Genomic DNA, 57,671 nt, shown 5'->3' on the forward strand with positions numbered 1-57,671 from the left:
ACGGATGCGGGAATACGAGGGCTGATCGCTGCGTTTGGGCATGATGAGCCGCTTCCCTTGCGAGCAGGGGAGCCCCGGAGGGCTCACGCCTGCTGCTGGGCGATCCAGTCGGCGAAGCGGGTCTCGGCGATGCGCGCGTCGGGGCCGGGCAACAGCGTGGTCTCCTGCAGCTCGGTGCCGAAGTACGTGGCGTGCGGATCGGTCACCACGGTGCGCGGGTCGTTCTTCGCTGCGAGGTCCTTGCGGATGAGCTCGTCCAGCTGGAACGTCTCGGGACCGGCCACCTCGACCACGCCCTCGACGGGGGTGCCGACGGCCGTGCGGCCCACGGTGGCGGCCACATCGTCCGAGTAGATGGGCCGGATCTTGACAGGGGCCAGACGCACGGTGTCGCCGTCGGTGGCCTCGGCGGCAATGCCCTGCATGAACTCGAAGAACTGCGTGGCGTGAACGATGGAGTAGGGGACTCCAGATGCCTTGATCAGCTCCTCCTGCGCCTGCTTGGCACGGAAGTAGCCGCTCCCCTGCAGGCGCTCGGTACCGACCACCGACAGGGCGACGTGGTGGGTGACACCGGCCTCGGTCTCAGCCTTGAGGAGGTTGGTCGTCGAGGTGCGGAAGAACTCCATCACGTCGTCGTCCGCGAACGAGGGGGAGTTGGACACGTCGACCACGACCTGGGCGCCTTCGAGCACCTCGGCGAGGCCCTCACCGGTCAGTGTGTTGACGCCGGTGTTGGGCGCGGCCGGCACTGCCTCGTGGCCGTGCTCGTTGAGCTTGGCGACCAGCTTCGAGCCGATGAGTCCGGTACCGCCGATGACTACGACCTTCATGAGGAAATCCTCTCGGGAGATTCGTTTTCGGTTCTGCACTATGTAAAGACCGGGTTGTCTTGGCGGTTGTGACAGCAGACTGGATGATCTCGAAGATTTCTCGTCCTCTTCCGGCGGGCATGTTCAGGAAGCGCGCATGCTTGAGCACCGTGCGGATGCACGAGAATGCGGGCAGCGGAAACGGCCCGGCCGTGCCGTCAGGTGAGACAGGGAGACGGGAGAAGAGTCACTCGGTGAGCTTGCCATCGGTGGACACGTCCTCCATGGGGGAGGCGATCTCGTCCGGGACGGGAACGAGGGGCTCTCGGGTGATGCCGGTTGCGGGGGACCACATCAGGTTGACGCGCAGCGCGGGGTCGAGGTCCGGGTAGGCGCCGCGGTTGTGACAGCCGCGGGTCTCGCGGCGTTCGAGCGTCGCCTCCAGGGTGGCGCGGGCCGCCAGGACCGCCGACTTGAGATCGAAGGCGTGCGCGAGATCCTGGAATCCGGCGATGCAGGGGTGGACCCCGACCTTCCCATCCGCTGCTCGACCTCCTCCAGCTCCGCCAGGCCGGCGCGCAGGCCGGCCTCGTCGCGTACGACACCGGCGTGCTCGGTCATCGTGTTGCGGATTGCGCGTTGCAGCGCGCGGACGTTCTCCGGCCCGTCCGCGGCGAGCAGTGCATCTCGGCACGGGCTTCGGCCACCGCCGCCGCCGAGCGCGGCTGCACGGTCAGCCTGTCCGAGTAGGCCGCAGCCGCCTGCCCGGTGAGCCGGCCGTAGACGAGCAGCTCGATCAGGCTGTTGCCGCCGAGCCGGTTGGCTCCGTGCAGACCGCTGGCCGCCTCACCGATCGCGTACAGGCCGCGCACATCGGTGCTGTGATCTGCCCCGGTCAGGCGTTACATGACTCACTCATCAGACCGGGTGATCACCAATCTTGTGACACCGGGTGCGCGCGAGGACGGAACAAGCGTGCGTTGATGTCACACCTTCATCACTTGCGTGGTCATACAGCCGGCCGACGCCGAAGGAGAAGAAGGACCTATGTCGTCGCGCAGCCCTGAGTCGACGTCAAGGACCAAGCTTGCGTGACGGAGCGCGTCGACTGCCGTGCGTGCGAGTCGGTCTGCCCCGTGGAAGCGATCTCCGAGGAGGAGCTGCCGCAGCACTGGGTCCAGAGGGTCGAGGAGGAGGGCGTGCGCGTCAAGGAGCCAGCGTGATCGTTGTCGGCGTCCCGTGCCACGCCATCCTGGCGTAAGGGCACAATGCGTCCGCCTGCTCCAGCAGCGGAGTCGCTGTCTCCGGATCCATCTCCGGCCAGTTCACCACCAGATCGACGCGCAGCAGGTAGCCACCGTCGTCCGGATCCCGGCCGAAGGCGACGGTCGCGTCCACGGAGATGTCGCCAGGATCGAATTCCTCCTGCCGCGCCACCAGGCTCAGGGCTCCGTGGAAGCAAGCCGCGAAGCCCGCGGCGAACAGCTGCTCGGGGTTGGTCGCCCGACCGTCCCCGCCGAGCTCGCCGGGCATGCGCAGGTCTATGTCCAGGGCGCCGTCGGACGACTGTGCCCTGCCTGAGGCACGCCCGTGGGAGGCGACACCGCCGCTCACGGTCACGGTTGTCGTGTAGATGGGAGAGAAGGCCGTGCCCACGAAGTCCTTCTGCGTGGACAGGTTGGGCAACTGGATCCGCTCGGTCACAGGATGGCTCCGGCGTTGTCGTGGCACGTGCCCTGGCTGATGCCTGGTGGGCCGTACATAAAGGGGTGCTGTCCTTCGGTCATTGGAAATCCGGATTCCGGACGACTGGTTGACCGACGAGTACCCGCTCCTGTGACACCCGTGGGAGCTCAGTCCTCCAGGGAAGCCACATAGGGCGACAACTTGGCTGGATTCATGATCCACATGATGCGTTCGATGCCCTCCGCGGAAACGTCCAGCGACAGCAGGGCCACGGCGTTGCCCGCGGTGGCGATGAGCACGGCCGGCCGGCCGTTGGCCTCCGTCCACCGCACCTGCGCCTGGGGCCAGAAGCGCGGCGCGAACGCCACGAGGTACTGGGAGACGTGGGTGCGTCCGGCGACCGGGATCTTCGAGGCGCCGCGCACCCCGCCGCCGTCGGAGTAGCTGACGACGTCTGTGGCGAGGATCTGTTCGAGCTCTGCCAGGTTCCCGTTGCGTGCGGCATCCAGGAACACCTCCAGCAGACGCCGATGGTCGGCGGGACTGACGCGTTCCTTGCGCTGGGCGCTCAGGTGCTTGCGAGCACGGCTCACCAGCTGGCGTGTGTTGGCCTCCGTGGTCTCCAGGACCTCCGCGATCCTGCGGTAGGGATACTCGAAGGCCTCGCGCAGGACATAAGCGGCCCGTTCCACCGGATTGAGCTTCTCCAGCAGGAGCAGGACGGCCATTTCCAGGGCCTCGGCCCGCTCCGCCCCCACCTGCGGGTCCACGGCGGTGTTGACCGGCTCGGGCAACCACGGACCCACGTACGACTCGCGCCGGACCCGGGCGGACTGGGCGAAGTTGATCGCCAGACGTGTGGTGATCGTCGTCAGGAACGCGGACGGTTCGAGAACGTCCGCGCGGTCCGTCTTCTGCCAGCGCAGCCAGACGTCCTGAACGATGTCCTCGGCCTCCACGGCGCTGCCGAGCACGCGGTAGACGATGCCGAACAGCTGCGGGCGTACGGCGAGGAAGTCCTTCGTCGCCTGGTCGAGAGAGTCGGCATCGCCCCCAGCGTGCATGGTCGCCCCTTCCGGCTTGATCGCTCCCATGCTACTGACCGGCGGAGCAGGGCGGGCGGCAGTTGAAGGTGCAGCGAACAGCAAGGGAACGACCGCGTGGGTGATGGCCGGCCACAGGGCGCGGCGTACGGCGTGCTCGAAGCCCGCAGTGGCGGCCGCCTCCAGCAGGTTGTCTGTCGACATGCCGAAGAACTCCACACTGGTCGCCTCGTGCACCACCTGGGACAGCTTCTGAGTCGTTGTGGTGGCACCACCACTTGGACGCACCCGCGAAACTCCATACGTGTCACAGATCCACATGGTGTCCGGTCAACTCTGCCGAGGGCGCGGGAGATGTGCCCCGCCCCCCCACGTGGCCACTTACGGAAGGTTCACAACAGTGTCGGACACTCACGCAGGGCACATGCACGCAGTTGGCGACCCGGCGGCGTCGGAGAGTTGGATGACCGCGGCGCAGGTGCTGCAGGAGGCCGCGCCCCTGACGATCCCCGAGGGCGCTTCGGCGATGACCATCCAGGTCGAGTGGGAGCCGGGCGACCCGGGCACCCCGCCGCACCGCCACTCCGGGCCTGCCTTCGGATATGTGGTCGAGGGCGCGGTCCGCTTCGAGCTGGAGGGCGAACCCGAGCGGGTGGTGGAGGCCGGCGGCACGTTCTGGGAGCCGGGCGGCGAAGTGATCCACTATCAGGACGGCAACGCCCTCGGTGACGCGCGGACCCGGTTCGTGGTGACCATGATGTGCGCACCCGGAAAGCCCATGCTCGAACTCGTCTCCAAGGAGGAGCTTGAACAGCGCGTCCACCTCCGCGTCCCGCGCCCTACCGAGTGAAACCGCGTGTACCGGGCCGGTGCACGGGAGGGCATGCGGCGCGATGAGCTCCACCGACGCCGTGCACGCCCTGCTGACCACGCTGTTCGCGGGCGCGGCCCTCTACGTGGGGCACCCCGCGTAGAGGGCCTTCTGCACGCATTCATGGCCCTGGCCATGGCGGTGATGCGGTGATGCCGTGGGGACCGACGCTCGCGGCGGCCGGTTCGCCACCGAACCGCGCGCTGTGCGTACGCGTGGTAGTGGTCAAGAACCGTCGTAGGTACGTCTCGGCCTCCTCGTCGGTCAGCGCCTCGAGGTAAGTGCGATGCGTCAGCAGGGAGACCACCCGGGGTCAGGAGAGCTCGAGCCCCCCGTCAATGGTGAGGATCTGGCCGGTGATGTAGGTGCCCCGGGGGTCGGAAATGCGCAGGATCCAGTCCGCGACATCCTTGGGATCGCCGAGCCGGCCCGTGGGGATGCGCTCGCGTTCGCCGGTTCGGATCTGGCTGACGGTGTCCGCGGGAAGGCCTGCCGCGGACAGGACGTCGGTCTCCGTGGGGCCGGGGGCGATGGCGTTGACCCGGACCCCCTCGGGGGCGAGCTCGAGGGCCCAGCTGCGGGTCAGCTGTTCCAGTGCGCTCTTGGCGGCGGCGTAGTGCGCTCCGCCGGCCAGGGGGCGGTGACCGTAGGTGCTGGAGATGTTGACGATGGAACCGGCGGTGTCCCGCAGATGCGGCAGCGCCGCGTGAGCGAGCAGGCTCGGTGCCGTCACATGGAGTTCGAGCAGGTTGGTGATCGTCGTGCGGTCCGTCTCCGCCAGGGGCATCAGGGCGGCCACGCCGGCGTTGTTCACCAGCAGGTCCAGCCGGCCCCACCGCTTCACGGCGGTGGAGACGATCCTTTCGGCGGCGCCCTCCTCGCACACGTCGGCCGACAGGATCTCGATGTTGGCGTGGGCGTGAGCGGTCTCCTCCAGGGCCCCCTGCCGCCGTCCTACGCCGAGGACGTACGCCCCGGACTCCGCGAGGGCGATGGCTGTGGCCCGGCCGATGCCCGATCCCGCGCCCGTGACGATGGCGACGCGGTTCGAGAAGTGCAGTGTTGTGGAGCTGGGCATGATGTTCCTTTGTTGGTCATTCAATGAACATCGAACACGTAACAGTCTTGTGTGCCACCGTGTGACGGCGAATTGCGTGACGTGACGATGTGGAGGATGTGCAGCGATGTGCGCCCCGGCCAACGCCGAAAGCCCGCCTCCTCGTCGCAGGTCGGGGGGTGCGCCGAGGAGGCCGGCCGGTACGGGGTGTCCGCGTCGGCCGCTCAGCCGAACTGGCCGGGCTGGTAGCCGCCGGCCGGCGTCTGGTTGATGACGTTGATGCGGTTGTAGGCGTTGATGACGGCGATCAGGGAGATCAGCGCGGCCAGTTGGTCCTCGTCGAAGTGCTTGGCCGCGTTCGCCCAGACCTCGTCGCTGACCCCGCCGGCGGCGTCGGCGGTGCGGGTGCCGTGCTCCGCCAGTTCCAGCGCGGCCCGTTCGGCGTCGGTGAAGTCCGTGGCCTCTCGCCAGGCGGCGATCAGATGGAGGCGCTGAGCGGTCTCTCCCGCGTGGGCGGCGTCCTTGGTGTGCATGTCGGTGCAGAAGCCGCAGCCGTTGATCTGGCTCGCGCGAATCCTCACCAGTTCCTGTGTGGTGTGCGGCAGCGTCGAGTCCGACAGCACCTTGTTCGCCGAATTGATGTGCTTCAGAACCTTGGCCCCGAGCGCATTGCCGAAGTAGTTGAGACGCGCATCCATGGTGGGTTCTCCTCGCCTTAGTGCTGATTCACACTGCTGATTCACACTAATGACCGGGCTACCCCCGTGGACTGTGACACCGTAGGGTGTGTGTCCTGCGCCACACGGGCTGAGTGTGAGTGCTGCCGCGCCTGCTGGAAGCGCTGAACGACCCGACACGACTCGGAATCGTATGGGACAACGTTTGAACACACTGTGTCCCTCATATGACCTCTACCGACGAAGGGCCCGACTCATGCCTGCGATCCTCATCCACGGTGTCCCCGACACCCACCATGTGTGGGACGGCGTGCGCCGCCGGCTGACCCGGACCGACGTGGAAGCCTGGAACCTGCCGGGGTTCGGCGCGCCACGGCCGCGGGGCTTCACATCGACCAAGGAGGAGTACGTCGACTGGCTCATCGAGCGGCTGGAGCGCGTCGGTGAGCCGGTCGACCTGGTCGGCCACGACTGGGGCTGCATCCTCACGGCGCGCGTCGCCTCCCTGCGGCCCGACTTGGTCCGTACCTGGGCCGGTGGCAACGGGCCGGTGAACGCCGGGTACGTATGGCATCCGCTCGCGAAAATCTGGCAGCACCCTGTCGAGGGCGACCGCTTCATGAGCGAACTGGAACCCGACTCGTTCGCCAACGATGTGGCGGCCGGCTTCGACGTCCCTGTCGACCTCGCCAGGGAGATGGTCAGCCGTGTGGACGAGCCCATGAAGGACAGCGTCCTCAAGCTCTACCGCTCCGCTGTGACCATGGGCGAGGAGTGGGAGCCGGAGCTGGCACGGGTGACCGCGCCGTGCCTCGTGTTCTGGGGAATCCGCGATCCCGCCTGCCAGATCGAGTTCGGTGAGAAGCTCGCCGTCTCCCTGCGAGCCCCCGAAGTCGTGAGGCTCGACTGCAACCATTGGCCGCTGCTGCAAAAGCCCGCTGCGGTCGCCGCGGCCATCGAGACGCACTGGAAGTCGCAGGCGGGTCCGGTCAGCTGAGTGGCGAGGTCTTCAGCGCGGTATCTGACGGTCAGGCGCGCTCTCCGAGCGTGGACAATCGGCAGATGCCCACAAGCAGTTCGGGATCGGTCGGGGCCGTCGGCTGCTGCCCGGCTGATGTTTGTTCAGCCCACGCATACTGATGCATGATGGGGACGACCTGAGCTGAGCAGGGTCTGAACCTTGAACTGCATGGTGGTGGTGGATGGCGAGCAGCGCTCCTCGGCGTGGGTTGCGTGGCCGGCGTGGCGAGTGCGGAGCGCTGGACCAGGTGATTGCCGGGGCCCGGACGGGCCAGGGCCAAGTACTCGTGCTGTGTGGCGATGCCGGAGTCGGCAAGTCGGCATTGATGGAGTACCTGGTGGGGAGCGCGGCAGGATGTCAGATCCTGCGGGCTGTCGGCGTCGAGTCCGAGATGGAGCTGGCCTTCGCCGGGCTGCACCAGCTGTGTGTGCCCCTGATGGGGAAGCTCGACCGCATTCCGAGTCCTCAACGCGATGCCCTGTCCGTGGCGTTCGGTCTGAGCGCGGGGAGTGCGCCGGATCGCTTCCTGGTCGGTCTGGCGGTGCTCAGCCTGCTGGCCGAGGCAGCGGAGGAGCAGCCGATCGTCTGCGTGGTGGACGATGCCCAGTGGCTCGATCAGGTCTCCGCCCAGACGCTGGCTTTCGTCGCGCGCCGAGTTCTGGCGGAGCGGGTGGCGTTGGTGTTCGCGCTGCGTACGCCGACGCCTGCTGCTGCCGATGGTGTGTTCGGGGGGCTGCGCGAAATCGCGGTCCGGGGGTTGCGCGACGACGACGCGCGGGCACTGCTGAAATCCGTGGTCCCGGGGCGGCTGGACGAAGACGTCCGGGACCGGATCGTCGCCGAAACCCGCGGCAACCCGCTGGCTCTGCTGGAACTGACGCGAGGGTTGACCGCGGCAGAGCTCGCCGGCGGGTTCGGGCGGCCGGACGCGCGACCGCTGGCGAGCCAGATCGAGGAGAGCTACTTGCGGCGCATCGGGGCGTTGCCGGCTGCGGCGCAACGGTTGCTTCTGGCGGCGGCGGCCGAGCCGGTGGGGGATGTGCCGTTGCTGAGGCGGGTGGCCGCACGGCTCGACATCGACGCAGACGCGGCGGGGGCGGTGGAGGCGGCCGGTCTCATCGAGTTCGGTACGAGGGTGCGGTTCCATCATCCGCTGGTGCGCTCGGCGGCCTATCGCGCCGCCGACCCGACAGTGCGCCGGGACGTTCACCGTGCGTTGGCCGAGGCGACCGATCCCGACTTCGACTCGGACCGGCAGGCGTGGCACCGCGCCCACGCGGCGATCGAACCCGACGAGGCCCTGGCGGGTGAATTGGAGCGGTCGGCCGGCCGGGCCCAGGCCCGCGGCGGGATCGCGGCGGCGGCCGCGTTCCTGAGACGTGCGACCGAGCTGACGCCCGATTCGGCCCGCCGCGGCACGCGGGCCACGGCCGCCGCGCAGGCCGCGTTCGATGCCGGGTCACCCGAAGCGGCGCTCGAACTCCTCGCTGCTGCGCAGCTGAGCCCGCTGGACGAGGCGCAGCAGGCTCGACTGACCTGGCTCCGTGCCCAGATCGTATTCACACGCAGACGCGGCGGTGAAGCGCTGCCCCTGCTGCTCGACGCGGCCGGCCGACTGACGCGGGTCGACGCGGCACAGGCGCGTGAGGCCTACCTGGATGCCATCGGATCGGCAGTCTTCGCCGGGCGCATTCATGAACGTACAGGCGTGCGGGAGGTCGCCGAGGCTGCCCGCACGGCGCCGCTCGGGTCACAGCCTGCGCGGCCGACGGATCTTCTTCTCGACGGCCTGGTGACCTGGTTCGCAGACGGCTGTGTCGAAGGAGCACCGCTGCTGAGGTCCGCGCTGCGGGCGTTCAGGCGAGCCGCCGGACGCGACGCGGGCGACGCCACGCGCTGGCTCTGGCTGACGTGGCTGGTCGCCGGCGACTTGTGGGACGACGAGACGTGGCACGAGCTGACCACACACGCGGTCCGGTCGGCCCGCGAGACCGGTGCCCTCAACTTCCTTGCCCTGGCGCTTGGTTATCGTGCCGCCCTGTCCGTGCACACCGGTGACTTCGACCTCGCCTCCACGCTTGTCGACGAGGCCGCCACCATCACGGAGGTGACCGGCCACTCGCCGATGGCGTACCCCTCGCTGCTGCTCATGGCATGGCGTGGCGAGGATGCGCGGGCGGCGGAGGTGATGCAGAGCGCCGCTGCGGACGCGACCTCATGGGGCGAGGGACGGGCGATCGGCCTTGGGCACTACTTGCTCGCGGTCCTCTACAACGGCCTCGGCCAGTACCAGGAAGCGCTGACCCACGCCGGACAGGCCGTGGAGCACGAGGACGTGTCGGTCGTCGGGTTCGCCCTCGCCGAACTCGTCGAGGCGGCCGCTCGCAGCGGCGCCCCAGACGCGGCCGCGGCAGCCCTGTGCCGACTGGAGGAGCGAGCCGGCGCGAGTGGCACGGACTGGGCGTTTGGCGTCCTGGCCCGGTCAAGAGCGCTGCTGTGCGACGGCCCGGCGGCCGACCGGCTGTACCGCGAGGCCATTGAGCACCTCGGCCGCAGCCGGATAGCCGTCCACCTCGCCCGTGCCCACCTGGTGTACGGCGAGTGGCTTCGCCGCGAGAACCGGCGCGTCGACGCGCGCGAGCATCTGCGCACGGCTCACGAGATGCTGCAGGGTTTCGGAGCGAGCGCCTTCGCCGAGCGCGCCCGACGCGAACTCCTGGCCACCGGCGAGACAGTGCGGCGCCGCCAGGCCGAGTTGGACGACCTGCGCGAGGCCCTCACGGCTCAGGAAGGGCAGGTCGCTCGCCTTGCCGCCGACGGAATGACGAACTCCGAGATCGGCGCGGCTTTGTTCATCAGCCCTCGCACGGTCGAATGGCACTTGGGCAAGGTGTTCACCAAGCTCGACGTCAAGTCGCGCAACAAGCTCCGCACTGCGCTGGCCGGCACCTGACGGTCGGGAGACCGACCACCTCCCGGGACACCCGGGGGTGGACCGGGGGTTCCTCGGGCGCCACGGAGAGGGCCGGGCGGCAGTGTGTGCACCGCGGCACCGACTGGTGCCGTGCGTGAACGGAGCGCCCTTGAGCGCCGGATCGGGTTCACGCGGGGAGCGACTGCCCCCTCAGGCTGTAGGTATCAGGCTGTGGGGACCGAAGGGAAGGGTCGGCGAGCTGATGACTCAGGAGCCGGTTCTGGGGCGAAGCCGTGAATGCGAGATGTTGGACGGACTGCTTGACGCCGTGCGGGTCGGTGAGAGCCGTGTGCTGGTGCTCCGTGGTGAAGCGGGAGTGGGGAAGACCAGGCTGCTCGAGTACGCGGTGGCCAGGGCTCGGGGATTCCGGGTGGCTCGCGTCACGAGTGTGCAGTCGGAGATGGAGCTCCCGTACGCCGGGCTGCATCAGCTCTGTGCACCCATGACGGATCGGCTCGACAGGCTCCCGCCCGGACAGCGCGATGCCGTCAACGGAGCTCTGGGGCTGGGGTCGACGCATGCTCCCAACGGCTTCTTGGTCTCCCTCGGTGCCCTGGGCCTGCTGTCCGAGGTCGCTCGGGACCAGCCCTTGCTGTGTGTCGTGGACGACGCGCAGTGGATGGACCGCGCGTCGATGCAGACCTTGGCGTTCATCGCGCGGCGCCTGCTCGCGGAGTCGGTGGCCCTCGTTTTCGCGACCCGTGTGCCGGAAGAAGACCCACCCGGTGGCACTGAACCCATCGGCCTCCCGGAGCTGCTGGTCAAGGGCCTGTCCGAGCGTGACGCGCGGACCTTGTTGCGCTCCGTGCTTCCCGGTCTGTGGGACGAGCGAGTGATCAGACGGATCATCACCGAGTCACGGGGTAATCCGCTCGCGCTGCTGGAAATTCCGAACATGGCAGCGTCGGTCGACCTGGCCGGCGGGTTCGGTCTGCCGAGTGCCCAGCCCCTTGAGGATCGCATTCAGCGGGCCTATGTGCGCAGATTCGGCGGACTGCCGAACCGGGCCCGAAAGTTCCTGCTGGCCGCGGCGGTGGAACCCACTGGTGACCCGGCGTTGCTGTGGCGCGCCGTGGACCGCCTCGGCCTCGACACCGAAGCCGCGCGGGAGGCCGTGGCAGCCGGCCTCGTCAAGGTAGGTGACCGGGTCAGGTTCTTCCACCCCATGGTCCGCTCGGCCGTCTATTGGGCGGCCTCGCCCGAAGAACGGCGCAGTACGCACCGCGCGTTGGCGGACGTGACGGATCCCGCCACCGATCCCGACCGCCGCGCATGGCACGCCGCACACGGCGCGACCGGCCCCGACGAATCCGTCGCGGCCGAGCTCGAACGCTCGGCAGGGCGGGCAGAGGCACGAGGCGGAGTCGCCGCGACGGCCGCGCTCCTGGCCCGCGCGGTGGAGTTGACTCCTGATCCCGTCCGCCGCCAGGACCGGGCGCTGGCCGCCGCACGTGCGACTCACGAATCGGGCAACCCCGATCTCGCCCTGCGGCTGCTGGCCCTCGCCGAAGACGGCTCCCAGGACGAACGCCGCCGCGGCGAAGTGGATCTGGCCCGCGCCCGGATCGCCTTCACGTCGGACCGGGGCAGTGAAGCTCCCGGTCTCCTGCTCAAAGCCGGCGGCCGACTGGCCGCGTACGACGTCGCGCTGGCCCGGGACACCTACCTGGAGGTGATCAACGCGGCGATCTTCGCAGGACCACAGGCGTACGACGACGGTCAGTACGAAGCGGCCAGAGCGGCCCGCGCGAACCCCGCACCGCAACCGCCTCGTCCCACAGACCTCCTGCTCGACGGCCTTGCGGTACGGATCATCGACGGCCATGCTGCCGCAGTGCCCGCCCTGCGGCGCGCACTGCGTGCCTTCGCCGAGCCGGACCTCTCCCCGGAGGAGGGACTGCGCTGGCTGTGGCTGATCTGCGTGACCGCCGTGGGGCTGTGGGACCACGACACGATGTCCTTGCTGGGTGCCCGTCACCTCAAGCTTGCACGGGATGCCGGGCAGGCGACGGCGCTGCCGTTCGCGTTGACGATGCGGTGCGTGGTGCACGTCCTCGACGGTGAACTCGCCGAGGCCGCCTCGCTGGCGGAAGAGGTGCAGACCGTCGCCGAGGCCGTCGGCACGGCCGCCCCGATCTACGGCGCGCTCTTCGTCGCCGCTTGGCGAGGCCAGGAGACAGAGTGCATCGAGCTGAGCGAACGGGCCGACGAGGGCCTTGAGCTCCGCGGCGAAGGCGTGGGCCCAGTGGTCAGCCGGTGGGCGCGGGCTCTGCTCTACAACGGCCTCGGGCGGTACAAGGAAGCGGCGCAGGCGGCCGACCTGGCCACGCGTGAGTACAGCCAACTGGAGATGGGCATCCCGGTGTGGGCGCTCGCCGAGTACATCGAAGCGACCGCCCGGACCGGGTTCCCCGGACAAGGGGCCGACGCGCTGGACCGTCTCACCGAGCTGACCCAAGCGAGCAGGACCGACTGGGCGTTGGGCATCGAAGCCCGTTCCCGTGCGCTTCTCAGCGAGGGGGCGCAGGCCGAACGCCACTATCAGCAGGCACTCGACGCGCTCAGCCGTACCCGCCTGCGCGGGGAGTCGGCCCGCGCCCACCTCGTCTACGGTGAGTGGCTGAGCAGGAGCGGACGCCCCCAGGACGCGAGGGTCCAACTGCGCATCGCTCACGATCTGTTCGACAACATGGACATGCAGGGCTTCGCGCAGCGCGCCGCGCTCGGCCTGACGGCCCTCGGGGAAAAGGTCACGAAGAACTCTGGCAGCACAAGGAGTGACCTGACCCCAAAAGAACTGCAGATCGTCAGGCTGGCACGTGAAGGGCTCACAAACCCCGAGATCGGCGCGCGGCTCTTCCTCAGTCCGCGTACCGTCGAGTGGCACCTGCGGAAGATCTTCGGCAAGCTCGGCGTCACGTCCCGCAAGCACCTGTGAACAGACCGGGACGAGAAGCCGGTCGCTCCGGAACGCGGCACCGGCAACCCTTGTCATCCGGAAATCGGCAGTCAACGGACAGAACAATCGACGAGGCGGTTCCCATGGCAAGCGGAAGGCCCGGGGCGCACCTGCGCGGGCGCCAGGCCGAATGCGAGACGCTGGACCAGTTCGTGGCGACGGTACAGGCCGGTCACAGCTCGGTCCTGGTCGTGCGCGGCGAGGTGGGTATCGGGAAGACCGCGCTGCTCGACCACGTACGCGACGGCGCGGACGGCTGCCGGATCGCCAGGGCGGCCGGCATCGAGTCGGAGATGGAGCTGGCTTTCGGAGGCCTGCACCAGCTGTGCGCCCCGTTCCTGGACCGGCTCGGCAGCCTGCCTGCTCCGCAACGCGACGCGCTGGGCACGGCGTTCGGCCTTACCGCGGGGACACCGCCGGACCGCTTCCTCGTCGGTCTTGCCGTGCTCAGTCTGCTCGCCGACGCCGCTGAGCAGGAACCGCTGATCTGCGTGGTCGATGACGCCCAGTGGCTGGACAAGGTCTCCGCGCAGACCCTGGCTTTCGTCGCACGGCGTCTGCTGGCCGAGAGGATCGGACTGGTCCTCGCCGTGCGCGAGCCCTCACTCGAATCCGAGTTCGCGGGGCTGCCGCAGCTCGAGGTGGGGCGGTTGAGCGACAGTGATGCCCGCGCCCTGCTGAACTCCGTGATCCCGGGCCGGCTCGACGAACGAGTCCGCAATCGCATCGTCGCCGAAACACAGGGCAACCCACTGGCTCTGCTCGAGCTGCCGCGCGGGCTGACCCCCGCGGAGTTGGCGGGCGGCTTCGGACGCCCCGATGCGCGGCCACTGGCCAGCCAGATCGAGCAGAGCTTCCTGCGCCGGGTCCGAGCCCTGTCGCACGAGACGCAGCAAGTTCTGCTCATCGCTGCGGCCGAGCCGGTAGGGGACGTGACCTTGCTGGCCAAAGCGGCCGCCCTGCTGGGAATCGAGGAGTCCGCCGCATCGTCGGCCGAAGCGGCCGGACTGATCACCATCGGAACCCGGGTGCGGTTCCGGCACCCGGTGGTGCGCTCGGCGGCCTATCGCATCGCGACCGCCGAGGCTCGGCAGCAGGTGCACCGGGCCCTGGCCGACGCGACCGACCCGGATGTGGACCCCGACCGTCGGGCCTGGCATCTCGCCAACGCCGCCGCCAGGCCCGACGAGACGGTGGCCGCGGAGCTGGAACGCTCTGCCGGTCGCGCGCAGGCCCGAGGCGGGGTCGCGGCGGCGGCCGCGTTCCTGGAGCGCGCGGCCGAGCTCACCCCCGACCCGGCCGTACGCGGTGCCCGGGCACTGGCGGCAGCCCGTGCCAAATACCAGGCCGGCGGGTACGACACCGCGAGCGAGCTGCTGGACGCCGCGTCCCTCAGCCCCATCGACGAACACCAGCTCGCCCAAGTGGAACTGCTGCGCGGTCAGATCGTGTTCGCCTCCAAGAGTGCCAGCAGTGCCCTGCCGATGCTGGTGAGGGCGGCCAAGCGCCTGGAGCCGCTGGACGCGGGACTGGCCCAGCAGACCTATCGCGACGCGCTGAACGCCGCGCTCATCATCGATCGACTGCCGAGCGGCGTGCAGCTGCAGGACATCGCCCGAGCCGCGCTCGCCGCACCGCCCGGGCCACCACCGCAACGCAACGACCTGCTCCTGCGGGGCCTCGCGGTGATGACCGTCGACGGATACCGGACGGGGGCGCCCATGGTGCTGCGGTCACTGCAAGCCCTGTGCACCGCACAAGTCTCCAGGGAGGACGGTCTCGGCTGGTTCCCGCTCGCTGCCCGCATGGCTTTCAACGTCTGGGACTTCGACAGCAACACGGTGTTATCTGCGCGACTGGTTGAGCTGGCCCGCGAGACGGGGGCTCTGTCGGTGCTCCCGTCGGCCCTCCTGCAGCTGGTGTCGAACCGCGTACTGGCCGGAGAACTCGACTACGCGGACACACTGATCGCGGAGGCGCAGGCGATCGGCGAGGCCACCGGAAGCCGCTACCTCGCCCACTACGTGTCCATGGTGACCGAGCCGTGGAAAGGCCGGGAAGCCGAGATGCTCAAGGCGATCGACGCCATGACCCGGGACGCGGATATCCACCAGGGAGGACCGGGCAACATGCTCAGTTCGAGCGAGTGGGCTAAGGCGGTGCTCTACAACGGACTCGGCCGCTACGAGGAGGCCTGTGCCGCGGCCGAGCGGGGGGCGCAGAACCTCCAGCAGCTGGGCCTCGCGATCAGGTCGATGGTCGAACTCGTCGAGGCCGCCGCTCGCAGCGGCAGGCCCGCCCGTGCCGCCGAAGCAGCACGCCAACTCGCCGACATGGCGCAGGCCAGCGGTACCGACTGGGCCCTTGGCACCTCGGCCATGGTCGGTGCCCAAGTGAACGAGGGACCGGCCGCCGAGGCCCTCTACCAGGAGGCGATCGAACGCCTGGGCCGTACCGACGTTCAGATCACGTACGCCCGCTCGCGCCTGCTCTACGGTGAATGGCTGCGCCGGGAGAACCGCCGCGTCGACGCCCGGGAGCAACTGGGCATCGCCTACGAGGCCCTGAGCCGGATCGGCGTCGAGGGATTCGCGGAGCGTGCCTGGCGCGAACTGCGTGCCACCGGCGCGACAGCGCCAAAGCGTAAGGCCGAGTCGCGTACCGCGCTCACCGCTCAGGAGGCGCAGATCGCGCGACTGGCCGGCGGCGGAATGACGAATCCCGAGATCGGGGCCCAGTTGTTCATCAGCCCGCACACGGTGGAATGGCATCTGCGCAAGGTGTACGCGAAGCTCGGCGTCGCGTCCCGCAAGCAGCTCAGCGGCGCCTTTCGTGAAGGGACAGCCGTTACGGCCTGAGGCCCGATGCGGCCACCTACGGGGGTGCCCCCTGGTGCCCCGGGCGGGGCACCAGGGGGCAGACCATGCACTCCCCGGGGCGTCACGGAGGGGGTCCCGGCGGGAGCGTGTTCACAGAGGCATCGACGGATGCCATGTGTGAAACGGAGCCGTGGTGACCGTGTCCCTGAACTTGTCGGAATCGCGTACAGACCCCCAGCCGCCCCCCGGGGCAAGCACTCTGGACGAGGCCGTGTCCGTCTTCGAGGAGCTGCGCCCACGCCTCTTCGGCATCGCGTACCGGATGCTCGGGAGCGTGGTGGAGGCCGAGGACGTGGTCCAGGATGTGTGGCTGCGCTGGCAGCGGACCGACCGCTCGGTAGTGGTCAGCCCCGTGGCCTTCCTGTCGCGCGCCACCACCCGTCTGGCCATCAACGTGGCTCAATCCGCCCGCTCCCGCCGACAGACCTACATCGGCCCCTGGTTGCCCGAACCCATCGACACCAGTAGCGACCCCGGGGCCGGCGTGCAGCAGGCGGAAGAGCTGGAGCTCGCACTGCTCCTGGTCCTGGAGAAGCTGACGCCCACGGAGCGGGCCGTGTACATCCTGCGCGAGGCCTTCGAATACACCTACGCTGACATCGGCGACATGCTGCACCTCAGCATCGTCAACGTCCGCAAGATCGCGAGTCGGGCCCGCAAGCATCTCGCGGACGAGCAGCGAAAGACCGCGGACGCGGTGGAGCACCGGCAACTGCTGGAAGTCTTCGTCACGGCCGCCAGGACCGGAGACGTCGCCTCTTTGGAATCGCTCCTGGCCCCGGAGACGGCGGGGTCCACTTGGCAGCGGGACGTTGACGTGCTGCGCCTTGCGGGTAACGGAGGGTAATCATCATACGAGGACTCCAGCCAGGGATTGGTACGCAACGGGCGGTTGGGCAGCTGGCCGCAACCTGTGCGGCCGGCTGAGCTATGCTGACCGATCGGTTCGGCTCCCGCGACGACGGGGCGCTCCAGGTCATCGCTCGCGAGTTGCAGTACCACCCCGAGTTGCCCACGCGTGTCGCGCCGGAACCGGCCTCACGCCCACGACACACGCCCACAGCCTCAGTAAGTCCGGGTGGCGGGCAGAAGTACCGAGACGTCCGGCTCCGACCGGGTGGCGAAGCCGCCGATGGCGGTCAGGCGGTCGAGGTCGACGACGGTGATCCGGTCGCGGTCGAGCAGGGATACGTACGCCACCGCCTCGTCGGGGTGGAACGAGACCGCGGCCGGGATTCCGTCGAGCCGCAGGGTGCGCAGGGGCCGCAGGTCGGCGGTAGCGCACACCGTGAGGGTGTTGCCGACGATGTCCGTCACGAGCAACCGGTCCTCATCGAGGGTATACACCCGCAGTGGGTCGCCGCCGACCTTCCGGCTCCGCCGCACCTTCATGGTGTGCGCGTCGACGGCGACCAGGGCGGAACTCCTGCGGGCGCCGACGAACAGCGTCTTCTCGTCCGTGCTCAGGCAGCTGCTCTCCGGCAGTTGCCCCGGGGTCATGAGGATCGGGGCTACCGAAGCGTCGTACGGCCTCACCAGGCTCACCGTGTGCGACAACAGGCCGGTGACATAGGCCCGTTCACCGTCGCGGGTGAGGGAGAAGAGGTGGGTTTTCACCCCATGCGTCGGCACCGCCCTGGTGGGCGCCCGGTCGGTGGCCGGGTCGTCGAAACCGAGCAGTACGGCCTTCTCCTCGCTGAGCGCGTACAACCGGTCCCGGTCGTCGATGCCCATACCGTGGACGCGGTTGTAGGGGCGGATGTCGATGGTCCGGGACAAGGCCCGCTCGTCGAGGTCGATGACGAAGACGGCGGCGCCGCCCTCGCCGACGGTGGAGGCCATGCGGACGCCGTAGTGCCCGACGTAGGCGAAACGCCACCGCGAATCGACGACCATCTCACGGGGATGGTCGGGCAGTTGGACGGTCCCCAGGCGCCGGCCCGACGCGACGTCGTAGAAGCTGACCGCGTGGCTGCTCTTCTCCACCACCAGCAGCACGTCACTCCGGGCAGCGGTCCCGGAAGCCCTCGCGGCGGACACCGAGAGACCGCCGGCGAGCGCGCCACCGCCCGCTGCCTTGACCACCGTACGACGTGCCACCACGGCCCCACCTCGTTTTCTCGACTCCGAACACTGTGACCCCATGGGCCTCTGAGGGGACCTCGCCTCTCCCGCTGTGTGACGCAGAACACGCACGTGGCTCGATCGCTTCTCGCGGCAACACGGGTCATGGCTGGGACATCACCCCGGGCCCGCCCGCGTTCACGTGAGGAGCAACGGACATGGACCGTGCACGAGGTGGTCGCACCTGAGTCTGTCGATCCGCGCCACCTTCCTCGGCACCGTCAGGGGCGTGATCCGGGCGCGCGGCGCTGTCCGGGCCGCTGGATCCGCTGAGCGGCGTACTCGTCCACGGACAGGACACCGCGCTGGCCAGCCCCTTCTATGGAGTCAGTAAACGCCTGTGGAACGTACGTCTGGTGGCGACCGACGCGGTTCGGTCGGCGGGACCGGGTCCGGACCAAGCGCCGAGACATCGCGGCTGTGCTGCCCCCACTTTCTCCGATATGGCAGGGCGTGCGTCAGCGCAGCGCGACGGTTCTCGGACCAGAAAGAACAAGGTGGGCCTGAACCGTCACGCTGTCGCGGGCGTTCACAGGGGAGAAAGGCAATTCCGCCTGTCGATAGGGGAGTTCATCATGTTGGATCGTCGCTCTCTTCTGCGGACCAGTGGCGTGGCGGCAGCCGGCGCGCTCGGCGCCGTCGCTTCTGCCTCGACCGCTGAGGCAGCTTCTACGCCATTCCGTGGTCATCACTCGTCCGTTCACGCCCCGACCGACGGCGTGACGCGCACCTTGCTCCAGGAGAACCCCTCGCCCGCCAAGGCCTGGAAGACCGTGCAGACCCTCGTCGAGATACCGCGGCGCAGGGAATCGGGCCGCCACAGCCACCCGGGAGTGGAAGTCGGATACATCGTCCGCGGTGATGTGTCGATGGAGTTCGACGACGGGACCACCCTGCGGCTTCGCACGGGTGACCCCTTCTTCATCCCCTCTGACACCATCCACAACGCCCGCAACATTGGGAAGGTGACGACCATGATGCTGTCCACCTACGTCGTCGACGAGACGAAGCCGCTGGTCACTACGTACACCCATTGAGTCTTTCCGACTGCGTAGTCACCGACCAAGAGGGCAAGGACTGTGTGGACGGTGCGGCTGATGCGTCGGCCGGCGCCGGGGGTCGGCCGAGTTAGCGGTCACCGGGCGTATGCCTCGCTCGCGATCTTGTCGAGCGGGGCGAGCCTCTCGGAGCCCCCGGTGGTCCTGATCCGCTGTCGCAACAGGCGGACGCCCTCTAGCCGCGTCGGGACCTGCCCTTTTGTAGCGACCCATGAGAAGCGTATGCAGCGGGCAGGGCTCCCGTGCCGTTGGGTGAGGTGTTCGAAGTCTCAACCTGCCGGCCCGAGAGCCCTGGTGGGGCCCTGTCCTGCCGCACTCGCCCTGCCGCAAGCGCGTCCTTGTCGCCCCCGCTCGGATCGTCGCCCGGCCGCGCACACCCGTGGGCACCCCTACGGACATGCCACCGGCGTCGTGCGACGGGCGCGCCGATCGCGGAAGGGTGCTACCAGATCCTGATCTTCGTGATCTTGTGGAGGGGCTCGCCGGTGATCTTCCCGTAACTCCACTTCTCCACGGTTCCGCTGGTCGCCGGCGCGCCCAGCCTCGGCACGTACTCCAACGTGACCTTGTTGTTGCCGGTCCAGATCTGGTCGACGCCGTAGATCGCCACGCTTACCGCCCCCGCGTTGGCGAAGCAGAGGGAGCCGCCTGCGTTGTGAAGCGTCAGGTAACCCATTTCAGAGCAACCGACGCGGTTGATGGCGGACGCCGACGAAGCAGGCAGAACCACGGCTACGGCTCCGGCCGCCGCTACTACTGCGAGGCGTGTGATGAAGCGCTTCACTGGTGAGTTGTTCCTTCCATGGTGGTGCGGTGCCGCCGAGGGAGACAGCGCACGGCGGCATCGCAGGGACGCATGCACGTCCCATCAACGCAACGGGAGAAAGGGCACTCCCGTTCACCCCTTACGGAACGGCAAGAAAGCGACAAGGTCCCGCGAAGGGCTTCCGGCGAGTGTGTGAGCCGTTCGTCCGCGCATGCGGCTGAGCACGCCACGGAACACTTGGACAGGATCGAGCACCACGCATGAACGGAATCACGGAAACGCGGACCACTGCCTCCGCTCCGACCTGGTCGCATGATCGGAACCTCACTTCCGACGCTGACTGTGACGCCTTCATCAGAGACATCTACGACCAGTACGGCCTGCTGCTCGTCCGGTACGCCGCGCGACTGCTGGACGGCGACTGGCACAAGGGGGAGGACGTCTTTCAGGAGACTGCGGCCCGAGCCTGGAAACACGCCCGTTTCCTGGGCAGCCGCGGCGACAGCCTCAGACCGTGGTTGTTCACCGTGACCAGGAATCTCGCGATCGACCATCACCGGGCGCGTCAGGTGCGGCCGTTGGAGCACATGTCCGTCGAGGAGTTGGACGTCTCCAGCGACAACACGGCATCCACGATCGATTCCCATGTGGTGTCGCAGGCGCTGGGGGAGCTGAACGAGCAGCAGCGAACCGTCATCTGCCTCATGTACTACCTGGAATGCAGCGTTGCCCAAGCGGCCGAGCACCTCGGCATACCGGCGGGCACCGTCAAGAGCCGCGCCTTCTACGCCGTGCGGGCGTTGCGCAAAGCGCTGGAAAAGCAGGGGATCCTAGGGGTATGACCATGGCGCGGCCCCGGTCACACGGTCGTCAACGGGTCCTGTGATCCAGGCTGGGAGGCCTGACAGGTCTCAAGTACACGCGAGCGAGGGAAACGAGTACGACGGGTGCCGACGGGAGCGTCATGCAGGACCCGTACCCCTCGGAACAGGAAGCTTGTGCTTCCCGACCGCCCTCTCGGGCACGGTGGGCGCGGGGTCCTCATTCATGTCGAGGGCGGCGAGCCGGTCGCGGACCTGCTGAGCGCTGTGTGCCATCGCCCGCGCTTCAGCGTCTTGGAGGGCGTTGACCCAGTCCGCCCGTGCGCCTTCCCGGTCGCCCATGGCCAACCGGGTGTCGCCGAGCCGCATCAGTGTGCCGAGGGCGTTCCTGTGGTCTCCCAGTTCACCGAACGCCCTCGACGCCCGCTGGTAAGTGGTCACCGATTCCTCGTAGCGGCCGAGCAGGCGAAGGTTGTGGCCCAGGATGTCCCACCCCTGGGCGAGCTGCCAGGGCGCGTCGAGGCGGTGGAACAAGGAGATGCCTTCCTCGCTGTACACGAGGCTCTTCTCGAGGTTCCCGAGGTTGGAATGGAACCAGGCGAGCTCGAGGAGGCACTCGGCCAACCACAACTCTTCGCCTGTCATCCGGGAGAGTTCCAGTCCCCGCTCGGAGGCCGCCACGGCTTCTTCCGTCCGCCCGAACAGGAACAGCGCACAGGCCGTGACGTAGTGGGCTCGTGCCTGTTCACCGATGTCGTCGAGCTCTGCGAAGATCGCTGTCGCGTGTTGCAGCTGCTGCAGGGCCTGCTCCTGATGGCCGAGGTAGCCGTGGATCCCGCCCAGGTGCCGTAGGCAGCGGCCCTCTTCGAGGAGGTCGTTCCGACGCCGGGCCACTTCGAGGGCGGGGGTCAGCGCGGCGATGGCTTCTGGCCAGAACTCCTGGCGGTTGAGGTATTCCTTGAGCGACCAGGCGAGCCCGGTGATGTGAGGGTCGAGCTGCTGGCTGACGGCGGTGTGGAGCAGGCCCGTCAGCACGTGGTGTTCGGCGGTGAGCCATCGGGTCGCCTGCTTGACGGTGGTGAGTTCCTCCGGAGTGACGCCCGAGCGGGGTGTGCCGAGTTCGAGGTCGTGCGATGTGTCCTGTTTGAGGAACCGGTTTGCCTCGCAGGCGGTGAACATGTAGTGGTCCAGGATCCGGAGAGTGGCGTGATGACGCTCCTGGCCGGTCTCGTGGGCGTGAGCGAGCTCGGTGGCGTAGCCGCGGAGGAGGTCGTGCAGGCTGTAGCGACCGGGCAGAGGTTGTTCCACGAGGCAGGAGCTGAGCAGTTCGGCGAGTGCGCGGCGGGTCCGGGAGAGGGGAAGGCCGGCGAGGCTGGCCGCGGCGTGGGCGGTGATGTGGGGGCCGGGATGCAGGGCCAGCAGGCGGAAGAGCCGGGCGGCGTGCTCATCCAGTGACTGGTAGGACCAGGAGAAGACGGTGCGCACGTCCGTGGTGGTGTCGGAGCCGGTGAATGCCTCGAGTCCGCCGTGGGTGTGTCGCAGGTCGTCGACCACGGCGTGGAGGGGGAGCGCGGGGTCGAGTTCGGCGCGGGCCGCGACCACGGCCATGGCCAGGGGAAGCCGTCCGCACAGCCGGATGATGTCGGCTGCGGCGGCGGGCTCGGCGGCGAGTCGTTCGGGTCCCAGACGTCGTTCGAGGGCCTCGTGCGCCTCGGTCGGTGTGGGCAGCGCGAGCCGGAGGGGCTTGGCGCCGTCGGTGGTGACGAGGCCGAGAAGCTGGTTACGGCTGGTGATCAGGGTGAGGCAGCCCGCTCCTGCGGGGAGGAGTGGGCGCACCTGCTGCTCGTCGCGGGCGTTGTCCAGGACGAGGAGGACCCGCCGGTCGGCGAGGAGACTGCGGAAGAGTGTGCTCCGGCCGGCGGTGTCTTCAGGGATGCGCGGGGCGGGGACGCCCAGGGCGGTGAGGAAGCCGTGCAGGGCGCTACCGGGTTCGACGGCGGGTGCGTGCGGGTGGAATCCGCACAGGTTGACGAAGAGCTGCCCGTCGGGGAACGAGGAGGCGATGCGGTGCGCGTGGTGCATCGCGAAGGTGGTCTTGCCGACACCGGGAGCGCCGCTGATGACCACGGCGGGGGCAGTGGTGGGTCCGGGGTGGCCCGTCGCACCGATGGCTGTGGACAGCCACGCGCCTTCGGTCGCCCGCCCTGCGAACGCCGGCAGGCTGCGCGGCAGTTGCGCCGGGCGTGCCAAGGACGGAGGAAGGGACGCTGCTCTCCCGCCGTCCGCGACCGGGGTACCACATGTGTCGGACTCGGCTTCCGTGTCGTCGGGTCGGTCGACGGCCGGGCCGGTCGACGAGGCCGCCTCGCCCTCGTCCGGTGCGCCGGTCGTGGTGGTGTCTTTCGGACGGCGGTCGTGCTGGATCACCGTGTCATTCGTCAGGTCGGTCGGGTGCAGAGGCGGGAGGTCGTGGTGGAGGATGCCCTGGTGCAGCGCGCGTAGGGCCGGACCTGGTTCGAGGCCGAGCTCGTCGGCCAGATGCCGGCGCACGTCGGTGTAGCGCTGCAGCGCTTCGGGGTGCCGGCCGGCGAGGTACAGCGCTCGCAGCAGCAGGGCCCAGCCGGTTTCGCCCAGCGGGTGCTGTGCGGTTATCTCCTCTGCCGCGTTGAGGGCTTCGGTGATCCGGCCTTGCAGGAGCAGCCCAGTGGTGTGGATCTCGCGAGTGTTCTGCCGCAGCTCTTCCAGACGTGCTGTCTCCTGGACGGCGAACAGGTGGTGCGCTGCGTCGGCGAACGCCGTGCCGCGCCACATGCCCAGGGCCTTCTGGGCCTCCTCCACGACGCGATCGGGCCGGCCTTGGTCCAAGTACCGGTGTGCTTGGGCGGCGGACCGCTCGAAGCGTACGGTGTCACGGTTCTCGGGCGGCACACGCAGGGCATAGCCCAAGGGTTCGGTGACCAACACCTCGAACGCCCCCTGGCGGCGCAGACGCTGGGGTTCCAGCGTCGCGCGTACCTTGCTGATGTGGGCGTGCAGGGAACCCATGGCCGCGCTCGGTGCCCGCCCCGGCTGCTGCGGCCAGAGTTCCTCGAAAAGAGTCTGCGGAGAGACCGCCCGGCCGTCGGCGAGCAGCAGGCGAATCAGCAGGAGTCGCTGCCTGCGCCGACCCGGGTCGAGTACCGCCCCCGCCCGCCGCACCTCCAGCGGGCCCAGCAGTCCGAAGTCGAGACCTTGAACCACAGCTGTCACCGTACCCAACAGAATCTCCACCGGCGGCGTCACCCCTGGGAGGCACACCTGACCAGGATCCGGCACACGGACAACGTGTTCGCGCGGTGACGGAAACCGGCCTCGGCTCCACCGGGCACCACAGGAAGGGTGTGGCGGCGGCTCAGGGCACAGGAGCGATGAGGACCCCGTTGTCCGCTTCCCGCATATCGGACAGGACAATAGCAGGACGTCATCCGGCGGCAGGGTTCGTCAACCAGCACCTCCGCGGAGAAGGCGAGCGCACCGGCGCGTCGGCGGACGGCTCCGTCACCGGCCCCCTCGGGCGCGGCACGTGAACAGACGCCATGCGTCATGACCTGCGGCGACGTGTGAACCGCTGCGACGTACAGCCCGTTGAGTGAGCGAACGGTTGTCGTCCAGAGCGGAGAAGAACATGATCGTCGAGGGAACGAGCACCGACCGGTTCGAACCGGTACGAGCGGCGCTGACAGCACATCTCGAAGCCGGTGAGGAGTTGGGGGCATCGATCGCCGTTGATGTGGACGGGGTCATGGAAGTCGATCTGTGGGGTGGCCACGCGGACGAAGCGCGGACCGTTGCGTGGCAACGGGACACGTTGGTGAGCATGTGGTCGACCACGAAGACCCTCACCAGTCTCGCGGCCCTCATCCTCGTCGACCGGGGCGCACTGGATCTGCGCCGCCCGGTCGCGCACTACTGGCCCGAGTTCGCCGCCCGGGGAAAGGAGCACATCGAGGTACGGCACGTCCTGGCCCACACCTCGGGACTTTCCGGCTGGGAGCAGCCCTTCTCCGTGGAGGACCTGTACGACTGGCCCACGGCGAGTGGCCGGCTGGCCGCGCAGGCACCCTGGTGGGAGCCGGGCTCCGCTTCGGGCTACCACGTGCAGACCCAAGGACAGTTGGTGGGGGAACTCGTCCGGCGGGTCAGTGGCCGTACCCTGAGGGAGTTCGTCGACACCGAGATCGCCGAGCCGGCACGAGCCGATGTCCAGATCGGTGCGCGCGAAGCCGACTGGCCGCGCATCGCCGACCTGGTGGCGCCCTCGCAGCTCTCCGGTATACCCACCGGCCTCGATCCCGACGGGATCTTCACCAAGACGCTGTTCGGAAGCCCCGCGCGTGACGAGCACGTCGACACCCCGCGGTGGCGCTCCGCCGAACTCGGAGCCGTCAACGGTCACGGCAACGCACGAGGCCTGGCCCGAGCCCTCTCCGTCATCTCACGGCGCGGCCAGGTCAACGGCCTCCGGCTTCTCTCCGCGGAGACGGTGGACAAGGTGTTCGACGTCCAGTCCGACGGAGTCGACCTGTTCCTGGGCGTCCCCGTCCGCTGGGGCATGGGCTACGCACTCGCCGATCCGAGGACGATGCCGCACATGCCCACCGGAAGGATCTGCTTCTGGGTCGGTCGGGGCGGTTCGATCGTCGTGATGGACCTCGACCGGCGCGTCACGTTCTCGTACGCGATGAACCGGGTGGGCGACGGCGTCCTCGGCTCGGAGCGCACGTACAGCTACCTCAGACGTGTCTACGAAGTCTTGGAGTCCGCCGGCTGAGGTGTACCCGCGCCCTCGGCCGGAGCGCGGCAGCCGGTGCGACGCGGCAATCGCCTCGCAGCGTGAGCTCCGCGGCATCCCTTCGGCCATGGAATCGCTCACGTCGGGAAGCCGCTGATCGCCGTGACCCGCACAGCCATTCCACTGCCCGGGAACGAGCAGCTCATTTCCGAGTGAACCGGCCCGGCCGTCCCGTCGTAATACGAGTCGTAATAGGCGCCGGCCTGCTTCGCCTGGCCCGCCCGTCGAGGGCCATCAACCAACCAAGAGGGATTTCACGCATGCGCATCACCCGCCACGTCCGCCCGAGCCGCAGAACCGCACTGCTCGGTGTCACCGCGGCCGTAGGTCTGTCCGTCGCCGCCGTCACCCTGCCCGGTACGGCCGGCGCGGCGCCCCACCCCGCGGTACGTCCGACGATCGTGCTGGAGCACGGAGCGTTCGCCGACGCCGCGAGCTGGGACGGTGTCGTCGCCCGCCTGCAGCGCGCCGGCTATCCGGTGGTGTCCGCCGCCAACCCGCTGCGCGGTCCGGCGAGCGATGCCGCCTACCTGCGCAGCGTCCTCGAACACGTCGACGGGCCCGTGGTCCTGGTCGGCCACTCCTACGGCGGCACCGTCATCAGCCAGGCCGCCGCGGGCATGGAGGACAAGGTGAAGGCTCTGGTCTACATCGCGGCGTTCCTGCCCGACACGGGCGAGAGCTCGATCGGGCTGACGAACAAGTTCCCCGGGAGCACCCTCGGCCAGGCCGTCGAGTCCGTCAACTACTCCCTGCCCGGCGGTAATCAAGGCGCGGACGTGTACATCAAGCCCGAGAAGTTCCGCAGCCAGTTCGCCGCGGACGTGCCGGCGGCCAAGGCCAGGCTCATGGCAACCGGACAGCGGCCGATCGCCGCCGCCGCACTGGAGGAGAAGTCCACCGAGGCCGCCTGGAAGACGATCCCCTCCTGGTCGCTGGTCACCACGGGGGACCGCAACATCCCCGTGGCCGCCCAGCGCTACATGTCGGCCCGTGCCAAGGCCCGCACGACGACCATCGATGCGTCGCACGCGGTATCCGTGTCCCGCCCCGACGCCGTCACCCGCATCGTCGAGCAAGCAGCCCGCACGGTCCGATGACCGACGGGCCCGCCCTGTCGCCCGTCACACCTCACCGCACCCTCACAACCGTGCCCGACCGAGCACTTCACCCTCAGACGTATTCACACCGGAAGGCAGCAACCACCATGGCGTTCATCACCGTCGACCAGGAAAACTCCACCAGCATCGAGCTGTACTACGAGGACCACGGCGCGGGGCAGCCGGTCGTGCTGATCCACGGCTACCCGCTCGACGGCCACTCCTGGGAGAAGCAGTCCGCCGCACTCCTGTCGGCCGGCTATCGCGTGATCACGTACGACCGGCGCGGTTTCGGCCGCTCCAGCCAGCCCACCACCGGCTACGACTACGACACCTTCGCCGCCGACCTGAACGTGGTCCTGGAGACCCTCGACCTCAACGACGCCGTTCTGGTGGGCTTCTCCATGGGCACCGGTGAAGTCGGCCGTTACCTGGGCACCTACGGCTCCGACCGGATCGCCAAGGCCGCCTTCCTCGCCTCGCTGGAGCCCTTCCTCCTCAAGACCGACGACAACCCCGGCGGCGTCGACGGCACCATCTTCAAGGACATCGAAGGTGCCGTCACCGCCGACCGCTACGCCTACTTCACGGATTTCTACGAGAACTTCTACAACCTCGACGAGAACCTCGGCACGCGCATCAGCGAGGAAGCCGTCCGCAACAGCTGGAACGTGGCCGCCGGTGCCTCCTCGTACGCCTCCCTGGCCTGCGTGGCCACCTGGTCCACCGACTTCCGTGCCGACGTGTCCAAGATCGACGTTCCGGCACTGATCCTGCACGGCACCGCCGACCGCATCCTGCCCATCGAGGCCACCGGGGAGCGCTTCCACCAGGCACTCCCGCAGGCCGACTACGTCGTCATCGACGGCGCACCCCACGGCCTGCTGTGGACCCATGCTCGGGAAGTCACCGACGCCCTGCTCGCGTTCCTCGCCAAGTGACCAGCGGCCGATGCCTCACCTCGTAGCGCGGGCTGACAGGCCCGTGTCACTTCCACGTGGCACGGGCTCGGGACTGGACCTTGCGGTCGCTGCAAGGCCGAGGATGGCAGCATGTTGTCGATCAGTGAGTTCAGCGAGATGTGTGACCTGCCGCCGCAGACACTTCGGTACTACCACGCCGAAGGCCTGCTCGTTCCGGCCGATGTCGACGAGTGGACCGGCTACCGCTCCTACACGTTCGGGCAGGTCGAACGGGCCATGCTGATCGCCGTACTGCGCGGCACCGGTATGAGCGTGACGCTCGTCCGACGCGCTCTCGACCAACCTGACGAGGCACTGATCCTCCTGCGGCAGCACGTGACGGAGGTGCGTCGGCAGCGCCGAATCCAGGACGAGGCCATCAGGGACGCACGCGAGTTGCTCGCGTCGCCTCCCGAAGCGGTCATGCGCCACGTGGACGAGATGACCGTGGCGTCGAAGCTGGTGCCGCGCCTGCCCGCCGGGCGCAACCGGTACGACTGGAATGCGGCCGACGCCGCGGTCGCTGCCGCTGTTCAGCACGTGGTGAGGACCGTGGAGTCGTACGGAGGCGTGGTAGCCGGGACGCCGTGGCGGGCCCTGGCCACCGAGACGCCGGAGCAGAAGAGCCGAATCGACGCCGGCGAGGGACCGCATTGGCTGGTCAAAGTCCCCGTCACGGCGGATGAAGAGACGTTGGCGTCTCTTCCTGCCGACATCGAGGTGGAGACGTTCGGGTCCCGTGACGAGCTGTCGATCTTCATGCCGGGCAAGAGCTCAATGGCCAAGCACGCCACTGCGCTGTCGCGTCTCCTCGCGCACCCCTTTGACGGCGCTTACGCCGACACCTCCCGTATGCGCTGTCTGCTGCACCCCAACGGCGTCGAAACTGCCGTGGCCTTATGTGAGTTCCGCGAGCCGAGCGCCGTCGAGTGACCTCAAGACCGCCGTCGCTGGTCCGTGTGTGTCGGTCCGCGACTACGAAGCACACTCACCGCTCTGGGGGTAAACATGTGGCGGCGGCGTTGATCTGCGAAAACGTGAGCGCTGTCGGTGGTGGCCGCCAACTTGGCCGCGAATGGTCCGAAACGGCGAAGGGCTGACCATCGCGTGTCGCCGAGCGTGACTCCAAGGCGTGCCCTTGACCTTCCGGGCGAACCCTCAATCAGTGAAGAGGAACAATGACTGCCAAAACGCGCCGCACGATGAGCATCGCAGCCCCGTTCGTTTGGCCGTGGCGGCCCTGACCGCGCCGACGCATGCTGCCACTGAGCCCCGCCACGGGGTGTCGCATTGCCGCGCCCTCACCCCCACACTCTCCACCAGGCAGGCGTGCAGCCTCTGCCACCGCGTTTTGTCCTGATGTCCTGATCCTTCGGCCGCCTTTGAGGCGGGCGCCGGCGGCGGGTCGGTGCGAGGACCCGCCGCATGCTGGTGCGCCCGCACGACGGTGGAGTCGACCAAGACGTCCCAGTCGATCTCACCCGCCGCGTCCGCCGTAGCCTGGGCCTGCTGGAGCAGACGCTTGTCTGACAGGAACCTCGTGCGGGCGAAGACTGCCGCCATGTCGGGGTCAGTGGCACAGAAACTGTTGGTCAGCTCCTTACCCATTTCCGGCCGCTCCGGATTCCCCATGATCACGGGAGCCATCGCCGAGGACCAGCCCAGATAGTTCGAATCCAGCGACCCCAGCAGTTCCTCGATGTCGTCCGCGGTGAAGCCGCCGCGGTAACCGTCGTCATCGATGTAGCAGGGAGATGGGGCCACCATCGCCGTTTCCCCGATCCGCTCCGGCGCCATCCGTGCGGCCAGCACCCCCGCCCCTGCGGGTGGGGCACGAGATCGCTCACCTGGCCCTGGACGGCACGCATGTGCCGGGTCGCCCGGAGCGGATGTGATGCGAACCCGCTCGGCCGTCGTTGCGCCCCACGCGCAGACAGCCGGCCCGACCCACCCGGCCGGGCCGTACACCCCGTAGGGGCCGGGGCCGCGCGCATTCCAGGCGTGCCGCCTCCGGCAGCTAGCAGGCTGGTGTTGTGATGAGGGTGAATACTGGTGTGGTGGGTGTTTCACGCATCAAGCCTCATCTGCGGTGTCTGGACGGCAGCGGGTCCGATCTCGGCCATGCGGTGGCCGAGCGGTCGGTTGAGCGCGCCGCGGGCAGATCGGACGTCGCCCCGCTGTCCGTGGGCCCTCCGGTGCATGTGCTGGTGGTGCACACGGGGCGGTCGGCGAATCTGCGCTGGTCAGCGGATGGGACACCGCGCCAGGAGCGGTTTCATGCCGGGGAGGCGCTGGTCAATCCCGCCGGATGGGCGTCGCGGCCTCGCTGGCAGGACGACGTGGAGCTGTTGCTTCTGGGGATTGATCCGGCGTGGCTGGAGCAGCTGACGGCCGAGAGCGGCGCCGCCGGCCAGGTAGAGCTGGTTCCGCGGTTCCACTTCACCGATCCGCTGCTGAAGATGCTGTTGGAGCGTCTGGTGTCGGAGTACTCCGGCCCCGGCCCCGCGGACTCCCTGTACGCACAGTCACTGGTCCAGGCGGCCGCCGCGGTGATACTGCGGGTGGCCGCCGAAGGCCGGACGCTGCCTGGCCGAGAGGGCGGGCTGCCGCCGCGCCGGTTGGCCGAAGTCATGGACTACATCCACGCGAACCTCTCGCAGCGGGTCACGCTGGCGGAACTGGCCACCGTGGCCCAGGTCAGCGAATCCCACTTCACCCGAGTCTTCAAAGCATCGACCGGCGAATCCCCGCACCAGTACGTGATGCAGCAGCGTCTGGAGTACGCACGAGGGGAGCTCACCCGTACCAGCAGGCCGATTGCGGAGATCGCGACGGAGGCGGGTTTCGCGGACCAGAGCCATCTGACGCGGATGATGCGGCGCTACGTCGGGGCCACTCCACGGCTGCTGCGGGACGGTAGCGGCGGACGCTGACGGCCGGCGGGAAGTCGTGAGCGGTTTGTTCCACCTCTGATCGGATCGTTCAAGATCCACATGCGCCTCTGCGGTGAGTCTGGTGAGTATGGCTTGGCCCGTGGTGTTCGCCGGGGTCATGCCGTCCCACCCGAGCACATCGCAGGAGGCAGTCATGGTCACTACCCCGGACAAGACACTCAACGGCAAGGTCGCCTTCGTCGGCGGCGCGTCCCGTAACCTCGGCGGGCTGATCAGCACCACCCTCGGAGCGCAGGGCGCCCGGGTCGCGGTGCACTACAACAGCGACTCCTCCCGGGCCAAGGCCGAGGCCGTCGTGGAGGAGATCAACGCCGGCCCGGGCGAGGCGTTCGCTATCCAGGGCGACCTGACCCAGGTCTCCGAGGTGGAGCGGGTCTTCGACGACGTCGTGAACCGGTTCGGGAAGCTCGACTACAGCATCAACACCGCCGGCATGGTGCTGAAGAAGCCGCTCACCGACATCACGGAGGAGGAGTACGACCGGATGTTCGCGGTCAACTCCAAGGCCGCGTTCTTCGTCATGCGCGAGGCAGCCCGCCGCATCGAGGACGGCGGGAAGATCATCACCATTGTCACCTCGCTGCTGGCCGCATACACCGGCCTGTACTCCACCTACGCGGGCAGCAAAGCCCCGGTCGAGCACTTCACCCGCGCCCTGTCGAAGGAACTGTTCGGCCGCAACATCGCGGTCAACAACATCGCCCCGGGACCGATGGACACCTCGTTCTTCTACCCCGCCGAGGACGACGACTCCATCGCCTACCACAAGTCGTCCGCGATGAACGGTGACCTCACCAAGATCGAGGACATCGTGCCCTGGGTGACGCATCTGCTCACCGACGGCTGGTGGGCCAACGGCCAGACCATTTTCCTCAACGGCGGCTACACCACCCGCTGAACCAGCACTGCCCGGTGGGCGGCGCCCCGCCGCCCACCGGGCCGGGCCACGGCGAGCGTCCACTCGAACCACCCTGTACCCATCATTGGGGGATTGCTTATTCGCACCTTCGATCACGCCCTCTTTGGCTGATGCGGACGGGTACTCATCACACTGGCGATCGTAACCCGCTCATGTTGCGTAATCTGCCCCGTAGAATTTCTTACACTGGCTTACAGACTTTCCCCGGTTGGCCGCGTTCTTTTTCCCGTCCTCTGTGTAGAGGCGCTGGCCTACGCCGGCGACTACCCGGTCGGTTACGCCTACGGCAACCGCATCGAGGACGGAGATCGATACTGGCAGCGCACCAGTCCGGCTCCGAGCCACGCTCTCACGGACCGCGCGGCAGATCCACGACACGTTTCTCGACGGACGGGATGAGCACTACGCCACCCTCATGGTCAACGAGGCGGCCGGTGAGGGCAAGGTGCACACGCTCTACCGGTCTTGGGGATATGAGGACATAGGACATAGCCAGCCCTCTCCAGCGTCACCCCGGCTCACGGTGATGGTCCGGCCGATTCGCTGACAATGCCCGCCCGAAAGACCGGCAGCGGGAGAGGAAGTAGTCGTCACTACCAAGATCATGGCCCGAGCCCTCCTCTTTCAAGTCCTCATACAGTAACGATACGTGTGGCAACTACGTTGAGATCGCCCGCCTAACCGAACAGGTCGGCATTCGCGACTCGAAGGAGGAGGCGAGTCCCGTGTTCGTCGTGCCAGCCGACGGTTGGTCCTTGTTCGCCAATCTCGTGTGCTCAGGTGCTGTCGGAGGGTGGAGATGAGCAGGCAGACCGTGGCTCCGTGGGGTATAACGCGGATGAGGTCGTTCCCCGAGATGGAATTGCCGGCCGCCGAGGTGGTTCTGGACCTCGAGTCCCAGACAGGACTGTGGTTAGGGCCGGACGGGCTGGAGACACCTGCGCTGGACCGGCACAAGCGGTCCGAGACGTCGAAGGAGACGACCACGACGGCAGGGCAGGTCTGTCTACACTGCCCGTTGCTGTCGCTGAGCACCGGATGGGGCGCTTCGACGGCAGAGGGCTGGAGCGCGGCACCCGGGTGGCGGAGGGCGACATGGTGCTGCAGCGGCGCTGGGTATCAGCGCAGGTTGGTGAGCCAGGTGACCTTGGCTGCTGGCGCAATCTTCTCGTTCACCTGGGTCTCGGTCCGCCGGTCCCACGCGGGGCCGGTGGTGGCCATGACGAACTCGCCCGCGTTGAGTTCGTCGATTAGGCCCTTGTCGGCGGCGCAACGCCGCGCTTCCTCGCGTTTCGTCGGCTCGAGACGATCGCTGATCTTGGCCTCGCCGATGACGATCCGGCCGTCGATGATGGCCCAGAGGGCTACCTCCAGGTCTGGGTATCCGTCCCGGCGAACGACCGCCTCGGGCATGTGCTGGAAGGAGTGCGCAGGCTCCGCGAGCGCCGCGGGAGCGAGGAACGGCACATGAATGTTGGAGCGCAAGCCCTGGTAGGCGACCTCGTCGAGGCCGTAGTACGACTGCGGCTCCAACTCCTGCTCCTTCCAGGCAGATCGGACGATCGGGTTGTGCGCCCCCGCAAGAAGGGTGCTGAACACCTGACGGGCTGTCGGAAGTCGCAGCCGTACCTGGACCAGAAGTTGGGCCAGGGAGGTCCCGGTGACGGTGAAGACCCGGCCGTGGGAGTCGATGCTGATCCCGGATGTGCTGGGGCGGACTTCCCACGAGGTGCCGTCGGCGGTGACCGCGTCGTTCAGGGCCCACCGGGCGGGAAGGACGGCTTTGGGGTCCAGGACATCCACCTGCCACCCGCAGGAGTGCGGCTGGACCCCGGCCGCCTAGCTGGGCAGCGGAATCTCGACGTTCCGTGCCTGGTCGGTTCCCAGGAACGGCTCGTGCAAGGTGTCGCCGACGTACGCCTTGTCGAGAAGGTGGAGACGGCGCGCACCGGCAGATCCGCCGGGGCACAGACCTGTACGTCCAGACGGGCCGAGGAGCCGGAGGCGGCCATCCGCCCCCAGGGCGTGGCCAGCAGCCGATCACATCTGCACAACCTGCCCACGTCGCCAGTCGAGCTGCCCGGACACGACAACGTCCGCGCCATCCGTAAGTCCATCGCCTCGATTACCTGCCTGCCCGAATCCGGGATGATTCTCTGGCTGCTGATGTATCGCCACCCACGCTTATACTTCAGTGCAAGCGTGTGAAGCGAGAGATCGACAAAGTCGTTGTGAAGGCTCTGGCTGCAGACGTCGCTTGGGAAGATTCAGCCCCTGTGCCCATGTCCCGGAAACGGGCCCGCGGCCAGGAGGTTTCTGGAACGGGCCCGCGGCTGGGTTGCGGAGCTCAGTGGCGGCCGAGGGCTCGGACGGCCCATCCGACTTCGTGCCAGGTGTCGCGGCCGGAAGACCCGGGCTGTTGAGTATCGCCCCCACGATGCCGCGCCCCGCCACTGCCCGTAGGTGGGACGGACAGCAGGTGCCCGGTGCAGATCACTGGCGATCCTGTACCAGTCTGATCTTTGGTCAATCGCTTGCGGTCCAGTACGCGTTGCACGTGGCACACCACTGTCGGGTGGTCTTCACGCCCTCTCTGCGCGCCGCTTTCCGATCGATACGGCGCCAGACGAGCCGTCCCCGCGGGGTCTTGCAGTCCGACAAGTGCACGACGCCACGCCCCAGCCTGGCTGTCTCCACGTACCAGCTGTAGGCCGGAACCCCCGCGGCACGCAGCTGCAGGACATCACGACGCTCCGAGGCGTGAAACCCCAGGGTGTGCACCAGGTCGCTCTCGCTACGCTGCCGGAAGGCACTGACCAGCGGGCAATGACCGCTGCGGGCGCCTTCTTACCAGCCTCTTCGAGCAGCGCTCCTTGGAATGATTCCCATCGGGTGCCCTGGAGGACAGTCAGCGTGAGTTCGTCCGGGGATTTCCTCTGCTGCGATGCGGCCCCCTCAGGGGCAGGCTCGGCGACCAGTAGTCTGCGCAGTTCCGGTCCGTCGACGGTACGCGCAGCCAAGTCCAGCAGACGCTCCAGATCGGGCCGACGCTTCCGGTACTGGAGCTCCGCACCCAACTCGAGCACCTGCTCAGGAGCGCACACGCGGAGCACATCGGCCAGCAGGTCCTCCGCCTCCTGGCCGCGGTCGGCATCGTGTAGATCATCCAGCCCCTCGATGATGTCCGTCGCGCGCATCCGACCGACGTCGGGGCGTCGACGCGGGTGAGGAACGCTCCCGCCGGACTCCCATCGCGAAACCTCACGGTGCGTCGCTTCCGCCATCGCCTTCAGGTGCCGGGACTCGTCCTGCAGCAGCCGCAGCATCGCTTCCTCCTGGGCTACCTGGTCCTCCAGGTCGGCGACCTGCCGCAGTGCCTCGTCGCGTTGGTGCTCCAGGTGCCGGATCTCCTCGGTGTGCGTGGCACGCTGCTCCCGGCCCAGTTGCTCCAGGCGCCGCTCAGCCTGCTGCCGATCAGTGCGTTCCGCTCCAGTTCTTCCCGCAGCGCAGCCAGATCTCGAGACGCCCGGACTCGTTGCTCCGCGTTGGCCTTCTCGGCCGCCGCCATCTGGTAGCGGCGCAGTGGCAGCTCTCCTTTGGTGCGCACCGCAGCGAACAGCAGATCGCGGCTGCGATGTGCGTCCACACACACGCCGCGATCGTCCAGAAGGCGACGCAGCCGGGCCGTCAGCTTCATGTCAAACGGCGGCCGTTCCCGGCCGTTGACGAACTTCGACAGGTGGGTGGGACCGATGTCCAGGGCTTGCGCCAGGTCCTTGTACGTCATCAAGGCCTGGTCGCCCAGGTCTCGCAGATGCTGAGCAAAGTCCCTGCACGCCGGATCCAGATCATTGGGAATCGACCCCAAGGACCGCGGCTTCGAGACGCTGACCTGCTCGACCTCATCCATGGCGTCACGCCCCCCGCGAGATTGCCCTTGCTGCGCAAGTTGCTGCCCTGTGCCGCAAGGAGCGGTTGCCCCCTGCGCAACCACAGTGCCGCGAGGTGGACGTGACCTTAGTCGGAGCCCAACTGAGGCCCAACCGAAGGAGACTGAGATGACGGAACCAGGCTGGCAACTACGTGGACGCGTCTGCGTGTGGCATTACGTGGGCGCGTGCACGGAAGTACGTCCTGACCCGCACGGAACTCGCCTCCGGCCTGGCCAAGCGGCCCTACGATCTTCGGCACGCCGGGATCTCGTTCTGGTTGTACTCCGGGGTGGACCCGGCCGAATGCGCTCGCCGCGCGGGCCAGAGCATCGAGGTCCTCTTCCGGCACTACGCCAAGTTCCTGGACGGCGTCCGGGAGCAGGCCAACCGGCTGATCGAGCAGTCGATGGAGGAGTGGGACCGCGTCAGCCTGGGCGGGGCGCCATCGGCGTGAGTGGGGGGGGTTGGTCCGTGACTGGTCCGGAAGTGCTGGTCAGAAGCGGGATAACGGTCGGAGGAAATGGGAGGTATGGCATAAACCGGGCCCCGCTCTGAGCGGGCCGGGCGAAAGGCGCCTGACGGGTAAAAGCCCAGTTCAGGCGCCGTTTTTCGTGCGTCTAGAAGAAGCCGGGCTTCTTCGCCGAGTACGACACCAGGAGGTTCTTCGTCTGCTGGTGGTACACCAAGTGCACCCCGGCTGACCTGGGAAAACGATGCTCTGTAACCCTTTCGCGTGGGGGCTGGTCCGGAGCTGGTCCGGATCTTGGTAGCCGCTGCATAGGCGGCAGGGGTCGGTGCTAGGGGACTTGTGGGATCGATGGGGAGCAGGGAGGGCGCTCCCGAGAGTGGCCTGCGCTGTCGATTACGGCCGGTGGTCATCGCAGCCCATTTGGCCGGATAGAAGCTAGTGAGTGCCGCCGCTTACTCCCAGTTCCGATTCGCCCGGCCCACTACGGGCCATCGACCTCCGCTAGCCCTCGGCATCCACAGATGGTTCTGGGGTAGCGAGCCGGTTTGCTCTGGGGGGGCCTGGGCTGCCGACGCCTTCGGTCCTGGCGCAGGCGATGTTGGCATGGAGGGCGCTCGCGGGCAACACCCGGTATCGCAGCGCTCTCTATGGCGAACGGCGGGTCCTAACAGGATGCCCCGAGCTAGATCGTTTCCTCGGGGGGCCCGGCTCGTTGACCCGCATGCCATCCGGCTGATATGCCCCAGGAGAGGTCCACGCCCATGCGTAAATTGATGCTGGCTACGTTGCTGGCCCTGGCGATGCCTGCCATCGCAGTGGCGGTGCCCGGGGTGGCCGGAGCGGAGGTGACACGGGCGCCCGGCACTGCCCAGGCCCCAGTAGAGCTGACCTACACCGAACCCGACAGGGACGGACAGCGCATCACCTGGCACTGGACGGTTACCAACCAGGAGAGCGCCGCAGCCGACGTGGTGATCACCCACCGCGTCACGCCCACGGTGCCCGTCATGCTCACCGCACCCTGCGAGGGCACAGCGGAGAAGATCACCTGCCGCCTCGGCGAGATGCCTGCCGGTGGCCAGATCGAAGGCATGATTGTGGCTGAGTTGCCGCCCGGTCAGAGCGACACCCCACAGATCCAAGGAAAGGTCACCTGGAGGGACGCCCCAGCAACTCCGTAGCACCACGTATCGCTCGCGGCCACCGGGCGCGGGAGCAACTGCGGCATGTGCCCATCTCGGGCCCTCCCCACCGAGGTTGAGGAGACAAGCTCCCCGATCGTTGCTGGAGCGCCCTTGCGCCACTGGCTACTCCCCTTAGGAGGACGGGTTCGCGGTGCCTCGGGCAGCCAGCCCTGCCCAGCCTTCGGGCTGTTCGGATGCCGGGGGCCGCTCATCCGTCCCACCTGCCGACACCACAGGCACATCAGAGGTGTTGGTGCGAGCACATAGCCGCGTCCCGAATTCCGCAGATGCGCCCTGGTTGTGGCCGACCAGTGAGTCCAGTGAGCTGCTGGTGCCGTAGGGGCGGGCGCGCAGGAGTCGGTGCTGCAGGTTGAGCAGGTCGCCCGAGGGGTTGTCGTGGTCGGTGAGATGGGCGGTGTCGAGCAGGGCGCCGCAGGGGCCCTGCTCGGGGTCAGTGACGTTGTGGCACTGGGATGGGTACAGGGGATCGGCGTGCGGCTCAACCATCAGACTGCGTGAGTTGCCACGGATCCTTGGGGCCGGCAGCTCGCATGCGGGACAGGTGGTGCGCAGGAAGGACCGGTGCTCTGTGCAGGCGAAGGTGACCGCCAGCCGCCAGGCCAGCTTCCAAGGCCCGCCGTGGCGCTGCTGAATGGCCGAGCCATCGCCGGCGAGGCAGGATGGGTAGTGGCAAGGGATGGCGCGGGTAGTCGCTGGTCAGGTAGGCGTGACGCCCCGTAGTTGGCGAAAGTGCCGCAGGCTAGTTGGCAAGCTGTGGTCACGGACAGCAACTACCCGCTCACCGACTCGAACTAGACAAAGGCGGCCATTTCCCGCATGGGCCGTTGGGCAGCTGGGCGACACACCGTAGGCCCCACCAAATCCCCCAGGGCGCCACTGCCCCACTCGTTCCTTTACTTCAGGGCGTTTCACCCTGTGGAACGGTGACTTCCTGGGGGCGGCGCGGACGAAGACGTCGTCGCGCACAAGGGTGCCGGGGAACCACCGCAGGCGCGGGCCGCAGTGACAATGAGCACGCTCGCTCCAGCGAGGGCGGGGGCCCTCGGCCAGGGCGCAGCGCGGGCGTTCCGGACCGAGCTCGTGGAGAAGCCCGCCACGCGAACAGAAAAACCCCCAAAGGCCAACGGCGCGGCCTCGCCGAGGAGAGCAGTGCCTACGCGCGCCCCCCCGCAGATCGCATAGGTTGAGGGGGAGTTGGAAGAGGCCGTTGTCACGGCCGGGTTGAGGACGCGATTGCCCGGCCGTAGGGTCGCGGTCGATCAGGTCAGGGCTCGGCTTCGCCCTTTTGTCGGGCCGGGGCAACGAGTGGCACTTACGCCGGGTGACGCATCGGATGTCGCGCTCGCGTATCACGCCAGCGGCGCGCTTGCGGTTCACCCGCCGCCCCGAACGCCGCAGTTCGGCGTGGGTGCGCGGAGCACCGTAGGTGCGGCGGGAGGCGACGTGCAGCACCGTGATCTCGTGCGCGAGCGCGTCCTCGGCGGTCTGCCGGGCACGGCGGGCGGCTTCGCCGTCACGCCACGCGTAGTGATAGGAGGAGGGGCGGGCGACGTGCAGCACCCGCCACAGCCGAACAATCGGGTAGTCCACCTTCCCCGCAAGGATGAACAGGCACGACTCGCAGGCGTCGAGCTCAGGGCTGTCCCGCAACTCACACGAGCACTCGAATGGGCCCAGTCAGCCGACTGGTTGGTCGGCCCCCGCCGCCACGATCAGCCGGGCGGCGTTGGTGACCGAGGAGTCCGCGAAGAACTCGGCGATCGGGACTTGCACCGTGAACACGCTCTTGAGGCGGGAGACGAGCCGCAGCGCGGCCAGCGAGTGGAAACCCAGCGCGAAGATGTCCGTCCGCAGGTCGATCGTCGGCACCTTGAGTACCGCACAGTAGACCTCCGCGACCTTGGCTTCGAGTTCGCCGGCCAGCGCTTCCTCGGGGAGGACCACATGCTCGCGGCTGTGCAGTGCGAGCAGGGCTGCCTGGTCGACCTTACCGTGCGCGGTGAGCGGGAACCGTTCGACTATTGAGATGTGAGCCGGAACCAGGTGTGGGGGAAGCTGGGTACGAACGTACGCCGCTACTGCTGCCTCGTCGGCGTACGCACCGGTCAGGAACGCGATCAGCTCCAGCTCGGCCGCTGGTCCGGCCTCAGTGCGTCGAGGCACGACCAGGCTGCTCGCCACGTCCGGGTGGCCGTCGAGTACCGATTCGATCTCGGCGAGCTCGACCCGATGGCCGCGCAGTTTGAGCTGACGGTCCACGCGGCCGAGGAATTCGAGGTCGCCTTCGCTGGTCCAGCGGCCCTGGTCGCCGGTGCGGTACATGCGTGCGCCCGGCTCGGCCGCGAACGGGTCCGCCACGAAGCGCTCGGCGGTCTGCTCTGGCCGGTTGAGAAAGCCGTCCGAGACGCCGGGGCCGGCCAGGTAGATCTCTCCTGGCACGCCGCGTCCCACCGGTGCGAGCCATGTGTCGAGCACGTAGACGGCGGCGTGCGGCATGGGGCGTCCGATGGGCAGCGCCTCGCGGTCGAAGTCGGCACCGGGCTCGTAGGTCGTGCTGGTCACCGCCGTTTCGGTGAGTCCATAGACGTTGGTGAGCGGAATCCCGAAGTCCAACCAGCGCTGGTAGACCTCGATCGGCGCGCGTTCGCCGCCGACCAGCAGGCGCCGCAAGGTGCGCGGGAGGGGGACGGCAGCCGGGTCGATCAGGCGCACTACTTCGATCCAGTAGGCGGTGGGGAGTTCACATATCGTGATCTCGCGCTCTCCCAGGAGGTGCAGCAGTTGCTCCGGGCCGGTCCGGCCGAGCACGCCGTCGAAGAAGACGACGCAGCCACCGGCCAGCCAGGTGGGGAAGAACTCCTCGACATGTACGTCGAAGGTCATCGCGGCGAGCTGCAGCATCCTGTCTGCCGGGCCCAACTCGAATGTGTCCACCGCGGCTCGGGTGAACGCGGTCAGGTTGGCGTGGGTGACGAGGGTGCCCTTGGGCACTCCCGTCGAGCCGGAGGTGAACGGGACGTACGCGACCTGACGGGTTGTCACGACGGTGTCCTCCAGATCCGCGTCGGTCTGGGCCTCGATCGAGGAGGCAACCGCCGGATCGTCGAGGGCGAGGACCTGGTGGGGCCCGGCGAAGTCCTCGGCAAAGTCCTTGGCGAGGTCCGCGACCGTGAGCACCAGGCGGGGCGCGGTTTCGGCGAGGATGTGGGTCTTGCGGTTGTCGGGGGCGTCCGGGGCGACCGGGACGTAGGCCCCGCCCGCCTTCAGCACGGCGAGCACGGCGGACGGCCAGGAGGAGCCGTGGGGCAAGGCGAGCGCGACCCGCTCGCCGGTGCGAAGGCCCAGCTGGCGCAGGTGCCGCGCGAGCCGGTTGGCCTGGCTGTTGAGCTGTGCGTAACTGATCTGAGTGCCGTCTTCGCGCTCGATCGCGGGCGCATCCGGGCTCTGTCGGGCCCGTCGCTCGAACAGCGTGTGCAGGGTGGCGGGCTCGATTTCCGGTACGGGACGGCCGGTCAGCTTCCGGTCGGGCTCGGCGTCGGTCGACGTGCGGAGCGCTCCCAGCGGGAGCTCGGGGTGGGACGCGGCCTCGCCGAGCAGCGCCAGGTAGCTCTCGGCCATGGCCTCGATGGTGCCCAGGCCGAACAGCTCCCTGTCGTATTCGAACTGAAGGCTCAGCTCCCCCAGCGCGTCCACGGCGCCGAGACCGAGCCGGAGCCGGGCCCCGCCGTTGGACAACTCGTACAGTTCTGTCACCGCGCAGCCCGGCAGCGTGGCCTCGAACTCCGTGGACTGCTCGAAGGAGTACGCAGTCTGGAAGAGCGGGGTCTCATGCGAGGTGCGTTGGGCGTCGACCCGTTTGACCAGCTCGGTGAAGGGCGCGTCCTGCGAGGCGAGCGCGTCGAACGTACTCAGCTGGAGTTCGCGGACCAGCGAGGCGAAGGGCACGTCCGCGTCCAGCCGCAGTCGCAGCGGCATGGTGTTGGCGAACAGCCCGATGAGCGACTGGTACTCGGGCCGGGTCCGGCCGGCCAGAGGCGTTCCGATCAGCAGGTCGTCCTGACGGGTGTAGCGGGCCAGCAGCACGCCCCAGATACCGCCGAGCATTGCGAACGGCGTGACCCCGAGCCGCTTGGCGCAGGCGTAGGCATCGGCCCGGAGCCGCTCTGGCACCACTGTCGTGAACTCGTCCCCCCGGTACTCCCGGGCCGCTCGTGAACTTTGATCGACCGGCAGTGTGAGGGTCGTCGTCGCGCCGGCCAGTTCCCGGGCCCACGCGTCGAGCGCGTCGTCGTACCCGCCGTCCTCGGTGAGGCGCCGCTGTTCGGCCGCGAAGTCGCGGTACTGAAGGGTGAGGTCGGGCAGGTCGGGCTCATCGCCCGCGTGCCATGCGGTGTAGAGCGCGGTGAACTCGGTCCAGAACAGACGCAGCGACCAACCGTCCGCAACGATGTGGTGCAAGTTGAGGAACAATGCGTAGGCGTCATCCTCAAGACGGAGCGCAGCAGCCCGCAGCAGTGGGCCGTGCACGAGGTCGAAGGGCTCGCGAGCGGCGGTCTCGACGAACTCACGCCAGTCGTCGGGGCGGGAGCGGAAGTCGAACACAGGCAGCGTGAAGGGCCGCGGCGGATCTGTGACGAGGTACAGCTCACCGTTTTCCTCTCCCACCCGGGAGCGCAGCACCTCGTGCCGGCGCACGATCTCGCTCACGCAGCGTGCGGCGAGTTCCGTGTCCAGCACGCCACGGAGTCGGATCACCATGGGTATTCCATAGACGCTGCGGCCCGGGGCGAGTTGTTCGGCGATCCAGATCTGTTCCTGGAGGAGGGAGAGCCGCTCGGTCTGTCGGTTGCCCATGGGTGCTCCGGTCGGGTGGGTGGCCTGCGGAGTGGTGGTTGACTCGGTCATCGTGATCCGCTCTTCCTGACTGTCGGCTAGTAACCGAGTTCCCGGTCGACCAGGCCGATCGGCTCGAGGCCGTCCGCCAGTCGACGAATGTTGCGTTGGACCAGGTCGACGAAGGGTTCGAGTGCGTGGTCCAGATCGCCGGCGCAGTGCGCGGTGATCACACAGGTGGGAAGGGACCACAGCGGGTGCTCGGGAGGAAGCGGCTCGGGGTCTGTGACGTCCAGGCCGGCGCCGGCGATCCACCCGGAGGTCAGCGCGCGAACGAGGTCATCGGTGACGACGAGCCCGCCGCGCGCCACGTTCACCAGGCACGCGTCCCGCCGCATGGACTTGAGTCCGGCTTCGTCGATCAGCCCGGCCGTGTCGGCGGTCAGCGGCGCCGCGAGGAAGACCACACGGGCCTCGGGCAGCCATGCGTCGAGGCGATCGGGCGTGCCGACCTCGGCGCCCGCCATCGGGGCGCCGCTGCGGCACACCACCTTGGGGCGGACCTTGAACGGGCGCAGCAGTGCGAGCAGTGCCCGGGCGACCCCGCCGCCGCCCACCACAAGGACCTCGGCGTTGGTCAGCCCGATGGCGGGGCGCGGCAGCCAGGCGCCGGCCCGCACGGAGGCAGTGCCCTGACGCAGCACGGTCAGCGCGAGCATGAGGGCGTGCTCGGCCACCAGCTCGGACTGGACGCCCACGGCCCGGCTCCAGCGGATCCGCTCATCCATGAGCGGCAGGTAGCTTTCGACGCCGCTGCTCGCCAGTTGAACCCAGCGCACCGACGGCGCGCGCTTCAGTGCGGCTGCCAGCTCCGAGGGCTGCTCGCCGGTCCAGATCAGGCCCTGGGCTTGGCCCAGCGGAGTCAGTCGTACGCCTGAATCGTGCAGCGCTGTCATGAGATCGGCGGGTGCCGGCTGCGGAAGCACTGCCACGGGCAGGTCGGGAAGCATGGTCACCGGCCACTGCCCGGGTTGCCCACCGCCGTGACGTCCGCCGTCGCGCCGGCCAGCGCTGCCACTCCCCGTACCGTGTACGCGGCGAAGACCTCGCGCGGACCGAGGCTGGTACCCAGGTGTTTACGGATCCAGCTGATCAGCCGCAACATGAACAGCGAATCCCCGCCCAGGTCGAGCAGGTTGTCGAGCACGCCGATCTCGTCGAGTCCCAGGAGTTCCGCCGCGACGGTGCCGATGCGCCGCTCGATCTCGCCTGCCGGCGGCACGAACTCGGTGGGCAGGTCGGGTCGGCGCTTCGGTGGCTGCGGGAGCATCGCGTGGTCGATCTTCCGATGCGTCGTCAGCGGGAACTCGTCCAGCCGGATCAGCGCTGAGGGGATCAGATGGGTCGGCAGTTCGTCGGCGAGGAAGGAACGCAGCTCACCGACGCTCAGCGTGTCCCGGTCAGCAGTCACGTAGCCGATCAGACGCTGCTCACCCGACGTGTCCCGACCGGTCGTGACCAGGGCTTGACACACCGCTGGGTGCCGGTCGAGCGCGGCCTCGATCTCGCCCGGTTCGACGCGATAGCCACGCACCTTGACCTGCTGGTCGCGGCGTCCGAGGAATTGCAGCCGGCCGTCGGGAAGACGGCGTACCCGATCGCCGGTGCGGTATAGCCTAGCCCCCGGAATCCCCGAGTAGCGGTCGGCGACGAACTTCTCCGCGGTGACGTCGGGCCTGCCCAGGTACCCACGTGCCAGCGAGTCGCCGCCGACGAGCAGCTCGCCCTCGGTATCCGCGGGAACGAGTTCGAGCCGCTCGTCGACGACGAACATGCGGGTTCCGGCGATGGCATCGCCCATGGACAGCACCCCGTCCTTTGGTGTCTGTCCGGGCGGCACGCTCCAGTACGACGCGGTCGCGGTGGTCTCGGTCGGTCCGTAGACGTGCACCAGGGGGAGGCGGAAGCGGTTCCACTGCCGGACGGCTTCGGGCATGGCGCGGTCTCCGCCCATGACGACCAGGCGCAGTGACGGGGGAAGTGTCCCGCCGGTGTCCACGAGGTGGTGGACCAGCAGGTGCCAGTGCGCGGTCTGCATCTCCAGCAGCGTGACGTCGTGCGCAGTGAGGAAGTCGAGCAGGGCCCCCACGGGGGAGAGCGCGACCCGGTCGGCCGGGAACACGCTGGTCCCGCCCCGCACGAGTGGGGGGAACAGCTCCTCGAGTGCGGCGGAGAACGCGGCGGCGGCCAGCATCAGGTAGCGATCACGCGGCCCCATGCCGAACTCGGCGCTCGCGGCGGCCGCGAGGTTCGCCAGGCCGAGATGGGTGATCATGACGCCCTTGGGCGTTCCGGTGGAACCCGAGGTGTAGATCACGCAGGCCAGCTCGTCCGGCGCGGCTGCGGGGGCGTCCGGACGGGGAGCCAAGCGCCCTCGGTCCGGGGCGAGCGTCGTGACGGGCGAGCCGGTCGGCCCCTCATACGCCGCGTCCACGATGAGAATCCTGATGCCGGAGTCCGCCGCGAGGAAACTCTTGCGCTGGTCGGGGTAGTCCGGGTCGATGGGCACGTAGGCCGCTCCCGCGCGCAGCACGCCGAGAATCGCGACGAGCAGGTCGGCGGAGTGACGCATCATGACGCCGACGCGATCTCCGGGAAGCACGCCCGCCTCCGCCAGGCGCGCCGCCATGTGCTCGGCTTCGGCGGCGAGTTCGGCGTAGGTCAGCGTCCGCTGTGCGTCCTCGGTGGCCGGGGCGTGAGGCGTCGCCCTCGCGTGCTGTTCGAGCAGGCTCGGGATGAGCTTCGGCGCGTCGTCGCGCACTGATCGGACGTCGGCGTTCACGCGGCGGACTCCTCAGGGTTGGACGGCATCGACGTCAAGGGGCCCGCGGCGGCGGCAGCCTGCTCTGCCATCAGCTGCACCACGGGTGCAACGCCGCTGCCCGGCAGCACCGGGGCGCCGAGGGCCGCGAACCCGGTTTCGAGTGCGGCCAGCACGGTGACCAGGTCGAGCGGGTCGACGTGACCGCAGTGACCGATCCGCACGACTTGGTCGGCCAGTTCTCCGTTGCCGGTGGTCAGCTGGACCCCGGTGTGCTCGACCACCGCGTCGACGACGGCTTGCGCGCCCACTCCGGGTGGTGTGAACGCGGCCGTCACGATGCCGTTGCGCGCCACTTCCGGGGTCAGCAGCCGGAGTCCGAGGCCGCGCAAGCCCGCTCTGGCCATCCGGCCGAGCTCCGCGTGCCGCCGCTGGCGCCGCTCCATGCCTTCAGCCAATACCTGTTCCAGCGCCGCGGACAACTGGAGCAGCACGCCGACCGCCGGCGTCCAGGGGGTACGCGGGATGGAGTCACTCAGGCTGTCACGCGCGATCGTCCAGTCGAAGTAGAACCGTGGGTTCCTGGCCTCGGCGTGCCGGCGCCAGGCGCGCTCACTGACCGAGACGAAGGAGACCCCTGGCGGCGCCATCAGCGCCTTCTGAGTCCCGCTGACCACGACGTCCAATCCCCAGGCGTCGGCCTGCATTTCGCAGCCGCCGACCCCGGAGGCCGAGTCCACGATCGTCAGCACGTTGCGTGTCGCTCGCCCGAAAGCCTCAAGGTCGGTGACGACGCCTGTGGAGGTCTCGCAGTGCACGACAATCGCCGCGGCGATCCGCGGGTCGGCCTCCAGACGGGCTTCGACAACGGCGGGGTCCGGCTCGCCACCCGGCGCGACGTCGAGCACGACGGTCTCGAGGCCGTAAGCGCGGCACAGCTCCACCCAGCGCCTTCCGAAGGCACCGTTGTCGACCACGAGTACCTTGTCCCCTGGACTGAAGAGGTTTTGCACCGCGCTCTCGAACGCACCGGTGGTGCTTGAGGTGAAGACCAGCACATCCCCCTTGGTGCCGAGCACCTGCCTGAGCCCGTCGATGATGCGGGTGAAGGTGCGTGCGAAGTCCACGGTGCGCTCGTCGACCATGGGATGCGTCGCCGCCGCGATGACCGCGGGCGGCAGCAGGGTCGGGCCGGGTATGGCCAATCTGTCCTTGTAGATCATCTTCCTGATTCCTTCGTGCCGCGGTGGTCCGGCTTCGTCAAAGGCTTGTCCGCAGTCGAGCACCGCTCAGCCGACCGTCGCCTCATTGCCGCTGTCCGGCACGTGCGGTCCGGTCTGCGCCTGTAGCTCCGGTGGCTCGACCTTGGTCAGGGCAAGGGCGAACAGTGCCGTGCCCACGACCGCGAGCACCGCACAGCCCACCAGCACCGGGCGCAGGCCGAACAAGATGCCCAGGGGGCCGGCCACGGCGAAGCCGACCGGTTGGGCGATCTCCGAGGCCATCAGGTCGAAGGCGGCCACCCGGCCGAGTACCTTGCTCGGTACGGCTCGCTGCATGAGGGTCTGGAAGAACACTCCTTGCAAACCGATCGCGCAGCCGGAGAGCACCGCGGCACCCGCCACCACCACCGTCGGTACGCCGGAACCGAGGGCCAACGCCTCGAAGACGATCAGCGGTGGCAGCCACGCTATGAAGACCACCGGTCGCTTCGGCTTGATCCGCGAGGAGGTGAACTCCGCGCAGAGCACGCCGATGGTCATGCAGGTGCCGATGACACCCCAGGCCGCGGGGCCGCCCAGGTGGGTGTCGGCCACCAGCGGGCCGAGGACCGCGAGGGGAGCCAGCAAAACCATCGAGAACAACGTCCACTGCAAGGTGAGCAGCCAGAGCCAGGGGCGCTTCTGAAACTCCCGCCAGCCTTGCTTCAGCTGCGTGACTGTCCCGCCTTCGTGCTCCGGTTCGGCTTCGCGCCGGGCGGGGATCTTGGCGAATACGAGGCAGAGGGTGATGAAGGCCATCAGTACGCTCTCCACCAGGAAAGCGGCTCCCGAACCGTATGCCGCCACGACGAATCCTGCCGCCGCGGGGGCCACCGTCCAAGCCAGTGAGGAAAAGGCGCCGACCAGCGCATTGGCCTCGTCCAGGTCTTCTCGCGCAACGATGTCCGGCATGATCGCCATGCTGGCCGGGCCGAACAGCGCGTCGGCGCCGCCATATACGACGGCAAGCGCGAAGAACCAGGCGAGGGTCGCGGTATCGGTGAGGAGCCCTACCGCCAAGGTCGCCGCCGCGGTCAGGCGTACGATCGACGAGACGATGAGCAGAGCGGCACGCGGAAAGCGGTCCGCCGCGACGCCGGCAAACAGCGACAAGGCGAGTGAGACCGCCGCCTGAACTCCGAGGACAAGGCCGAGATCACTGGCGGAACCAGTGGTGTGAAGGATACCGAAGCTCTCCGCGACCGGCAGGAAGCCGTTGGCCATGCTGGAGCCAAGACGGGCGGCCAATAGGCAGGTGAAGTTTCGGTTGGTCAGCAGCCTTCTGCGTTTGCTTCGGCGTCTTGTTTTTTCGGAGGCCTCTACATCGCTCATTGCGTCCCTTTCCGCGCGTGCTGGTTTCAGGTCCGAGGGGTCCTCAAGAGGTTGTCGCCTCGACCAGGGACTTGGGCCGCATGTCCGTCCAGTTCCGTTTCACGTACTCCAGGCAGTCCTCTCGTCCGGCTTCGCCGTGTACTACGGTCCAGCCGTTGGGCACGGCGATGGCGGCGGGCCACAACGAGTGCTGTCCCTCAGCGTTGACAAGCACCAGGTACACGCCGTCTTGGTCCTCGAATGGATTCGCCACTGCTCTCACTCCCGTAGGTAAGTTGTCGAAATTCGTCGCGGTTACTCAACTCGGTATGCGTGGCACGTCGACTGTGCTGATCGGCGCATCCGGGTCCGCGGCAAGCGCGGCCAGCAGCCGTCGGTATCCGTCGGCCACGTGCTGTGCGGTCTCCGGTTCGAACAAGTCGAGCTGGTACTCCAGGAACGCATCCATCCCGGCCGGCTTCTTGTCCGGGCCGAAGTTCTCCCGCAGGCTCAACGCCAGGTCGAACATGGAGCTGCCGGCGTCGATGTCCAAGGGCACGTCGGTCAGTCCGTCGAACGTGAGCCCGGTGTCGGTGTTGTCCTCCAGAGTCAACATGACCTGGAAAAGCGGGTGTCGGGTCCGCGAGCGGGCAGGGTTGAGTTCCCTGACCAGGTGATCGAAGGGAATGTCCTGGTTTTCGTAGGCATCAAGGGCGACGGCCTGGACCCGTTTGACCAGGTCCCGCAGACTCGGGTCGCCGGAGACGTCAACGCGGAACACCAGCATATTGACGAAGTACCCGACGAGATCGGTCAGCGCGTCATCCATGCGGCCGGCCACGGGTGAGCCGATCGGAATGTCGGTGCCCGCTCCGAGCTTGCTCAGCAGCGCCGCGAACCCGGCCTGTAACGCCATGAACATGGTCGCGTTCTCGGTGCGGGCGACCTCGGTCAGTGCCGTATGCACATCGGCGTCGAGGGTGAACTCGATGGTGCCCCCGGCGAAATCGGACGTCGGTGGGCGCGGGTGATCCGCCGGCAACCGTAGTTCCTGGGGAATGCCGTCGAGCGCCACACGCCAGTGCGCGAGCTGTCTCGACGCCAGGCTGTCCGGGTCCTCCTCACGGCCCAGCAATCGCCTCTGCCACAGGGTGTAGTCGGCGTACTGGACAGGCAGCGGCGGCCAATTCGGCTCGGCACCACGGCGGCGCGCCGCGTAGGCTCGGGCGAGGTCCCGGGTGAGCGGCCCCAACGACCAGCCGTCGCTGACGATGTGGTGCATCGAGATGAGCAGCACGTGCTCCTGCGGCCCCAGTGCGAACAGCCACGCACGAAGGGGCAGGTCGCGCACGAGGTCGAACGGGCACTCCGAGGCCTCGTACATCGCCTCATGCAGCTCTTCCTCGGCAAGCTCCTCGTACTCCAGTCCCACCGCGCATTCCGAGATGTCCAGGACGACCTGGTGCGGCACGCCCCCGCCGTCCCGGATCACCGTGCGAAGCGATTCGTGTCGCTGCACGACGTCTCGCAGTGCCTCCTCCAGGACTGTCCTGTCCAGCTGTCCGGTCAGCCGCGAAGCGAGCTGCATGGTGTACACCGAGCTGCCCGGATTCATCTGATGGATGAACCACAGTCCGAGCTGCCCCAACGACAGAGGGATCACGACTGGTCCCGACCGATGAGTGCCGGCCGGGTGATGGCGGCGAACTGACCGGAGTCGATCCGCGCCGCGAGCAACGCCGCGGTAGGCGCCTGGAACAGGGCCTTGATACCGATCTCCACACCCATGACACCGCGGATCCGGCTCAGCAGACGCACCGCGTGCAGAGACTGGCCGCCGAGTTCGAAGAAGCTCTCGTCCACGCCGACCGCGGCGAGATCCAGCACCTCGCAGATCAGCTTGCACAGTTGCTGCTCGCGCGCGGTGCCCGGGCCGCGATCGGTGACAGATGTACGGTCATCCGGCGCAGGCAGGTTGCGCCGGTCCACCTTGCCGTTCGTGGTCAACGGCAGGTTCCGCAGGCGCACCACGGCGGACGGAAGCATGTAACCGGGCAACTGTGACGCGGCGTGGGCGAGGATCTCCTCGTCGGGCGCCTGGGCCACTACGTAGGCGACGACGTGCCGCAGCCCAGACCTGTCCTCGCGCACCACCACGGCGGTCTGTTCCACCCCCGGGTGCGCCGCGATCACGTTCTCGATCTCGCCGAGCTCGATCCGGAAGCCGTTCATCTTGACCTGGTCGTCCCGACGCCCGACGAACTCGAGATTCCCGTCGTCACGCCAACGGGCCCGGTCTCCGGTGCGATACATCCGCCCCCCGGCCGGACCGAAGGGACAGGCGACGAAGCCGGCCGCGGTGAGGTCGGGTCGGCCCAGATATCCGCGGGCCAGCCCGGCGCCGCCGAGGTACAGCTCGCCCGCCACGCCCGCCGGCAGCGGCCGCAGGCCCTCGTCCAGGACGAAGATCTGGGTGCCGGTGATCGGCCGGCCGATGGGTGGCGGTTCGTTCCCCGCGTTCCCCGTCAGCGGGCCGCTCAGCGTCGCGCACACCGTGGCCTCGGTAGGACCGTAGGCGTTGAACATGCGGCAACGCCCGGACCAGCGTGCGGCGAGGTCGGCGGTCAGGCTCTCCCCGGCAACGACGACGGTCAGGTCCGCAGGCAGCTCCTCGTCGGGCGAGAGCGAGGCGAGTACCGAGGGCGGCAGGGTAACGTGCGTCACGGTCTCGCGGACGAGCACCGCTTCGAACGATCCCCCGACGAAATCGTGCAGACCCGGGACGAACACCGCCGTGGCACCGCTGAGCAGGGCCATGCAGAGCTCCGAGACGGAGGCGTCGAAACTCGGACTGGCGAATTGCAGGACCCTGCTGTCGGACCGTACGCCGAATGCCTCGATCTGCGCGCCGGAGAGCCCGGCGAGACCCTCGTGCGTGACTGTCACGCCCTTGGGCGTCCCGGTCGAACCGGAGGTGTAGATGACGTAGGCCGGGTGCGCGGACGTGAGGGGGTGTGACCGATGTGCGTCGGAGAGGTTCGCTGCCTCCGAGTCCGAGTCCGAGTCCGAGTCCGAATCCGCGTCCGCGCCCGTGTCCTTGTCACGCCCGGTCTGCTGTTCGTCGAGGACCAGGACCGGCATAGTCCAGGGCTGGGCCGTGGCGCCATTGGCATCGGTCAGCAGCAGGGCGGGACGCGCGTCGCCGACGATGTACTCGATTCGCTTGGCCGGATAGGCCGGGTCGAGCGGGAGGAACGCGGCACCCGCCTTGCTGATCGCGAGGATGGCCAGGACGAGGAGCGGGCCGCTGGGCAACGCGACCCCCACCAGCTTCTCGGGTCCCATTCCACGGGCGCTGAGAGCTCGGGCAAGCCGGTTGGCCCGCTCGTTGAGTTGTCGGTAGCTCCACCGCAATGCGCCGCAGGAGACCGCGCATGCGTCGGGGTGCCGCGCGACCTGGGCCTCGAAGAGCGAGGGCAGGACGACGGGATCGTACGATGCGCCGTCCCCGCTCTGCCGCGTCATCAGCAGAGCGTGCTCCTCCTGCGAGGTCAGTGGGATCTCGCACAGCGGCCGGTTCGGCGAGCGGACCGCGTTGGCGAGGAAGGTGGTGTAGTGCGTGGCGATGCGGCGGATCGTCTCCGGAGCGAACAGGTCGGTCGCGTACTCGATTTCCGCTTCGAGGCGGCCGTCCCGCTCGACGACCTCGATGCTCAGGTCGAGTTTGCTGGCGGTGCGCGGTGGTGGTGCGGCGCCCTCGATCGTCACTCCCGCGGCGTGCGGGGACTCCTCGAGCGCCTCGTCGTAGACGAACGCCGTCTGGAACAGCGGATTGCGGCTCGGGTCGCGGGGCGGACGAAGTCGCTCGATGACCTTCTCGATCGGCGCTTCCTGGTGGACGAGGCCTTCGATGGAAGCCTGTCGCGTCTGGTTGACCAGGCCGAGGAAGGTCTGGCCTCGCTCCGGGCGTACCCGGAGGGCCAGGACATTGACGAACATGCCGATCATGTCCTCGGTGCCCGGCTCGGTCCGACCGGCCATGGGGGTGCCCACCAGCAGGTCCTCTTGGCCCGCGTAGCGGCCGAGGACGGCGGCCCAGCCGGCGAGCATGACCACGTAGGGGGTGACGCTCCAGCGGCGGGCCGCCTCTGCGAGTTCGACGCCCAGCGAAGCCGGCAGGGTGAAGGAGTGGCTGGCGCCATGGAAGCTCATGCGTGCGGGACGCTGGTAGTCGGTGGGCAGGTCGAGTGCGAAGGACGCGTCCTTGAGCCGGCTGTACCAGTGCTCGACCTGACTGTCCAGCAGGCCTTCGTCGAGTGTGCGACGTTGCGCGACGGCGTACTGCCCGTAGGCGATGGGCAGCACGGGGAGCTCGGGCGTGCGGCCCTCGGCCCCCGCGGCGAGAAGTTCGGCGAGCTCCTGGACGAGCACGCCGGCCGAGACTCCGTCGAAGATCAGGTGATGTATGTCCACCAGCAGGCGGTGATCCGCGGGACCAAGGCGGTACAGGCCGAACCGTACGAGCGGCCCGTGCAAGAGGTCGAACGGAGCTGCCGTCGCGGCGCTCACCCGCTCGGTCATCTCCTGCTCCGAGGCGACATCCTGCGGATCGAGCCTGACGGGGTGTGCGGGGACGACGATGAACCGGGGCGAGCCAGACGCGATGGACACCACGGAGTGCAGCACTTCGTGGCGTTCGACGATGTGGGTCAGGGCCTGTTCGAGCAGCCCGGGGTCCAGGTGGCCGCGCAGGGCGAACACCACCGGGGTCCCGTAGTGCGAGCCCGCGTCGGCGAGCTGCTCGGAGGCCCAGATCCGCTCCTGTGCCAGGGAAAGGGGGAAGTCCCTGTCACCACGGCGGTCCTGGCTGTCTTTCGGTTGCATCGCAGAGTCTTGGGCAGTCGACACTGACGTCTCCCAGTCGTTTCCGGGTACGGTCCGTCCGGCGGCGTGGGCCGAGGCGCTGTAAGTCGTCAATGGATCACTCGCGCGTCGTGGCTGGTTCTGCGATCGCGCGACTTCCGCAGGTCGCGCGCCACGTTCAGCCTCTTGAGCCAGCGGTCCGTGCCGTCGAAGCGGGCCGTGAACGGCACCCTGCCGTGCACGATCTTGTAGTTGTCCAGGAAGAGCAGTTCACCCGGCTCAAGTACGTAATCCCGTATGTTGCGATCGACCTCCGCGACGATGGCCTTCATCGCGCGGGCGCTGTCCTGGTCGGCGTATGCGTCCTCCATGAAGAACGGATCGATGCGCAGATAGGGTGCCTCACGGTCGCCGAAGAGGATGGCGACGCGGTCGGGCTCGCTGTCCTTGGCCATGATCCATTCGTAGCTGCGCGCGAGCAGCTCGCGTTCGCGCGTCGACATCTCCCGGTCGTCTTCGGCGTGGTGCGGCAGATGCGAGCGGTCGGGCCTGATCGGGTACCGCTCCTGACCGAGCAGGTCCCTGATCTCATCAGTGAGCTCGAGGTCGTCGACCGAGGCGAAGGTCGTTGCCACCCGGTCGTGGTTGCGCAGGCACGCCAGGCCGAGGTAGTCGGCCCGCAGCGGGTGGAAGGCCTCCTCGGTGTGCCAGGTCAGCAGTTCTTCACTGCCCGAGCCGAGCTGCTCGTTCTCGTGACCCTTGATCGGAAAGATGTCGTGCATGATCCGGCCGTCCTGCTGCGTCGCCCAGGCGATGGGGTCGCCCAGCAGGGACGCGCAGAGCATGAAGTACACCTCCGCGGGGAGCGTGGACGCCCGGCCGACCTGGGTGCGCCAGTGCTCAGGAGTAGGCCCGACGGCGACGTCGTCGATTCGGAAGCCGCGGATGGACAGCACGCTGCCGGAGGCCTCCAGGCGGAACGCGTTCAACTCGGCGCGCAGCCGCTGCGGCAGTTCGTGTGCGTATACCGCGCACTGCCGGACGAACTCCGGGTCACTGACCGAGTGGAACTTCGCCGTGAGTGAAGTGAGTACTTCGTCGACTGTCTTCAGCTCGATGTCTGAGAGTTCAATGCTCTGCATGTTCGTCAGGGTTCCTTTCCGCCTCAGGGGTGGAGACTCGCCTCAGGGTTGGAGACTTGCGGCGAACTCAGCGCCCAAAATGTCCAGGCCGTTGCTCAGTTGGCCGCGATCCCCGCCGAATCCGAGCCGGACGCGGCACGGGTGGTCGAATGCCCGGCCGGGGACGAGCAATATGTTGCTGGTCTCTCCCAGCCGCCGGCACAGTTCAGTCGTGTCCCGCCATGGGCGCAGTAGCGGGAACGCCGTCACTCCGCCGAGAGGCAGCGGGAGGTCGACATGGTCCTCGTGCCGCGCGGCCCAGTCGGCCAATAGGCGCCGGTTGACCTCGGCGTTCTGCAGCCGGGGAGCGATGAAAGCGTCCGCACGCTGTACGACGCGCAGCGCTATGTACTCGAGAAGCGGGGAGAGGCTGAGGGTGATGCGGTCGCGCAGGTTGGTCATCGCCCGCAGGAGCTCCGGTTCGGCCATGCACCATCCGAAACGCATGCCGGGCAGACCGAAAGCCTTTGAGAAGGTCCCGATCGACACGGTGCGCGGATACGTGAGTCCGGGGTCCGGCAGCGGCGCGGCATCGTAGACCAGGTCCGTGAATGCGCCGTCCCACAGGAGATGGGCGCCGACCTGGTCGGCAATCTCCAGCAGGCGTCGGAAACCAGCGAGGTCGAGTGTCGCGCCGGTCGGGTTGTGCGGAAAGTTGACCACAATAACCTTGGTGCGCGCGGTGACGAGCCTCGCGAGTTCCTCCACGTCGGGACGGAATTTGTCCTCCTCACGCAGCCGCCAGCGCAGGACTTCGCACCCCATGGACTCCGCGACGGACACGTGCGAGTGATAGGCCGGGTGCAGGGCGACGACTTGGTCACCCGGCTCAAGGAGGGTCTGGAGCGCGACGTAGATGGCTTCGCTGCCACCGTGCGTCAGCATCACCTTGCGCGCGTCACCGTCTCCCCAGCGTGCGGCGATGGCCTCACGCACGTCGTCCCGGCCCAGGCACGGGCTGTCCCGGAAAACGATCTCGTCCAGTTCACCGGGCTCGATGCCGGCGAGTTCTCGCACCTGCCTGAGCGAGTAGTCAAGAACCCCACTCGACCCGATGTCTATCGCAGCGTCGTGATAGTGGTCGCGCATCCAGTCTTCGAGCAATGCTCCATCAAAATTCATCGTTCTCCAGAACCTTGTCTGGCCCAATGACTGTGATTCCTCAAACACCCGGATCGAGGGTGTGAGGTCTGCTGCGGAGCAATGTATGTCCTCCCCGATATGGGCAGTTGACAGATATTGCCCGCTGCGGGATCTGCATTGCTGCCCATGGTCGCCGAGCCGGCGGCCACGGCCCGGCAGGCGAGGCCCGCCCCTTTGGCCCGGGCCGCGAGGACGGTGGATGGTTGCCGACCGTTGCCGGATGTTCGATCAATATTGCTGCGTCATCTGCCGTCGCCGATCCGGCTGTTAAGGTTCCGGAGCGCGATTCCGAGCAAACTCCGTGACAGCAAAGGTGATTTCCTTGGTGGACATGCGAGCAGGGTTCGACTACGACAGCCATGACCCGGCGATAGCGGTGGACCCGTTTCCGACCTATGCGAAACTCCGCGAATCCTGCCCGGTGCAGTGGAGCCGCGCCTGGGACGGCCATTGGGTCACGACCGGCCACCGTGAGGTCAACTCGGCGGCCCGCGACGCCCGTACCTTTCAAACGGCGCAGGACAGGGCGGACGGTACGGTGCAGGGGGTGACCATTCCCTCGCTCGGGCAGAGCAACCGGATGATACCGCTGGAACTCGACTCACCGGAGTGCCTGAAGTACCGCAAGCTGATCTCCGTTTTCTATTCCCCGAAACAAGTCGCCGCGCGTGCCGACGAAGTCCGGCAGTTGGCGGCGGCCTGTATCGACGAAGTGATCGAGCGCGGCGAGTGCGACATCGTTCTGGCGATGACCGAGAAGCTGCCCAGCATTCTGACCATGCGGGACATCGGACTGCCGGAGGAGCGGTGGTTCGACATCGACTCCCAGCTCTACCGGGCGCTTTTCGCCGCTCCCCACGATCCGTCGACAGCCCGCGAATGCGCGCAACTCATCTGCCTGGAGCTGGTGGAAGCACTCGACGCGCAACGGGACGGCGATAAGCGGGGGCTGCTCGGGCACCTGGCGACCTGTGAGGTGGACGGAGCACCGGTACCGGACGAGGACATCGTCTCGATGATGTATTTGCTGCTGCTCGGCATCCATCCGACGTCAAGCGTGACGGCGATCGCGCTCCGTACCCTCGCCCGGCAACCCGAGTTGCGGTCACGGCTGATGTCCGACCGCTCGATGATCCGCACCGCCGCGGACGAGTTCCTGCGGTGGGTCTCGCCCGTTCAAAGCACGGGCCGGATCGCCGCCGAGGACGTCGAACTCGGCGGGCAGCGCATCGCCCGGGGCGAGCAGCTGCTGCTCGGGTGGGCCGCGGCGAACCGCGACGACTCCGTCTTCCCGCACGCGGACCGGATCGACCTGAACCGCGACGCCGGCCGCCACCTCGCCTTCGGTGCCGGCCAGCACTATTGCGTGGGCGCGGCCATGGTACGAGAGATGTTCACGGCGATGCTGGAGGAGGTCTTCGACCGGATACCGGACTACACCGTCGCCAATGACGCGGCGATCGAATGGTTTCCGGATCTGACCCCCGTCTACGGGATCAAGGCTCTGCCGATACGGTTCACGCCCGGCCGATGAGCACACCGGAGACCCGGCTGGAGGACGCGGCGCCTACGACGACTCGGCCGCGTCCTCCGGTGTGCTCACCCTGACAGTCGCGCCGTGCGATCTCCGAGTCCGCCGTCCGTGGGACGCCCCGCTGTCATCAGGTCCTTCAGATCCCGGGCGTACTTGGCGACGAGGTCGCACGTGACGCTCGGGATCTCCCCGTGCCCGGCGATCGCACCGGCCCGGACGGCCGCGCGGAACCGTCCGGAGGGGATGACGGATCCGGGTACCGGGTCCTCGGGCTCCTTGTAGCCGTGCAGGATGGGCAGCGCCGCGTACTGCCGCTGATCCTGCGGCAGGGCACGCAGCGCCGCCTCGAACCGCTGGTACCACTCGGCGTAGTCGTCCACCCGCTCGATGGCGTGGCCGTCCCGGGCGAGCCAGTCGACAATCGCGTCGAGGGAGACACCGTCGTCGTGGGGGTTCACGAGGCTGAACGTCCGGCATCCGGACGGGGCTTCGGAGGTGCTGCCGCCGCTGCCGCCCCCCAGCGCCACCATGGCGGCAACCGTGAAGTCGACCGGCAGGCCGTCGTAGTGGGCACGTTCGCCGTCCGCACGGTAGAAGCTGCGCGGCGCGATCCCGGTGGCGAGCACGCTGAACAGGAGGCGGCTGAACACGTCGGTGACGTTGAGCTGTCCCCCGTACCGACTGTGCGCGAGGACCATGCTGGACCGGAAGGCCGTGACCGGCACTCCGCACAGGTCGTGCGCCTCCCGCAGCAGCACTTCGCCGGCCCATTTGCTGGTCGCGTACCCGTTGGCGTAGCCGTCGTCGACGTTCAGGGCCGGTATGCCGACGCGGATGTCGGTGTCCTCGTCGAGGGCCGGTCGGCAGGAGTCGGCGACCCCGACGCTGGAGATGTAGGTGATCGGCTTCATCCTGCGGGTGAGGGCCAGCCGGACGACCTCGGCGGTGCCGACGACGTTGGCGTCGAAGAGGTGCGGGTACGGCAGGAGGTGGTTCACCACCGCACCGGCGTGGACGATCAGATCGACCTCGTCGGCCAGCCGGTCCCAGGCCGCCTCGTCCAGGCCGAGCCGCGGTTCCGCCATGTCACCCGCCACGACCTCGAGATGGGCCGCGGCCAGATCCCCGTACGTCCGCACCAGCTCCGGGTCGCCGCTGTCGTAGGCCGCGTCCAGCCGCTGCCGGGCCGCGGCGGCGTCCTTGCCGCGCACCAGGGCGATCAGCCGGCCGTCGGCCGGTGCCAGGGCGCGCAGCCATTCCAGGGCGAGGAAGCGGCCGAGGTAGCCGTTCGCGCCGGTCAGCAGCACGGTGCGCGGCTCCCGCTCGGCGCGGGGCAGCGCGGGGGCGTCGGCGAGGAGGTGTGCGTCGAGGAACTTGTCGAGGGTGAGGTCCTTCGCGTGCACCTCGGTCACGCCCTCGCCGTGGACCGAGGCGAAGGTGGGCCGCCGGGCGGCCGTGACGCGGTGAGCAGGGTGCCCGGCGTCCTCGCCTCTTTCCTTGTGCTCCACGATGCGGAGCGTCATCTCTTTCAGCGTGACCGGTTCCAGGAACAGGTCGATCGGTACGTCGATGTCCAGCTCGTCGCGAAGCCGTCCGGCCAGAT

39 protein-coding genes and 8 pseudogenes (2 of these 47 cut by a window edge) are annotated in these 57,671 nt (G+C 68.3%); 22 read left to right on the plus strand and 25 right to left on the minus strand.

Going from position 1 to position 57,671, the window contains the following annotated elements; translation table 11 throughout:
- The 3 genes and pseudogenes from ACZ7LU_RS09070 to ACZ7LU_RS09080 all read right to left on the minus strand — a co-directional run.
- A pseudogene (locus ACZ7LU_RS09070) lies at window positions 1-42 on the minus strand (YceI family protein); its annotated part reaches 343 nt to the left of the window's first position; the annotation flags it as partial.
- 41 nt (window positions 43-83) lie between these two features.
- Window positions 84-833, minus strand: a complete 750-nt coding sequence (locus ACZ7LU_RS09075) for an SDR family oxidoreductase (RefSeq protein ID WP_468084696.1) — start codon at window positions 831-833, stop codon at window positions 84-86.
- A 226-nt stretch (window positions 834-1,059) separates the two neighbouring features.
- Window positions 1,060-1,699, minus strand: a pseudogene (locus tag ACZ7LU_RS09080) (FAD-binding protein); the annotation flags it as partial.
- A 204-nt stretch (window positions 1,700-1,903) separates the two neighbouring features.
- Between ACZ7LU_RS09080 and ACZ7LU_RS09085 the strand changes: the two are divergent.
- Window positions 1,904-1,987 (plus strand): annotated as a pseudogene (locus tag ACZ7LU_RS09085) (4Fe-4S binding protein); the annotation flags it as partial.
- A gap of 31 nt (window positions 1,988-2,018) precedes the next feature.
- Here ACZ7LU_RS09085 and ACZ7LU_RS09090 read toward each other — a convergent pair.
- Window positions 2,019-2,516 (minus strand): Ohr family peroxiredoxin, encoded by a 498-nt coding sequence (locus tag ACZ7LU_RS09090; RefSeq protein ID WP_470976938.1) that lies wholly within the window; start codon window positions 2,514-2,516, stop codon window positions 2,019-2,021.
- Window positions 2,517-2,665: 149 nt separating this feature from the next.
- Entirely contained in the window at window positions 2,666-3,562 is an 897-nt protein-coding gene (locus ACZ7LU_RS09095; protein WP_468085025.1) for an RNA polymerase sigma-70 factor, read from the minus strand.
- Window positions 3,563-3,965: 403 nt separating this feature from the next.
- On the opposite strand from ACZ7LU_RS09095, the gene ACZ7LU_RS09100 reads away from it, so the two are divergent.
- Window positions 3,966-4,391 carry a cupin domain-containing protein gene (locus ACZ7LU_RS09100; protein ID WP_468559621.1) on the plus strand — a complete coding sequence of 142 codons (426 nt, stop codon included), beginning with the start codon at window positions 3,966-3,968 and terminating at the stop codon, window positions 4,389-4,391.
- A gap of 334 nt (window positions 4,392-4,725) precedes the next feature.
- On the opposite strand, the gene ACZ7LU_RS09105 is transcribed toward ACZ7LU_RS09100, so the two are convergent.
- On the minus strand, window positions 4,726-5,490 hold the full coding sequence (locus ACZ7LU_RS09105) for an SDR family NAD(P)-dependent oxidoreductase (protein WP_471916207.1): 765 nt from the start codon (window positions 5,488-5,490) through the stop codon (window positions 4,726-4,728).
- A gap of 203 nt (window positions 5,491-5,693) precedes the next feature.
- A complete protein-coding gene (locus ACZ7LU_RS09110; protein ID WP_471916208.1) occupies window positions 5,694-6,167 on the minus strand; it encodes a carboxymuconolactone decarboxylase family protein in 474 nt (157 codons plus the stop codon).
- A 235-nt stretch (window positions 6,168-6,402) separates the two neighbouring features.
- On the opposite strand from ACZ7LU_RS09110, the gene ACZ7LU_RS09115 reads away from it, so the two are divergent.
- The 5 genes and pseudogenes from ACZ7LU_RS09115 to ACZ7LU_RS09135 form a co-directional block, all read left to right on the plus strand.
- Complete coding sequence (locus ACZ7LU_RS09115; RefSeq protein ID WP_471916209.1) at window positions 6,403-7,143, plus strand: alpha/beta fold hydrolase; 741 nt, start codon at window positions 6,403-6,405, stop codon at window positions 7,141-7,143.
- 205 nt (window positions 7,144-7,348) lie between these two features.
- A complete protein-coding gene (locus tag ACZ7LU_RS09120; protein WP_471916210.1) occupies window positions 7,349-10,120 on the plus strand; it encodes a helix-turn-helix transcriptional regulator in 2,772 nt (923 codons plus the stop codon).
- 223 nt (window positions 10,121-10,343) lie between these two features.
- The gene (locus ACZ7LU_RS09125) at window positions 10,344-13,079 is read left to right on the plus strand and encodes a helix-turn-helix transcriptional regulator (protein WP_471916211.1); all 2,736 of its coding nucleotides are present in this window, start codon (window positions 10,344-10,346) and stop codon (window positions 13,077-13,079) included.
- A gap of 104 nt (window positions 13,080-13,183) precedes the next feature.
- Window positions 13,184-15,958, plus strand: a complete 2,775-nt coding sequence (locus ACZ7LU_RS09130) for a helix-turn-helix transcriptional regulator (protein WP_471916212.1) — start codon at window positions 13,184-13,186, stop codon at window positions 15,956-15,958.
- Window positions 15,959-16,130: 172 nt separating this feature from the next.
- Window positions 16,131-16,760: pseudogene (locus ACZ7LU_RS09135) on the plus strand (sigma-70 family RNA polymerase sigma factor); the annotation flags it as partial.
- 284 nt (window positions 16,761-17,044) lie between these two features.
- Here the strand turns inward: ACZ7LU_RS09135 and ACZ7LU_RS09140 are convergent.
- A complete protein-coding gene (locus ACZ7LU_RS09140) occupies window positions 17,045-18,079 on the minus strand; it encodes a YncE family protein (protein WP_471916213.1) in 1,035 nt (344 codons plus the stop codon).
- Between the two features lie 743 nt (window positions 18,080-18,822).
- Between ACZ7LU_RS09140 and ACZ7LU_RS09145 the strand changes: the two genes are divergently transcribed.
- Window positions 18,823-19,140, plus strand: coding sequence for a cupin domain-containing protein (locus ACZ7LU_RS09145; RefSeq protein WP_471916214.1), 318 nt, complete (start codon window positions 18,823-18,825; stop codon window positions 19,138-19,140).
- 463 nt (window positions 19,141-19,603) lie between these two features.
- Here the strand turns inward: ACZ7LU_RS09145 and ACZ7LU_RS09150 are convergent, their stop codons facing one another.
- Window positions 19,604-19,945 carry a beta/gamma crystallin domain-containing protein gene (locus ACZ7LU_RS09150; protein ID WP_398304482.1) on the minus strand — a complete coding sequence of 114 codons (342 nt, stop codon included), beginning with the start codon at window positions 19,943-19,945 and terminating at the stop codon, window positions 19,604-19,606.
- A gap of 242 nt (window positions 19,946-20,187) precedes the next feature.
- On the opposite strand from ACZ7LU_RS09150, the gene ACZ7LU_RS09155 reads away from it, so the two are divergent.
- Window positions 20,188-20,769 (plus strand): sigma-70 family RNA polymerase sigma factor, encoded by a 582-nt coding sequence (locus ACZ7LU_RS09155; protein WP_398304485.1) that lies wholly within the window; start codon window positions 20,188-20,190, stop codon window positions 20,767-20,769.
- Between the two features lie 120 nt (window positions 20,770-20,889).
- On the opposite strand, the gene ACZ7LU_RS09160 is transcribed toward ACZ7LU_RS09155, so the two are convergent.
- A complete protein-coding gene (locus ACZ7LU_RS09160) occupies window positions 20,890-23,988 on the minus strand; it encodes an AfsR/SARP family transcriptional regulator (RefSeq protein WP_471916215.1) in 3,099 nt (1,032 codons plus the stop codon).
- Window positions 23,989-24,376: 388 nt separating this feature from the next.
- Between ACZ7LU_RS09160 and ACZ7LU_RS09165 the strand changes: the two genes are divergently transcribed.
- The 4 genes from ACZ7LU_RS09165 to ACZ7LU_RS09180 all read left to right on the plus strand — a co-directional run bounded on the left by ACZ7LU_RS09165 (window position 24,377) and on the right by ACZ7LU_RS09180 (window position 28,574).
- Entirely contained in the window at window positions 24,377-25,558 is a 1,182-nt protein-coding gene (locus ACZ7LU_RS09165; RefSeq protein ID WP_471916216.1) for a serine hydrolase domain-containing protein, read from the plus strand.
- A 281-nt stretch (window positions 25,559-25,839) separates the two neighbouring features.
- Window positions 25,840-26,679, plus strand: coding sequence for an alpha/beta fold hydrolase (locus ACZ7LU_RS09170; RefSeq protein WP_471916217.1), 840 nt, complete (start codon window positions 25,840-25,842; stop codon window positions 26,677-26,679).
- 107 nt (window positions 26,680-26,786) lie between these two features.
- On the plus strand, window positions 26,787-27,620 hold the full coding sequence (locus ACZ7LU_RS09175; protein WP_398552385.1) for an alpha/beta fold hydrolase: 834 nt from the start codon (window positions 26,787-26,789) through the stop codon (window positions 27,618-27,620).
- 111 nt (window positions 27,621-27,731) lie between these two features.
- Window positions 27,732-28,574, plus strand: a complete 843-nt coding sequence (locus tag ACZ7LU_RS09180; RefSeq protein ID WP_471916218.1) for a MerR family transcriptional regulator — start codon at window positions 27,732-27,734, stop codon at window positions 28,572-28,574.
- 585 nt (window positions 28,575-29,159) lie between these two features.
- Here the strand turns inward: ACZ7LU_RS09180 and ACZ7LU_RS09185 are convergent.
- Window positions 29,160-29,465 (minus strand): annotated as a pseudogene (locus tag ACZ7LU_RS09185) (alpha/beta fold hydrolase); the annotation flags it as partial.
- A 233-nt stretch (window positions 29,466-29,698) separates the two neighbouring features.
- Between ACZ7LU_RS09185 and ACZ7LU_RS09190 the strand changes: the two are divergent.
- The 5 genes and pseudogenes from ACZ7LU_RS09190 to ACZ7LU_RS09210 form a co-directional block, all read left to right on the plus strand.
- On the plus strand, window positions 29,699-30,574 hold the full coding sequence (locus ACZ7LU_RS09190) for a helix-turn-helix domain-containing protein (RefSeq protein WP_471916219.1): 876 nt from the start codon (window positions 29,699-29,701) through the stop codon (window positions 30,572-30,574).
- A 154-nt stretch (window positions 30,575-30,728) separates the two neighbouring features.
- Entirely contained in the window at window positions 30,729-31,493 is a 765-nt protein-coding gene (locus ACZ7LU_RS09195) for an SDR family oxidoreductase (RefSeq protein ID WP_398304501.1), read from the plus strand.
- 267 nt (window positions 31,494-31,760) lie between these two features.
- A pseudogene (locus ACZ7LU_RS09200) lies at window positions 31,761-32,061 on the plus strand (GNAT family N-acetyltransferase); the annotation flags it as partial.
- 88 nt (window positions 32,062-32,149) lie between these two features.
- Window positions 32,150-32,317, plus strand: a pseudogene (locus ACZ7LU_RS09205) (DUF397 domain-containing protein); the annotation flags it as partial.
- A pseudogene (locus tag ACZ7LU_RS09210) lies at window positions 32,314-32,502 on the plus strand (putative ATP-grasp-modified RiPP); the annotation flags it as partial. The pseudogenes ACZ7LU_RS09205 and ACZ7LU_RS09210, both read left to right, overlap by 4 nt.
- A 131-nt stretch (window positions 32,503-32,633) precedes the next feature.
- Here ACZ7LU_RS09210 and ACZ7LU_RS09215 read toward each other — a convergent pair.
- Window positions 32,634-33,317: a hypothetical protein gene (locus ACZ7LU_RS09215; RefSeq protein WP_471916540.1), complete on the minus strand. Its 684-nt coding sequence runs from the start codon at window positions 33,315-33,317 to the stop codon at window positions 32,634-32,636.
- Between the two features lie 93 nt (window positions 33,318-33,410).
- On the opposite strand from ACZ7LU_RS09215, the gene ACZ7LU_RS09220 reads away from it, so the two are divergent.
- Entirely contained in the window at window positions 33,411-33,722 is a 312-nt protein-coding gene (locus ACZ7LU_RS09220; protein ID WP_471916220.1) for a hypothetical protein, read from the plus strand.
- Between the two features lie 1,132 nt (window positions 33,723-34,854).
- On the opposite strand, the gene ACZ7LU_RS09225 is transcribed toward ACZ7LU_RS09220, so the two are convergent.
- The gene (locus ACZ7LU_RS09225; RefSeq protein ID WP_471916221.1) at window positions 34,855-35,424 is read right to left on the minus strand and encodes a hypothetical protein; all 570 of its coding nucleotides are present in this window, start codon (window positions 35,422-35,424) and stop codon (window positions 34,855-34,857) included.
- A gap of 173 nt (window positions 35,425-35,597) precedes the next feature.
- Between ACZ7LU_RS09225 and ACZ7LU_RS09230 the strand changes: the two genes are divergently transcribed.
- On the plus strand, window positions 35,598-35,900 hold the full coding sequence (locus ACZ7LU_RS09230; protein WP_471147622.1) for a hypothetical protein: 303 nt from the start codon (window positions 35,598-35,600) through the stop codon (window positions 35,898-35,900).
- 776 nt (window positions 35,901-36,676) lie between these two features.
- Window positions 36,677-37,096: a hypothetical protein gene (locus tag ACZ7LU_RS09235; RefSeq protein WP_471916222.1), complete on the plus strand. Its 420-nt coding sequence runs from the start codon at window positions 36,677-36,679 to the stop codon at window positions 37,094-37,096.
- Window positions 37,097-37,816: 720 nt separating this feature from the next.
- On the opposite strand, the gene ACZ7LU_RS09240 is transcribed toward ACZ7LU_RS09235, so the two are convergent.
- From ACZ7LU_RS09240 to vioD, 11 genes are all read right to left on the minus strand, one after another.
- Entirely contained in the window at window positions 37,817-38,710 is an 894-nt protein-coding gene (locus ACZ7LU_RS09240; protein WP_471916223.1) for an IS3 family transposase, read from the minus strand.
- Window positions 38,711-38,797: 87 nt separating this feature from the next.
- On the minus strand, window positions 38,798-42,025 hold the full coding sequence (locus tag ACZ7LU_RS09245) for a non-ribosomal peptide synthetase (RefSeq protein WP_471916224.1): 3,228 nt from the start codon (window positions 42,023-42,025) through the stop codon (window positions 38,798-38,800).
- Between the two features lie 26 nt (window positions 42,026-42,051).
- Window positions 42,052-42,963, minus strand: coding sequence for an NAD(P)-dependent oxidoreductase (locus ACZ7LU_RS09250; protein WP_471146724.1), 912 nt, complete (start codon window positions 42,961-42,963; stop codon window positions 42,052-42,054).
- A gap of 2 nt (window positions 42,964-42,965) precedes the next feature.
- A complete protein-coding gene (locus tag ACZ7LU_RS09255) occupies window positions 42,966-44,795 on the minus strand; it encodes a non-ribosomal peptide synthetase (RefSeq protein ID WP_471916225.1) in 1,830 nt (609 codons plus the stop codon).
- Entirely contained in the window at window positions 44,792-45,997 is a 1,206-nt protein-coding gene (locus ACZ7LU_RS09260; RefSeq protein WP_471146078.1) for a pyridoxal-phosphate-dependent aminotransferase family protein, read from the minus strand. The genes ACZ7LU_RS09255 and ACZ7LU_RS09260 overlap by 4 nt, the downstream gene beginning before the upstream one ends.
- Window positions 45,998-46,063: 66 nt before the next feature.
- The gene (locus ACZ7LU_RS09265; RefSeq protein WP_471146076.1) at window positions 46,064-47,368 is read right to left on the minus strand and encodes an MFS transporter; all 1,305 of its coding nucleotides are present in this window, start codon (window positions 47,366-47,368) and stop codon (window positions 46,064-46,066) included.
- Window positions 47,369-47,411: 43 nt separating this feature from the next.
- Entirely contained in the window at window positions 47,412-47,621 is a 210-nt protein-coding gene (locus tag ACZ7LU_RS09270) for an MbtH family NRPS accessory protein (protein WP_161237201.1), read from the minus strand.
- A 45-nt stretch (window positions 47,622-47,666) separates the two neighbouring features.
- Window positions 47,667-49,010: a condensation domain-containing protein gene (locus ACZ7LU_RS09275; protein ID WP_471916226.1), complete on the minus strand. Its 1,344-nt coding sequence runs from the start codon at window positions 49,008-49,010 to the stop codon at window positions 47,667-47,669.
- The gene (locus tag ACZ7LU_RS09280; RefSeq protein WP_471916227.1) at window positions 49,007-52,231 is read right to left on the minus strand and encodes a non-ribosomal peptide synthetase; all 3,225 of its coding nucleotides are present in this window, start codon (window positions 52,229-52,231) and stop codon (window positions 49,007-49,009) included. The genes ACZ7LU_RS09275 and ACZ7LU_RS09280 overlap by 4 nt, the downstream gene beginning before the upstream one ends.
- Window positions 52,232-52,320: 89 nt before the next feature.
- Complete coding sequence (gene gntD / locus ACZ7LU_RS09285) at window positions 52,321-53,352, minus strand: guanitoxin biosynthesis L-enduracididine beta-hydroxylase GntD (protein ID WP_471122335.1); 1,032 nt, start codon at window positions 53,350-53,352, stop codon at window positions 52,321-52,323.
- Between the two features lie 42 nt (window positions 53,353-53,394).
- Window positions 53,395-54,513, minus strand: a complete 1,119-nt coding sequence (gene vioD, locus ACZ7LU_RS09290; RefSeq protein WP_471122338.1) for a capreomycidine synthase — start codon at window positions 54,511-54,513, stop codon at window positions 53,395-53,397.
- Between the two features lie 352 nt (window positions 54,514-54,865).
- On the opposite strand from vioD, the gene ACZ7LU_RS09295 reads away from it, so the two are divergent.
- Entirely contained in the window at window positions 54,866-56,068 is a 1,203-nt protein-coding gene (locus ACZ7LU_RS09295; RefSeq protein WP_468560023.1) for a cytochrome P450, read from the plus strand.
- A 65-nt stretch (window positions 56,069-56,133) separates the two neighbouring features.
- Here the strand turns inward: ACZ7LU_RS09295 and ACZ7LU_RS09300 are convergent, their stop codons facing one another.
- Window positions 56,134-57,671, minus strand: the end of a protein-coding gene (locus ACZ7LU_RS09300; protein ID WP_471916228.1) for a thioester reductase domain-containing protein. It continues 2,002 nt past the right edge of the window; 1,538 of the gene's 3,540 nt are visible here — the last part of the coding sequence; its start codon lies off the right edge, out of view — the gene reads right to left on this strand; it ends in the stop codon at window positions 56,134-56,136.

The sequence above is a fragment of the Streptomyces sp. NPDC039462 genome (genome assembly GCF_055639375.1).

Coding starts and splice junctions, on each gene's coding strand:
- ACZ7LU_RS09120 (WP_471916210.1), top strand. CDS start 7,349: ATGGCGAGCAGCGCTCCTCGGCGTGGGTTGCGTGGCCGGCGTGGCGAG.
- ACZ7LU_RS09130 (WP_471916212.1), top strand. CDS start 13,184: ATGGCAAGCGGAAGGCCCGGGGCGCACCTGCGCGGGCGCCAGGCCGAA.
- ACZ7LU_RS09155 (WP_398304485.1), top strand. CDS start 20,188: ATGAACGGAATCACGGAAACGCGGACCACTGCCTCCGCTCCGACCTGG.
- ACZ7LU_RS09095 (WP_468085025.1), bottom strand. CDS start 3,562: ATGCACGCTGGGGGCGATGCCGACTCTCTCGACCAGGCGACGAAGGAC.
- ACZ7LU_RS09175 (WP_398552385.1), top strand. CDS start 26,787: ATGGCGTTCATCACCGTCGACCAGGAAAACTCCACCAGCATCGAGCTG.
- ACZ7LU_RS09280 (WP_471916227.1), bottom strand. CDS start 52,231: ATGCAACCGAAAGACAGCCAGGACCGCCGTGGTGACAGGGACTTCCCC.
- ACZ7LU_RS09195 (WP_398304501.1), top strand. CDS start 30,729: ATGGTCACTACCCCGGACAAGACACTCAACGGCAAGGTCGCCTTCGTC.
- ACZ7LU_RS09115 (WP_471916209.1), top strand. CDS start 6,403: ATGCCTGCGATCCTCATCCACGGTGTCCCCGACACCCACCATGTGTGG.
- ACZ7LU_RS09235 (WP_471916222.1), top strand. CDS start 36,677: ATGCGTAAATTGATGCTGGCTACGTTGCTGGCCCTGGCGATGCCTGCC.
- ACZ7LU_RS09105 (WP_471916207.1), bottom strand. CDS start 5,490: ATGCCCAGCTCCACAACACTGCACTTCTCGAACCGCGTCGCCATCGTC.
- ACZ7LU_RS09245 (WP_471916224.1), bottom strand. CDS start 42,025: ATGACCGAGTCAACCACCACTCCGCAGGCCACCCACCCGACCGGAGCA.
- ACZ7LU_RS09100 (WP_468559621.1), top strand. CDS start 3,966: ATGCACGCAGTTGGCGACCCGGCGGCGTCGGAGAGTTGGATGACCGCG.
- ACZ7LU_RS09125 (WP_471916211.1), top strand. CDS start 10,344: ATGACTCAGGAGCCGGTTCTGGGGCGAAGCCGTGAATGCGAGATGTTG.
- ACZ7LU_RS09110 (WP_471916208.1), bottom strand. CDS start 6,167: ATGGATGCGCGTCTCAACTACTTCGGCAATGCGCTCGGGGCCAAGGTT.
- ACZ7LU_RS09180 (WP_471916218.1), top strand. CDS start 27,732: ATGTTGTCGATCAGTGAGTTCAGCGAGATGTGTGACCTGCCGCCGCAG.
- vioD (WP_471122338.1), bottom strand. CDS start 54,513: ATGAATTTTGATGGAGCATTGCTCGAAGACTGGATGCGCGACCACTAT.
- ACZ7LU_RS09260 (WP_471146078.1), bottom strand. CDS start 45,997: ATGATCTACAAGGACAGATTGGCCATACCCGGCCCGACCCTGCTGCCG.
- ACZ7LU_RS09295 (WP_468560023.1), top strand. CDS start 54,866: ATGCGAGCAGGGTTCGACTACGACAGCCATGACCCGGCGATAGCGGTG.
- ACZ7LU_RS09225 (WP_471916221.1), bottom strand. CDS start 35,424: ATGGATGAGGTCGAGCAGGTCAGCGTCTCGAAGCCGCGGTCCTTGGGG.
- ACZ7LU_RS09250 (WP_471146724.1), bottom strand. CDS start 42,963: ATGCTTCCCGACCTGCCCGTGGCAGTGCTTCCGCAGCCGGCACCCGCC.
- ACZ7LU_RS09075 (WP_468084696.1), bottom strand. CDS start 833: ATGAAGGTCGTAGTCATCGGCGGTACCGGACTCATCGGCTCGAAGCTG.
- ACZ7LU_RS09170 (WP_471916217.1), top strand. CDS start 25,840: ATGCGCATCACCCGCCACGTCCGCCCGAGCCGCAGAACCGCACTGCTC.
- ACZ7LU_RS09265 (WP_471146076.1), bottom strand. CDS start 47,368: ATGAGCGATGTAGAGGCCTCCGAAAAAACAAGACGCCGAAGCAAACGC.
- gntD (WP_471122335.1), bottom strand. CDS start 53,352: ATGCAGAGCATTGAACTCTCAGACATCGAGCTGAAGACAGTCGACGAA.